The sequence below is a fragment of the Massilimicrobiota sp. An142 genome, assembly GCF_002160725.1.
Classification (GTDB): Bacteria; Bacillota_I; Bacilli_A; order Erysipelotrichales; family Coprobacillaceae; genus Allocoprobacillus; species Allocoprobacillus merdigallinarum.
This window is the reverse complement of sequence record NZ_NFLD01000013.1, coordinates 1-57671: the sequence shown is the minus strand read 5'-3', so window position 1 is coordinate 57671 and position 57671 is coordinate 1. Positions and strand designations below refer to the sequence as shown.

68 protein-coding genes and 1 pseudogene (1 of these 69 running past the window's edge) are annotated in these 57671 nt (G+C 31.2%); 21 read left to right on the top strand and 48 right to left on the bottom strand.

Going from position 1 to position 57671, the window contains the following annotated elements:
• Positions 1-995, bottom strand: partial view of an amidase domain-containing protein gene (locus B5E87_RS07340; RefSeq protein ID WP_087244275.1) — the 5' portion only. Its footprint begins 31 nt before the window's first position; the window shows 995 of its 1026 coding nt (coding positions 1-995); it begins with the start codon at positions 993-995; its stop codon lies beyond the left edge, outside the window.
• Positions 996-1181: 186 nt separating this feature from the next.
• Between B5E87_RS07340 and B5E87_RS07335 the strand changes: the two genes are divergently transcribed.
• Entirely contained in the window at positions 1182-1475 is a 294-nt protein-coding gene (locus tag B5E87_RS07335) for a hypothetical protein (protein ID WP_087244274.1), read from the top strand.
• Between the two features lie 33 nt (positions 1476-1508).
• On the opposite strand, the gene B5E87_RS07330 is transcribed toward B5E87_RS07335, so the two are convergent.
• The 8 genes from B5E87_RS07330 to B5E87_RS07295 form a co-directional block, all read right to left on the bottom strand.
• A complete protein-coding gene (locus tag B5E87_RS07330) occupies positions 1509-2510 on the bottom strand; it encodes a DUF362 domain-containing protein (protein ID WP_087244273.1) in 1002 nt (333 codons plus the stop codon).
• 112 nt (positions 2511-2622) lie between these two features.
• A complete protein-coding gene (locus B5E87_RS07325) occupies positions 2623-3252 on the bottom strand; it encodes an NAD(P)-dependent oxidoreductase (RefSeq protein ID WP_087244272.1) in 630 nt (209 codons plus the stop codon).
• 129 nt (positions 3253-3381) lie between these two features.
• Positions 3382-4188: a Cof-type HAD-IIB family hydrolase gene (locus B5E87_RS07320; RefSeq protein ID WP_087244271.1), complete on the bottom strand. Its 807-nt coding sequence runs from the start codon at positions 4186-4188 to the stop codon at positions 3382-3384.
• Positions 4189-4233: 45 nt separating this feature from the next.
• Complete coding sequence (locus B5E87_RS07315) at positions 4234-4500, bottom strand: hypothetical protein (protein ID WP_087244270.1); 267 nt, start codon at positions 4498-4500, stop codon at positions 4234-4236.
• 17 nt (positions 4501-4517) lie between these two features.
• Positions 4518-5351, bottom strand: a complete 834-nt coding sequence (locus B5E87_RS07310) for a PTS system mannose/fructose/sorbose family transporter subunit IID (protein ID WP_087244269.1) — start codon at positions 5349-5351, stop codon at positions 4518-4520.
• 1 nt (position 5352) lies between these two features.
• A complete protein-coding gene (locus B5E87_RS07305; RefSeq protein ID WP_087244268.1) occupies positions 5353-6195 on the bottom strand; it encodes a PTS mannose/fructose/sorbose/N-acetylgalactosamine transporter subunit IIC in 843 nt (280 codons plus the stop codon).
• A 25-nt stretch (positions 6196-6220) separates the two neighbouring features.
• Positions 6221-6712 carry a PTS sugar transporter subunit IIB gene (locus tag B5E87_RS07300; RefSeq protein ID WP_087244267.1) on the bottom strand — a complete coding sequence of 164 codons (492 nt, stop codon included), beginning with the start codon at positions 6710-6712 and terminating at the stop codon, positions 6221-6223.
• Between the two features lie 14 nt (positions 6713-6726).
• Complete coding sequence (locus tag B5E87_RS07295; protein ID WP_087244266.1) at positions 6727-7149, bottom strand: PTS sugar transporter subunit IIA; 423 nt, start codon at positions 7147-7149, stop codon at positions 6727-6729.
• A gap of 410 nt (positions 7150-7559) precedes the next feature.
• Here B5E87_RS07295 and B5E87_RS15245 point away from each other — a divergent pair, with 410 nt between their 5' ends.
• The 4 genes from B5E87_RS15245 to B5E87_RS07280 are packed head-to-tail and all read left to right on the top strand — an operon-like array spanning position 7560 to position 9073.
• Positions 7560-7664, top strand: coding sequence for a DUF3990 domain-containing protein (locus B5E87_RS15245; protein WP_206399260.1), 105 nt, complete (start codon positions 7560-7562; stop codon positions 7662-7664).
• Positions 7652-8221: a DUF3990 domain-containing protein gene (locus B5E87_RS07290; RefSeq protein WP_206399263.1), complete on the top strand. Its 570-nt coding sequence runs from the start codon at positions 7652-7654 to the stop codon at positions 8219-8221. The genes B5E87_RS15245 and B5E87_RS07290 overlap by 13 nt, the downstream gene beginning before the upstream one ends.
• A complete protein-coding gene (locus B5E87_RS07285; RefSeq protein WP_087244265.1) occupies positions 8221-8637 on the top strand; it encodes a hypothetical protein in 417 nt (138 codons plus the stop codon). The genes B5E87_RS07290 and B5E87_RS07285 overlap by 1 nt, the downstream gene beginning before the upstream one ends.
• 1 nt (position 8638) lies before the next feature.
• Complete coding sequence (locus B5E87_RS07280) at positions 8639-9073, top strand: NADAR family protein (protein WP_087244264.1); 435 nt, start codon at positions 8639-8641, stop codon at positions 9071-9073.
• Positions 9074-9267: 194 nt separating this feature from the next.
• Here the strand turns inward: B5E87_RS07280 and B5E87_RS07275 are convergent, their stop codons facing one another.
• The 7 genes from B5E87_RS07275 to B5E87_RS07245 form a co-directional block, all read right to left on the bottom strand.
• The gene (locus B5E87_RS07275; RefSeq protein WP_206393149.1) at positions 9268-10554 is read right to left on the bottom strand and encodes an ABC transporter substrate-binding protein; all 1287 of its coding nucleotides are present in this window, start codon (positions 10552-10554) and stop codon (positions 9268-9270) included.
• On the bottom strand, positions 10547-11221 hold the full coding sequence (locus tag B5E87_RS07270; RefSeq protein ID WP_087244262.1) for a response regulator transcription factor: 675 nt from the start codon (positions 11219-11221) through the stop codon (positions 10547-10549). Before B5E87_RS07270 ends, B5E87_RS07275 begins: the two co-directional genes overlap by 8 nt.
• A 20-nt stretch (positions 11222-11241) precedes the next feature.
• Positions 11242-12531 carry a sensor histidine kinase gene (locus B5E87_RS07265; protein ID WP_087244261.1) on the bottom strand — a complete coding sequence of 430 codons (1290 nt, stop codon included), beginning with the start codon at positions 12529-12531 and terminating at the stop codon, positions 11242-11244.
• The gene (locus tag B5E87_RS07260; protein WP_087244260.1) at positions 12531-13484 is read right to left on the bottom strand and encodes a sugar ABC transporter substrate-binding protein; all 954 of its coding nucleotides are present in this window, start codon (positions 13482-13484) and stop codon (positions 12531-12533) included. The genes B5E87_RS07265 and B5E87_RS07260 overlap by 1 nt, the downstream gene beginning before the upstream one ends.
• 144 nt (positions 13485-13628) lie before the next feature.
• Positions 13629-15065, bottom strand: a complete 1437-nt coding sequence (locus B5E87_RS07255) for a 6-phospho-beta-glucosidase (RefSeq protein WP_087244259.1) — start codon at positions 15063-15065, stop codon at positions 13629-13631.
• A gap of 221 nt (positions 15066-15286) precedes the next feature.
• Positions 15287-15868: a PTS sugar transporter subunit IIB gene (locus B5E87_RS07250; protein ID WP_087244258.1), complete on the bottom strand. Its 582-nt coding sequence runs from the start codon at positions 15866-15868 to the stop codon at positions 15287-15289.
• 16 nt (positions 15869-15884) lie between these two features.
• The gene (locus B5E87_RS07245; RefSeq protein WP_087244257.1) at positions 15885-16991 is read right to left on the bottom strand and encodes an aldo/keto reductase; all 1107 of its coding nucleotides are present in this window, start codon (positions 16989-16991) and stop codon (positions 15885-15887) included.
• 199 nt (positions 16992-17190) lie between these two features.
• Between B5E87_RS07245 and B5E87_RS07240 the strand changes: the two genes are divergently transcribed.
• Positions 17191-18075, top strand: coding sequence for a MurR/RpiR family transcriptional regulator (locus B5E87_RS07240; protein WP_087244256.1), 885 nt, complete (start codon positions 17191-17193; stop codon positions 18073-18075).
• Positions 18076-18106: 31 nt separating this feature from the next.
• Here the strand turns inward: B5E87_RS07240 and B5E87_RS07235 are convergent, their stop codons facing one another.
• Genes B5E87_RS07235 through B5E87_RS07220 form a run of 4 tightly spaced genes read right to left on the bottom strand, consistent with a single transcriptional unit; the run spans position 18107 to position 22034 of the window.
• A complete protein-coding gene (locus B5E87_RS07235; protein ID WP_087244255.1) occupies positions 18107-18820 on the bottom strand; it encodes an SDR family NAD(P)-dependent oxidoreductase in 714 nt (237 codons plus the stop codon).
• A gap of 10 nt (positions 18821-18830) precedes the next feature.
• The gene (locus B5E87_RS07230) at positions 18831-19979 is read right to left on the bottom strand and encodes an MFS transporter (protein WP_241147145.1); all 1149 of its coding nucleotides are present in this window, start codon (positions 19977-19979) and stop codon (positions 18831-18833) included.
• Between the two features lie 12 nt (positions 19980-19991).
• Complete coding sequence (locus B5E87_RS07225; protein ID WP_206399258.1) at positions 19992-20807, bottom strand: aldo/keto reductase; 816 nt, start codon at positions 20805-20807, stop codon at positions 19992-19994.
• A gap of 36 nt (positions 20808-20843) precedes the next feature.
• The gene (locus tag B5E87_RS07220; RefSeq protein ID WP_087244253.1) at positions 20844-22034 is read right to left on the bottom strand and encodes an MFS transporter; all 1191 of its coding nucleotides are present in this window, start codon (positions 22032-22034) and stop codon (positions 20844-20846) included.
• 250 nt (positions 22035-22284) lie between these two features.
• Here B5E87_RS07220 and B5E87_RS07215 point away from each other — a divergent pair, with 250 nt between their 5' ends.
• The gene (locus B5E87_RS07215) at positions 22285-23115 is read left to right on the top strand and encodes a histidinol-phosphatase HisJ family protein (RefSeq protein ID WP_087244252.1); all 831 of its coding nucleotides are present in this window, start codon (positions 22285-22287) and stop codon (positions 23113-23115) included.
• 31 nt (positions 23116-23146) lie between these two features.
• On the opposite strand, the gene B5E87_RS07210 is transcribed toward B5E87_RS07215, so the two are convergent.
• Complete coding sequence (locus B5E87_RS07210; protein WP_206399256.1) at positions 23147-23761, bottom strand: hypothetical protein; 615 nt, start codon at positions 23759-23761, stop codon at positions 23147-23149.
• A 203-nt stretch (positions 23762-23964) separates the two neighbouring features.
• Between B5E87_RS07210 and B5E87_RS07205 the strand changes: the two genes are divergently transcribed.
• Positions 23965-24294, top strand: a complete 330-nt coding sequence (locus B5E87_RS07205; protein ID WP_087244251.1) for a winged helix-turn-helix transcriptional regulator — start codon at positions 23965-23967, stop codon at positions 24292-24294.
• 42 nt (positions 24295-24336) lie between these two features.
• Here the strand turns inward: B5E87_RS07205 and B5E87_RS07200 are convergent, their stop codons facing one another.
• A complete protein-coding gene (locus B5E87_RS07200) occupies positions 24337-24843 on the bottom strand; it encodes a TetR/AcrR family transcriptional regulator (RefSeq protein WP_158095569.1) in 507 nt (168 codons plus the stop codon).
• Between the two features lie 157 nt (positions 24844-25000).
• Between B5E87_RS07200 and B5E87_RS15570 the strand changes: the two genes are divergently transcribed.
• From B5E87_RS15570 to B5E87_RS07180, 6 genes are all read left to right on the top strand, one after another.
• Positions 25001-25135 carry a hypothetical protein gene (locus B5E87_RS15570; RefSeq protein WP_255374748.1) on the top strand — a complete coding sequence of 45 codons (135 nt, stop codon included), beginning with the start codon at positions 25001-25003 and terminating at the stop codon, positions 25133-25135.
• A gap of 23 nt (positions 25136-25158) precedes the next feature.
• On the top strand, positions 25159-26127 hold the full coding sequence (locus tag B5E87_RS07195; RefSeq protein ID WP_087244280.1) for an alpha/beta hydrolase fold domain-containing protein: 969 nt from the start codon (positions 25159-25161) through the stop codon (positions 26125-26127).
• Positions 26124-27041, top strand: coding sequence for a poly(ethylene terephthalate) hydrolase family protein (locus B5E87_RS07190; protein ID WP_087244249.1), 918 nt, complete (start codon positions 26124-26126; stop codon positions 27039-27041). The genes B5E87_RS07195 and B5E87_RS07190 overlap by 4 nt, the downstream gene beginning before the upstream one ends.
• Before the next feature lie 113 nt (positions 27042-27154).
• A complete protein-coding gene (locus B5E87_RS15005) occupies positions 27155-27391 on the top strand; it encodes a hypothetical protein (protein ID WP_158095568.1) in 237 nt (78 codons plus the stop codon).
• 313 nt (positions 27392-27704) lie between these two features.
• Positions 27705-28022 (top strand): nucleotidyltransferase family protein, encoded by a 318-nt coding sequence (locus B5E87_RS07185; RefSeq protein WP_158093979.1) that lies wholly within the window; start codon positions 27705-27707, stop codon positions 28020-28022.
• Positions 28012-28437: a HEPN domain-containing protein gene (locus B5E87_RS07180; protein WP_087244247.1), complete on the top strand. Its 426-nt coding sequence runs from the start codon at positions 28012-28014 to the stop codon at positions 28435-28437. The genes B5E87_RS07185 and B5E87_RS07180 overlap by 11 nt, the downstream gene beginning before the upstream one ends.
• A 635-nt stretch (positions 28438-29072) precedes the next feature.
• On the opposite strand, the gene B5E87_RS15565 is transcribed toward B5E87_RS07180, so the two are convergent.
• Genes B5E87_RS15565 through B5E87_RS07160 form a run of 5 tightly spaced genes read right to left on the bottom strand, consistent with a single transcriptional unit; the run spans position 29073 to position 31406 of the window.
• Positions 29073-29516 carry an aldo/keto reductase gene (locus B5E87_RS15565; protein WP_275112304.1) on the bottom strand — a complete coding sequence of 148 codons (444 nt, stop codon included), beginning with the start codon at positions 29514-29516 and terminating at the stop codon, positions 29073-29075.
• Positions 29506-29919: an aldo/keto reductase gene (locus B5E87_RS15560; RefSeq protein WP_275112303.1), complete on the bottom strand. Its 414-nt coding sequence runs from the start codon at positions 29917-29919 to the stop codon at positions 29506-29508. The genes B5E87_RS15565 and B5E87_RS15560 overlap by 11 nt, the downstream gene beginning before the upstream one ends.
• A 14-nt stretch (positions 29920-29933) precedes the next feature.
• A complete protein-coding gene (locus B5E87_RS15555; RefSeq protein WP_275112302.1) occupies positions 29934-30443 on the bottom strand; it encodes an aldo/keto reductase in 510 nt (169 codons plus the stop codon).
• A 28-nt stretch (positions 30444-30471) separates the two neighbouring features.
• Complete coding sequence (locus B5E87_RS15550; RefSeq protein ID WP_275112301.1) at positions 30472-30801, bottom strand: aldo/keto reductase; 330 nt, start codon at positions 30799-30801, stop codon at positions 30472-30474.
• On the bottom strand, positions 30801-31406 hold the full coding sequence (locus tag B5E87_RS07160; RefSeq protein WP_158095567.1) for a TetR/AcrR family transcriptional regulator: 606 nt from the start codon (positions 31404-31406) through the stop codon (positions 30801-30803). The genes B5E87_RS15550 and B5E87_RS07160 overlap by 1 nt, the downstream gene beginning before the upstream one ends.
• Positions 31407-31670: 264 nt before the next feature.
• On the opposite strand from B5E87_RS07160, the gene B5E87_RS07155 reads away from it, so the two are divergent.
• Positions 31671-32681, top strand: coding sequence for an aldo/keto reductase (locus tag B5E87_RS07155; protein WP_087244244.1), 1011 nt, complete (start codon positions 31671-31673; stop codon positions 32679-32681).
• A gap of 156 nt (positions 32682-32837) precedes the next feature.
• On the opposite strand, the gene B5E87_RS07150 is transcribed toward B5E87_RS07155, so the two are convergent.
• On the bottom strand, positions 32838-33773 hold the full coding sequence (locus tag B5E87_RS07150) for an AEC family transporter (protein ID WP_087244243.1): 936 nt from the start codon (positions 33771-33773) through the stop codon (positions 32838-32840).
• 129 nt (positions 33774-33902) lie between these two features.
• On the opposite strand from B5E87_RS07150, the gene B5E87_RS07145 reads away from it, so the two are divergent.
• Positions 33903-34787: a LysR family transcriptional regulator gene (locus B5E87_RS07145; RefSeq protein WP_087244242.1), complete on the top strand. Its 885-nt coding sequence runs from the start codon at positions 33903-33905 to the stop codon at positions 34785-34787.
• 142 nt (positions 34788-34929) lie between these two features.
• Here the strand turns inward: B5E87_RS07145 and B5E87_RS07140 are convergent, their stop codons facing one another.
• The 3 genes from B5E87_RS07140 to B5E87_RS07130 all read right to left on the bottom strand — a co-directional run bounded on the left by B5E87_RS07140 (position 34930) and on the right by B5E87_RS07130 (position 37264).
• On the bottom strand, positions 34930-35799 hold the full coding sequence (locus tag B5E87_RS07140; protein WP_087244241.1) for an aldo/keto reductase: 870 nt from the start codon (positions 35797-35799) through the stop codon (positions 34930-34932).
• 11 nt (positions 35800-35810) lie between these two features.
• The gene (locus tag B5E87_RS07135) at positions 35811-36650 is read right to left on the bottom strand and encodes an aldo/keto reductase (RefSeq protein WP_087244240.1); all 840 of its coding nucleotides are present in this window, start codon (positions 36648-36650) and stop codon (positions 35811-35813) included.
• Between the two features lie 332 nt (positions 36651-36982).
• Positions 36983-37264, bottom strand: coding sequence for a hypothetical protein (locus B5E87_RS07130; RefSeq protein WP_206399253.1), 282 nt, complete (start codon positions 37262-37264; stop codon positions 36983-36985).
• 512 nt (positions 37265-37776) lie between these two features.
• Here B5E87_RS07130 and B5E87_RS07125 point away from each other — a divergent pair.
• Positions 37777-38031: a type II toxin-antitoxin system RelB/DinJ family antitoxin gene (locus tag B5E87_RS07125; RefSeq protein ID WP_087244239.1), complete on the top strand. Its 255-nt coding sequence runs from the start codon at positions 37777-37779 to the stop codon at positions 38029-38031.
• Positions 38024-38296, top strand: a complete 273-nt coding sequence (locus tag B5E87_RS07120) for a type II toxin-antitoxin system YafQ family toxin (RefSeq protein WP_087244238.1) — start codon at positions 38024-38026, stop codon at positions 38294-38296. The genes B5E87_RS07125 and B5E87_RS07120 overlap by 8 nt, the downstream gene beginning before the upstream one ends.
• A gap of 365 nt (positions 38297-38661) precedes the next feature.
• Here B5E87_RS07120 and rpsR read toward each other — a convergent pair whose 3' ends face one another.
• The 3 genes from rpsR to rpsF are packed head-to-tail and all read right to left on the bottom strand — an operon-like array spanning position 38662 to position 39661.
• Positions 38662-38889, bottom strand: a complete 228-nt coding sequence (gene rpsR / locus B5E87_RS07115) for a 30S ribosomal protein S18 (RefSeq protein ID WP_087244237.1) — start codon at positions 38887-38889, stop codon at positions 38662-38664.
• Positions 38890-38903: 14 nt separating this feature from the next.
• Entirely contained in the window at positions 38904-39359 is a 456-nt protein-coding gene (gene ssb / locus B5E87_RS07110; RefSeq protein WP_087244236.1) for a single-stranded DNA-binding protein, read from the bottom strand.
• 14 nt (positions 39360-39373) lie between these two features.
• A complete protein-coding gene (gene rpsF, locus B5E87_RS07105; protein WP_087244235.1) occupies positions 39374-39661 on the bottom strand; it encodes a 30S ribosomal protein S6 in 288 nt (95 codons plus the stop codon).
• Positions 39662-39946: 285 nt separating this feature from the next.
• Between rpsF and B5E87_RS07100 the strand changes: the two genes are divergently transcribed.
• The gene (locus tag B5E87_RS07100; RefSeq protein WP_087244234.1) at positions 39947-40552 is read left to right on the top strand and encodes a peptidoglycan recognition protein family protein; all 606 of its coding nucleotides are present in this window, start codon (positions 39947-39949) and stop codon (positions 40550-40552) included.
• Between the two features lie 14 nt (positions 40553-40566).
• Positions 40567-41268 carry an MmcQ/YjbR family DNA-binding protein gene (locus B5E87_RS07095; protein WP_087244233.1) on the top strand — a complete coding sequence of 234 codons (702 nt, stop codon included), beginning with the start codon at positions 40567-40569 and terminating at the stop codon, positions 41266-41268.
• 30 nt (positions 41269-41298) lie between these two features.
• Here the strand turns inward: B5E87_RS07095 and B5E87_RS07090 are convergent, their stop codons facing one another.
• From B5E87_RS07090 to ychF, 13 genes and pseudogenes are all read right to left on the bottom strand, one after another.
• On the bottom strand, positions 41299-42426 hold the full coding sequence (locus B5E87_RS07090; RefSeq protein WP_241147144.1) for a glycoside hydrolase family 10-like protein: 1128 nt from the start codon (positions 42424-42426) through the stop codon (positions 41299-41301).
• Between the two features lie 31 nt (positions 42427-42457).
• Positions 42458-43093: a 2-C-methyl-D-erythritol 4-phosphate cytidylyltransferase gene (gene ispD / locus B5E87_RS07085; RefSeq protein ID WP_087244278.1), complete on the bottom strand. Its 636-nt coding sequence runs from the start codon at positions 43091-43093 to the stop codon at positions 42458-42460.
• Positions 43094-43166: 73 nt separating this feature from the next.
• Positions 43167-45374, bottom strand: a complete 2208-nt coding sequence (locus tag B5E87_RS07080) for a glycoside hydrolase family 3 N-terminal domain-containing protein (RefSeq protein WP_087244232.1) — start codon at positions 45372-45374, stop codon at positions 43167-43169.
• A gap of 20 nt (positions 45375-45394) precedes the next feature.
• Entirely contained in the window at positions 45395-46156 is a 762-nt protein-coding gene (locus B5E87_RS07075) for a MurR/RpiR family transcriptional regulator (protein WP_087244231.1), read from the bottom strand.
• Positions 46157-46195: 39 nt separating this feature from the next.
• A complete protein-coding gene (locus tag B5E87_RS07070) occupies positions 46196-48850 on the bottom strand; it encodes a glycoside hydrolase family 38 N-terminal domain-containing protein (RefSeq protein ID WP_241147146.1) in 2655 nt (884 codons plus the stop codon).
• On the bottom strand, positions 48834-50174 hold the full coding sequence (locus B5E87_RS07065) for a PTS sugar transporter subunit IIC (RefSeq protein WP_087244229.1): 1341 nt from the start codon (positions 50172-50174) through the stop codon (positions 48834-48836). The genes B5E87_RS07070 and B5E87_RS07065 overlap by 17 nt, the downstream gene beginning before the upstream one ends.
• A 112-nt stretch (positions 50175-50286) precedes the next feature.
• On the bottom strand, positions 50287-51549 hold the full coding sequence (locus B5E87_RS07060) for a glycoside hydrolase family 125 protein (RefSeq protein ID WP_087244228.1): 1263 nt from the start codon (positions 51547-51549) through the stop codon (positions 50287-50289).
• Between the two features lie 62 nt (positions 51550-51611).
• Positions 51612-52031, bottom strand: a complete 420-nt coding sequence (locus tag B5E87_RS07055; RefSeq protein WP_087244227.1) for a GNAT family N-acetyltransferase — start codon at positions 52029-52031, stop codon at positions 51612-51614.
• A 14-nt stretch (positions 52032-52045) separates the two neighbouring features.
• Positions 52046-52330 (bottom strand): annotated as a pseudogene (locus B5E87_RS15240) (DUF3788 family protein); the annotation flags it as partial.
• A gap of 12 nt (positions 52331-52342) precedes the next feature.
• Positions 52343-52468 carry a hypothetical protein gene (locus tag B5E87_RS15545; RefSeq protein ID WP_275112300.1) on the bottom strand — a complete coding sequence of 42 codons (126 nt, stop codon included), beginning with the start codon at positions 52466-52468 and terminating at the stop codon, positions 52343-52345.
• Positions 52469-52592: 124 nt separating this feature from the next.
• The gene (locus tag B5E87_RS07045; protein WP_087244226.1) at positions 52593-54593 is read right to left on the bottom strand and encodes an AAA family ATPase; all 2001 of its coding nucleotides are present in this window, start codon (positions 54591-54593) and stop codon (positions 52593-52595) included.
• 209 nt (positions 54594-54802) lie between these two features.
• Positions 54803-55531 (bottom strand): class B sortase, encoded by a 729-nt coding sequence (gene srtB, locus B5E87_RS07040; RefSeq protein ID WP_087244225.1) that lies wholly within the window; start codon positions 55529-55531, stop codon positions 54803-54805.
• Positions 55531-56631, bottom strand: coding sequence for a redox-regulated ATPase YchF (gene ychF / locus B5E87_RS07035; RefSeq protein ID WP_087244224.1), 1101 nt, complete (start codon positions 56629-56631; stop codon positions 55531-55533). Before ychF ends, srtB begins: the two co-directional genes overlap by 1 nt.
• 125 nt (positions 56632-56756) lie before the next feature.
• On the opposite strand from ychF, the gene B5E87_RS07030 reads away from it, so the two are divergent.
• Positions 56757-57077, top strand: coding sequence for a putative heavy metal-binding protein (locus B5E87_RS07030; protein ID WP_087244223.1), 321 nt, complete (start codon positions 56757-56759; stop codon positions 57075-57077).
• A gap of 159 nt (positions 57078-57236) precedes the next feature.
• Here B5E87_RS07030 and B5E87_RS07025 read toward each other — a convergent pair.
• Positions 57237-57671 (bottom strand): Hsp20/alpha crystallin family protein (locus B5E87_RS07025; protein ID WP_143746885.1); only part of this gene is annotated, 435 nt, incomplete at its 5' end.

Below are 57671 nucleotides of genomic sequence, written 5' to 3'. Positions count from 1 at the left end.
TTTAAATCCTTCCAACCTTTCTGAGAAGCTTTTGCAACATAATTTGGAGTATGTTGTGCAATCGTCACATCATAATATCCGGCTGATGTTTTAGGTCCGTCAGCAACAACATATGCACAATGGTCATAATGGCCATCTCCACCCCAATCAGCTCCTATAATATCTCCTGCTTTAAGAGTCTTAGATATTGAAGCAAAGTTAGAATATCCGTTTTTAGCTCCTGTTTTCATATACCAGTATAAAACAAAAGCATGTGCATTTATCCAGGTTCTTGTATAAGGTTTCCATGTGTTATTTGTCTTTATTCCTCCAGCAACTAAAATCTGTGAAACAAAGTTTGTACAATCTCCCCTATTATCTCCTTGATAATACTTATACTTTTTTGTATTTGGTTTATCGCCATATACCCTTGCGTATCTATTTTGCTGCATGATTCTTCTATCTCTTGCACTTATACTTCTTGGAGCCATTCTTAAAGTTGCATTTGAATTTATAACCTTTTCAATGACTGGACTCGTGTATGGTAACAATATCACTAATTCATCAAATTGATAATCTTTTTGATTATATAGACTTAATATTTCTTTGTTCATAATATGATTTCTACAGACTGTAAAAAATTGACTTAAAATCTTAAGCTGTTTATCTTGAGCCACTTCATCTATTGTATATAACTTTTCGAATTCCTCTGCATATTTTTCACAATTATGAATCGTTAATTCTGATAAGTCGATTTTATCCTGATTATAGGATTTCATGATAGCTATAGCATTATCAAAATTCTTAAACTCCCAATATAACGGATTCGTCGTTCCCTTCAATTCAATACTTTTTTCATTGATTACAGGAATAATCTCATTCAATTCTAAATATGGATTATTTATGGTGTTTTCTGTATACTGTATGGCAGGATTTTCATTTGAAGCCATAACGTTTCCGATTGTTATTGAAAACACCATGATACCTGATAAAATCATCGTAAATACTTTCTTCATTGTTTTTCTCCTTTCCACTTTATAAATTCATATTATTATAAAAATGTGGATAATAGATGGAAAAAATATGAAAGTTTTATGAACAATTTTTTTGATAAATTTCATACAACAAGCATTTAATGTGATATACTATTCCTTGCCACAGGAGTCTCATAGACTCCTTTTGTTGTTGGCGGAGGGAAAATATTGTCAGTTAAACTTATTAATTCTATTATGGTAGAAAAGAATAATATCAATCTAGGACTTTCATTATATTTACATACAGATAAAGACAATAAACAGCACTTTGTCTATTATACAGACTATCTAGGATATGGAACCGATGAAGGAAAATATAGTCCTGTCATAGAGAAGACTATACACTTGGATAATCCGGATAATATGAGCGAAGAAGATTATGCTCAACGTATGGAAAGATATGTCAACGATATGAATAATATGTCCTTTGATGATGTTCTGTCATTGATTGCCTGTGCATAAAAAAAGTTCAAGGAAAAACTCCCTGAACTTATATTACTTTGTAAAAGGAACAACATCTTTAACAGCATCTTCTAAAGAGATTTGTTGATCATCATGATCTACATCAATAAGAAGATATCTGTCATTTCCCATGTGTAATTCTTTCATATATGATAATTGACGTAAACCATGACGTGTTTCTATTCTTTCAACCAAATCATGATGGTCTTCTTCTTTCATGGCATAGATTAAATCTACTGATGCCTGATCAATCGCAAGGATATCTAATGAAGCTAAGATACCAACATTTGGTGTCACAACTGGTGCTGCAGCTGTTCCTTCACAGTCGCAAGAAACAGACATATTACGCATCACATTGATAAAGACAATCTGATCTCCAAAGTGATCAACAACAGCTTTTGCTGATTCTGTCATACGTTCCATAAATTCTTCTTTCGCAATATCCCACATATCATCAGAACCAGGTGTGGTATGAATCATAGCTTTTCCAATACGTCCATCAGCACAGCCAATACCAATATTTTTATTGGATCCTCCAAAACCACCTTGTGTATGTCCTTTAAAATGCGTTAAAACAAGCATAGAATCATAATTCACAATGTTCTTTCCCATTGTCATGTGGTCAAACCATTTTCCATCTTTCACTGGTAAATCGACTGTTCCATTAGCATCCATAATATCAACTGGACAGAATGTCCATCCATTCACTTTTAATGTTTCAAGATGCTGATCTGTTGTATAACGATCTCCTTCATAATACGTATTTGTTTCCACAATTGTCGCATCTGGTAACTGTGTTTTGATTAACTCTTCTACCCATGGACGAGGAATAATATTAGGTCCATGTTGTTCTCCTGTATGAAGTTTCACTGCAACTTTTCCATTTAAATGTTCCTGAATACGATTATAAACTTTTAATAATCCTTTTGCTGAAAGATCTCTTGTAAAATAAACGATAGATTCTTTTCCACTTCTTTCATTATAAGGTACATAATGATTTCCATTTGTTCCTGGAATAGGTTTTTGATTTGACATCTTCTTTCCTCCTCTCAATATGGATATTCTTAAAATTCTATTTCCATTAATCAAATTATAGCACTCATAAAAAAGATAAACAAGATACGAAAAAAGTCCGAAATGATCGGACTTATTTTCTCACGACACTGATTCTTTGTTGGATATGATTTCCTTTTGTGATTTCATCAACCATTGCAATAGCATAGTCAGCATATGAAATAATGCTTTCTCCTTTTTCATTCAATGTCAATTCTTCTCCACCTAAAATATATTGACCTGTTCTTTCTCCTTCAGCCTGGAAATCTCCTGCTGGACTGATAAATGTCCATTTCACATCATGTCTTTCTCTTAATTCATCTAAAGCTTTTCCTTGTGCAGAAGCTAATGGTTTGAATTCTGCAGGGAAATCTTCACCATCCATAACCTGTAATGTATGCTCTTTATTCACATATAAACTTCCTGCGCCACCAACAATACATAATCTGATGTCTGTTCCTGATAAGATATCACATAAATGTTTTAATGACGTACTATGTCCTGGAAGTTCTTCTGGAGCCCATGCGCCAAATGCATCTACCACAACATCAAAACTTGCTAAATCTTCTTTTGTAAGATCATATAAATCTTTTTTAATCACATGAGGGGCAACACTTTGATTATCTTCTCTAACAACGGCTGTTACATCCAGTCCTCTTTCTACCGCTTCTTTAACAACTAATCTTCCAACTCTTCCGTTGGCACAAACAACTGCAATTTTCATAAGTTTTCCTCCTTTGTTTTGTTGTAACCTTTCTTATTACAACTACATTATATATCCCTTCTGTTGTAATGTCAATAGTTACAATGTAATTATTTTATTATTTTTCCCGTCAAAAAAACATGAAATGTATTACATCCCATGTTCTTCCTTTTTATCTAAACTTTTTAAAGCATGATAAATGCCATCATGATTATTATCCTGAGTGACTCTTCCGACTTTCTTTTGAATATCTACAGGAGCATTCCCCATTGCCCAACCATAACCAACTTCCATCAACATATCTAAATCATTATACTGGTCGCCAAATGCAACAACATTTTTTAATGGTATATGCCATAATTGACAAAGCTTTTGAACTGCTTTGGCTTTATTAATTCCTAAATCTACAATTTCAATCAGAATATCAGAAGATCGAACAATCGTACATTGAGGAAAAGCTTGTTGGAGATGTTGTTTGATGGTGAAAATATCTGATGAATGACAAATGCAAAGAATTTTATGAACTGTTGATAATGTCTGTAAGTCTTCTAGAGTGGCTTCTAAAGATTGTGCTTTCACTATACTTTCTTCTCTTAAAATACGCTCATCATGACGACTTTTAACAAACCATTGATCAAAAGAATAAACACACCATGCGACATCAAATGTTTCCAGTTCTTTTAAAACTTGTAATGCTGTTGTCGTGACCATACCTTTTTCTGCTAAAATATGTCGCTGCTGATCCATAACCAAAGCTCCATTATAGGCAATAATTGATGCTTTCAATTGATAATCTTTAAGTATAGGGAAAATACCTGATGGACTACGTGCTGAAACCACAACAAAAGGAATATTTCTTTCCATCAATTGATGAAGTGCTTTTTGTGTCAATGGTGTGACTTGATGATTTTGATTTAAAAGTGTTCCATCAACATCACTAAAAATAACCTGATACATAATATTTCTCCTTTATACAAAAAGGGATTGTTTAATAACAATCCACTATTTGATCTGATTAATGATTTTTTGAACGTTATCATATCCGTTTTTATAGCCAAGTCCTACAAGAACACAAGAGAGGATGCTGATAATCAAAAGTATAACTCCTAGAACTTGTATAAATGGATGAATGGATGAACCAAATAGAACAAGAACGAAAGAAATTGAAGAAAATATAATAAGATTTCTTAACCATTTTTTTAAATGATTTAACATTTTTGTTTGATATTGTACTTCTGCTATATATGCTTTTTTCAGTTTGGCATCCATGATATCGTCTCCTTTGATTAATATTGTAAACCTGGATTAAAGAATCCAACTAATACACCAACAAATGCAATCACAACAAGTAATAACATAACTTTGATTGGTGACATTTTTCTTTTAGCAAGTAAATACCAGCAAAGCATAACAAATGCTGCCGTTAAAAATCCTGGATAAACACTATCCAAAGTTTTTTGTAAATTCAAGTATGGCTCTGTGGCCCCTTCAGCTGTCAAAGTAAAACTTGTTGAAACTGATACCCAAGTTGCTGCTACAGCCCCAATAACAATACCACCTAACATTGTAATTGATTCTCTTAAAGCTTCTCCTTGAGGTCCAACTAAGAAATCAACGGCTTTCCCACCTAATTCATATCCTTTGAAATATAAGAATTTCATTCCAAAGTAAGCAAATAAGTTCCAAACAATGATATAGAAGATAGCTCCTAAAGGTGATCCCCCATCAGACATTCCTAATGCAACGCCTAATAAAATAGGAATGACTGTACCAACAACTAATGAATCTCCAATTCCGGCTAAAGGTCCCATTAACCCAGCACGTAAACCATTAATTGTTTCATCATCTACATCATCACCATTGGCACGCGCTTCTTCCAAACCAGCTGTCATACCAACAATGACTGAACCAATTTGTGGTTCTGTATTAAAGAAAGCTGTATAAGTTTGCATAGCTTTGGCTTTATTTTCCTGTTTGTCATACAATTCATTAACAATAGGAAGCATTGAACATAAATATCCAAAAGTTTGCATATGTTCCTGAGAGAAACATGTTAAGTTTCCATAATACCAATTATGAAATGACTTTGTCAGAGTCTTTTTTGTTAATTTCTTTTCCATCTTAAATATCCTCCTCGTCATCATCATCAGCTTCTGATGCAGCTGCTGGCTTATTGATTGTTAACATTTTAATACGATAGTTAATTAAAGCAAACATTCCGGCAATCACTGTTGCAGATACAAGGTTAATACCTAATGCTGCTGCTAGAGTAAATCCAAAGAAGAATGGAATAAAGTCAACTGCTTTTGTTGCAATCTGTTTCAATAAAATCGCAATTCCAACACATGGAAGTAATGATCCAACAGTAAATAATGTCATCATTGCAATACCATCCATTGGTAAATAATTTTTAATTAATTCTACCATTGGAGCTCCCATCTTACACATAATCAAAGTTGGGATAAATGAACAAAGAATATGTGAAATCCAAGGTAATCCCATATTGACAACATATAATTTATTGAAATCACCTTTTTCTACAGCACGCCATCCTATATGTTGCCATACAAGATTGATTGTTGCTGTTCCATAAAACAAAACAGTTCCTAAAGTTCCAACCATTGTTCCAAATGAAGTTGCCATAGCTTGTCCATCTGCACTTCCGGCATCTAAACCATAGCTCTTTAATGCAATCATAGCTAGTGGAATTCCAATGTAACTTACAGCACGAACGTCAGCTGAAACAGTTCCTCCAGGTGTAACTAAAGCAATATAAACGACTTGCATCGCTACCCCAACTAAAATACCTGAATAAATATCTCCTAAAATAATACCACATACCAATCCACCAATTAATGGTCTACCTAAGGTGTAGTTACCAATTGATGTTCCACCTAAACCTGGCATACTTGATAAACAGGCAAAGAGTCCAAGTAAGGCAGCTTGAATCCAACTAATTTCCATAATAATGAAACCTCCCCTTTATTTTTTAATATCCAAATTTTCCTTTAAAATCATCCCATGTTCCAATAGAAACATCTGGTAATAAGGCAAATTTGATTTTATAACCAGCTTTAGCAATTTTCTCGAAAGCATCTGCTTCTTCTTGTGTAATAGACTGGTTATTTCCTAATTTGACTGCCCCTTCTCGATCATTACATGGTCCAACAATGACTGTATCAATACCACATTTGAACCCTTGATCCACTAAAATTTTACACATATCAACTGGGTTTTTAGTAATCAAGAAATATCTTGTATCACTATCTAAAACCTTTTGTGCCTTTTTTTGAAAATCATCCAATGTCCAGACAAATGTTTTCTTTCCACTGGCAGCTTTATAAGCAGCTTTTAACACATCATTTTTAGCTGCTTTATCATTCACAGCAATCAATCCATCACATGGATATTCACGAGCCCAACGTGTACATGTTTGCCCATGAATCATACGATCATCAATACGAATAAATGAAACTGACATATTATTCTCCTCCTTTAAATATCATCTTCATCATCATTAACAACTTTAAATTCTTTTAAAGCACTTTGTGCTTCATTTAAAACTTGTACAACAAGGTCATCACGTGCCATTGTATCTTTCATCAATACTGTTGTTAAAGCAAGTGGTAAATTCATTCCACCTATTGTTGTACAATGTTCACTTAATCCTTTTTCAGCGATTACATTCATAGCTGTTGTCAGTGGAGATCCACCAATCAAATCACCTAATAAAATGATTTCATCATCTTGATGAATACCCTCAATAACATGTGAAAATTCTTCAGCGAATTCATCAGCACTTTTTCCATTTTTTAAACCAGCTGATAAAACATCATCACGTTCTCCTGCTAACATGGAAAGTGCATCTTTTAATCCATCAGCAAATTGTCCATGACTTACCAAGACTAAGTATTTCATTTCTTTTTTCCCCTCCTCTTTTTGACACCATTATTGTATCAATTAAGCCCTTTCATTCCATCTGTCTATTGTCACATTTTTATCATGACAGATGATAGAAACAAATATGACATTTGTCATGCTTTTTTAATAAATTGCTTTTCTTAACAATTAACTCTTGTACTCAATAAAAACATATAGCAAAATTATCCATAAGAAGAATGAATTGTTATTATAGAATGGGATATTTTATCAATATAAATCTCATCATGAAATATTCAAAGTAATTAACAAGAAAGATGAGAAAACACTCATATTTATACAACAAGATGGAGCTATGTTATTGCTGTCATAAATGACTTTCCACATAGATAAGTTTTCAGTTTAGTTTTATTATTATTAACTCAGTTGAAAAGAAAGGAACAGATCATATGACGGAAATTATTTTATATCATGGAAGTCCTCATAAAATGATTAAACCTACTTATGGCTATGGAGAAGATAAGCATGATTATGGTAGAGGATTTTTTACCTAACTGATAATTTAGAATTAGCTAAAGAATGGGCTGTATGTAGGCCAAATGACAATAATGGCTGGGTTCATACATTTGAACTTGATACTACTGGATTAGATATTATCAATTTTCAAAATATAAATGTATTATCATGGTTGGCTGAACTAATGAAACATAGAGATACCGATAAATCTAGAAGATATTCATTGCTATCAAAAAAATTTATTAAAAAATATGGTATTGAAACAAATCATTGTGATGTTATCGTTGGTTATAGGGCTAACGCTTCATATTTTTATATTGCTAAAGCTTTTGTAAGAGATGAAATAGATATTGATCTATTGGAAAATCTTCTATCATTAGGGGGATTAGGTATCCAGTATTGTATCAAATCACAAAAAGCCTACTTGCAACTTGTAGAAAATGAAAATAAACTTATAATCGTTGAATATAATCAATATAATGAAAAATATAATCAAAGAGATGTGAATGCAAGAATGAAAATGAAAGAACTTATCAATTCTGATAAAAATAAACTTAACAATGTTTTTAGTGACTTAATAAGAGGTGATGAATAATGCATGCATATTCGGAAGCTTATGTAGATGATGTTGTTGAAAATCAAGGAAGATTATTTGACTACTTTGCTCAAACATATCCAAATAAAAGTACAGAAGATTTTATAGTCACTTATATGAAAAGTAAAACAAGAAAAAGTATTGACGATTCAAAAGCATATGTTATGACTATGGATTTTGAAGAATTGTGGAATTATTTTTATACTACAGAAGATGTTGACATAAAAGATGGTGAAACTATCCCAGGATTTATTCCTGATTGGATTGGCGAGTTTTATGCCTATTATCAATGGTTTTATAATACCCCTAGTTCTTTAATCGTAGAAAAGATTCCCGTCAATTATCTTATTCACGCATATCCTGGTCTTCATGATTTAGATTTAGAATTAGCAGTCAAGAAAGTGGGTGAATACTAATATGGATTTTGTTTTCTTTCATAACCCAGATGAAGAAAATGGATATTTAAGCAATTGGTACATATCACAGTTTACTATACATGATATGTCCTTTTCTTCTATGGAACAATACATGATGTATATGAAAGCTAAATATTTTCATGATCATGAAATAGCTGAAAAAATACTATCTACTGATAATCCTGCCACTATCAAAGCGTTAGGAAGAGAAGTTTGCAATTATAATGAATCTTATTGGAATGGTATCAGGCAAATTATTATTTATGAAGGTTTATTAGCTAAATTTTCACAAAATGAACAATTAAAAATAGAATTATTAAACACACAAGAAACTATATTGGCTGAATGCGCTGTTGGCGATAAAATCTGGGGTATTGGTTTGTCAATGAATGATAAAAAAAGATATGATATGTCTTATTGGAAGGGTAAAAATTGACTAGGATATAGTCTTATGATGGTGAGAAACAAAATAAGAGAAAGCCTCTAATTACAGATACAAAAGAATATAATAATGAAATATAAAAAGAGATTTCTTAAATGATAGCGTAAAATCATTGTTGAAATCTCTTATTTTTTCATGACTCATTATAAATCATAAACAAGTTAGAAAAATATACAATTTTTGATGCTTTATTCTCTTAAATATTCATTAACTTCATTTTGTAAAGACATTAATGATAAATCTAAATCTTCATTATTTTGTATCATCTGTTGTATCTGTGTATCCATCATTGTTAGAGTGGCATTATATTTTCGAAATTGATTTTGATTCATAGCATTTTCCATAACATCATTCAACAAGCTTAAATCAACTTGCGTATCTCCTAAGGATTCTTCGTTGAGTAGACTTAATGCTTCAGTTGATTGAATAACAGTTTTTAAAGATGATATTCCCTGTGAATAGCGAAAAAGACTTTCTTGCGTTTCTTGATCATATGTTAGTAGTTTTAAAAAATCCCAGGCCTGCTGTCCATAAGATGTACGAGCAGAAATACCCATCAATAATGAAGACACTTCACTACGACTTTCTGTCATCCCAGGCATAGGAACACAATCCCATTCAAACTGAGAATATTTTTGAACACGATAAGGATAAGGCTTATAAGTACGATATTGTGCAAAAGGCATCGGAGAAAATGCCACCTTCCCTGTATCAAAATCCTGAGAAGTCACTGTATAGCCTTTATTCAATTGATTCAATCTCTGAATGAAAGCAATCGCATTTTTTACAGGTTCCTGGTTTAAATAACATGTCTGACCTGTTTCATCAAACAAACTCACTTCATGACTATAAACAGAGTCTAACCAATCATAATTATAACAACCATATTGGTCAATCTGTCCATCATTATTCGTATCTTTTGTTACTTGTTGACAGATATTATAAAAATCATCTAAAGTCCAGTCATTACTTGGAAGATCTATATTTTCTTTTTGCAGTAATGTTTGATTCACAAACATTAATGTTGGATTACTTTCATAAGGCAAAGCATACTGATGATGCTGATATTGCCCTGCAAGCAAGGCGTTTTCATAGTAATCATCACTATGAAACTGACTATCTTTTTGCATAAAATCATCTAAGTTCTTTAATGCACCTAGCGCACTTAAAGTATTAAAATCTTCACTTAAGACCATAAAGATGTCTGGTTCTTCTCCTTTTAAATATTGAGCAGATAACCATTCTGAATAATCATCTTTTAAAATACCACTTTCATATTCAATATGAATATCAGGATTTTCCTCTTCATATCTTTCAATAGCCTGATCAATAATTTTATAACAATCACCATTAGGTACATCCCAGTTACTTCCAGCAAAAATACCAACTTTTAAAGTTATGCGTTGAGGGCGCCAAACAACACATAAAAGACATCCCAATACAACCAGTATACAGACTATCTTTTTTCTACTCATCGCTAAAATCCTTTGTCGTAATACCTGTTTGTACCGCCCATATTGCCAGTTGTGTACGATCTCTTAAATTTAATTTAGATAAAATCGAACTTAAATAATTTCTTACTGTTCCTTCTGATAGAAAAAGCTTTTGTGCTATTTCTTTATTGGATAATCCAAATGCAACTTGTTGAATCACTCGCCATTCAGGATGACTAATATCTTGAATAGCCTCTTCATCAACCTGAATTGCATAATTATTTTGTGTCATTTTAGAAAACATGCTGAAAACTTTCGTGGCAATATCGGGATTAATCATAGCTCCACCACTATTCACAGTGACAATAGCCTGATAAAGCTCATCCATTCCTACACCTTTCAATAAATAACCACTCGCTCCATATTTAAGCGCACTAAATACGAAATCGTCATCATCAAATGTTGTCAAAATAATAATTTTTGTTTGAGGATATTTTTCCTTCACAATTTTTGTACAGTGAACACCATCCATTCCTGGCATACGAATATCCATCAAAATGACATCAGCTGTTTCTTGTTCAAGAATATGAATCACTTCAAACCCATCCGATGCAACATCTACAACCTGGATATCTTCATGTGTCCCTAATACAATTTTTAAAGATTCTCTAATCAATTCCTGATCATCTGCAATAATCACTTTAATCATTATCTGTCCTCTCCTCTTACTTATACTGGTATTTTAGCGATTGTCAAAAAGCCATGATGACCATCAAACTCTACCTGACCATTAATAACCGCAAGACGTTCTCTCATTTGTGTTAAGCCAAATCCATAATGGACATGATCACAACCAATTCCATTATCTTGTATTTTGAGATATAAGAAATGATTTTCCTGATAAAGATGAATATGAACTTCTGTCGCATGTCCATGACGCAAAGCATTCGTAATAGATTCCTGTATAATTCTAAATAAAATTTCTTCTTTTGTTTTTTCCAGATCTATATTTTCTAGTTCATACTCTAATGCAATCGTCAGATCACTTACACTGGAAAATTCTCCTATCATACGTTCTATAGCTTCTTTTAAACTATGTTCTTCTAAAGCTCCTGGTCTTAACTTATTTAAAGAATTACGAACATCTTTAATGCCCTGCCTGACAACTTTTGAAATAACTTGTAGCTGCGCTTTCGTTGCTTTAGGATTTTGATCAATCATCGCAATACAAGCATCCACTCCTGCTGCTATTCCCGTCAAAGCATGACCTAAAGTATCATGAATTTCTCTAGCCAGACGTTTTCTTTCATTGTTTTCTCCAATTTTTTCGGTAATGGCTGCATAATTTTCTAATTCTTTATTCACCTGATGCACCATATCCAATTCTTGAGAAATATGCTGATTCTTTTGTATTTCATCTACCAGATAAACAATCATAAAAGCAATAAACAATATCATATTGAGCGTTTCTAAACATGACTTACTCATCATAAAGATACCATTAATTTGTGATCCATAGATTTGAAAATATTCATTTATACTTGTCAATGGAAAAATAGCCGAAAAAACATCATAACTAGATATTAAATAAGCCACAACCAAAACCCAAATAAACCACTTAGAATATCTTCCATCTCTTAAATGAAATATACAATCACAAAAAACAAGCAACAAGATACCATTATATTCCATATACAAAAAATAAATCAAAGTAAAACTAACAATCATTTCAATAAAACTATAAATAAAATTGAGTCTTTTATGCGCAATTACTTTTTCACTACGACTATACATAATAAAGATAAATATACCATACAACATCAATGAACCAAAAAATGCAACAATGGGCTGATGTGGAAGATGCGTAATCCGATCTAAAAAATCCCTAGCCAAACGTGTGGAAACAATATATTGCGTTGTCAAAAGAATAACACTGCCATAAAAAACAACAATCAACATATTCAATATCGTCATTGCATTTCTTAAAAATGATAATAAACGCTGATAAGAATATTGCATTATTGCCACCCCGTTTCATCATACATTTCAATATTATCTTCATTAATCAGTTGAACAGGTATGACAACTTCATTTTCAATATCTTTTCCTGCTAAGTATTCATACATTTTTTCTGCTGCCAGATGCCCAATAGAAATAGGTGATTGAGCGACTGTTCCAGCTATCATTGCATGACCACCTATAAGTGTTTTCATATCAGGTGTTCCATCAACTCCATAAACAACTGTATTTTCCTGATGATGTGCTTCCAATGCAGCCAAAGCTCCTAAAGCACTTGGATCATTCAATGCCATGACAACATCAATATTTGATTGACGCTGTAATATATCTTCCATTAAAGGCATCGCCAGTTCTACCTGTCCTTCACACTCACCTTCATCTACAACTTGATATTGTGATAATCCGTCTATTGTATCTAAAAAACCATCTATACGATCTTTCGCAGATTTGACATTTGTATGTTTCAACAAAACAATGCGCGCAGAATCAAATCTTTTCATCATATCATTGGCACATTGTACCCCTGCATCATAATTATCTGAAACAATTGTACAATTCACAAGTTCTTCATTTTTAACAGGTGCATCCACAACAATAACAGGTATTCCAGCTTGATGAGCCGCTTCTAATGCTGGTGTAATTTTCTCAGAATCAATGGGATTAATAAAAATACCATCTACATGATAATCAATAAATGAGTATATCTGTTCTATTTGTTTATCCACATCTAAAGCAGGATCTCTGACAAGAAGCTGATCGCCATTGTCTTCTATTGCTTTCAATAACTCATTGTTGATAACTTCATAAAAAGGATTATTCATTGTCATGTATGTCACACCAAATATGCGATTTTGTGTATTAGGATATTGATAATGATAATAAATAATGCCTATCATCAATGCTCCAATGATGCCTAAAATCACTATTAATGATTTTAAATTGTTTTTAACCATGATTTCACCACTTTTCCTATAATTCTATCTTATCTATTTTTTTAAATATTCTCAATAATAAATATTTTCAAGTCTATGATTTTTTACAAAAAAAGCTCCAAGAAAATCTTGGAACCTCTTTTTAATATTGTATTCTCTTTTTGATTAATCTAAATATTCACCATTAGAAGCAATGACTTTCTTATACCAGTCATAAGAATCTTTTTTACTTCTTTCTAATGTTCCATGTCCTTCATTATCTCTATCTACATAGATAAATCCATAACGTTTTTTCATTTCTCCTGTTGTAAATGAAATACAGTCAATACATCCCCATGGTGTATATCCCATTAAATCTACTCCATCTTCTTCTACTGCTTTCTTCATTTCTTCAATATGTGCTCTTAGATAATCAATACGGTATGGATCATGGCATGAACCATCTACTTCTTTAACATCAATAGCACCAAATCCATTTTCTACAATGAATAAAGGTTTTTCATATCTTTCATAGAATATATTTAAAGCATATCTTAATCCTTCTGGATCAATAGCCCAACCCCAGTCAGATACTTTGACATATGGATTATCTACACTATATTCACTAGAACCATCAGTAGACTTAGAAACATCTTTATGTGATGTTGAATCAACAGTATTTGTCATATAATAACTAAAACCAATATAGTCCACTGTTCCCTCTGCCAAAATTTTCTTATCTTCTTCTGTAATATCAATATGGAATCCTTTTCTTTCAAACATCTTTAAAGCATATGCTGGATAATGCCCTCGGCATTGAACATCACAGAAGAACCAGCGATCATGCATCATCTGTACTGATAAGACCATATCAGCTGGACGACAAGAATATGGATAAATTGGAACCATTGCTATCATATTACCAATCTTAAAATCAGGATTAATTTCTTTTCCTGCCTTGACTGCTAAAGCACTGGCAACTAGGGTATGATGAGCGCATTTATACATGGCTTCCTCTGGATTATCATAATCTCCAAAATGAGCTCCACTGTTTGTCCATCCGAAGATATCATTCTTATAATTCATCTGATTGTTGATCTCATTGAAAGTCATCCAATATTTGACTTTATCTTTATATCTTTCAAAGCAGACCTTTGCGAATTTCACAAAGAAATCAATTGTCTTTCTGTTCATGAATCCACCATATTCTTTGGCTAAATGATATGGCATTTCAAAATGAGATAAAGTAATAACGGGTTCAATACCATATTTTAATAATTCATCAAAAACATCATCATAGAACTGTAATCCTTCTTCATTAGGTTCTTCTTCATCACCCAATGGAAAGATACGTGTCCAGGCAATAGATGTTCTAAAACATTTAAAGCCCATATCAGCAAACATGGCAATATCTTCTTTATAATGATGATAGAAATCAATCCCAACATGATTAGGATAGTATTTTCCTTCAATCATACCATCCGTAATTTCTCTAGGTACGCCATGTGCTCCTGCTGTCATGACATCTGCGACACTTAAACCTTTTGATGTTTCTAAAACACCACCTTCAAATTGATGGGCAGCTAAAGCTCCACCCCATAAAAAATCCTTACTTAATACCATCTTCTTTCTCCTTTCCTCATATAAAATATAAGCTTATAATTTTATTATAAGTATATTTCTATTGATATCAATATCTTTTCATCTTATTAGTTTTTTAAGCCCAACAAAACCATCTATAATGGAAATATTTGATAAGATGAACACATAATTTTAACAAAATAACAGAAGAAAATCATATAAACATATATTAAATTATGATTATTACGCATCGTTAAAAACATCTATACAAAAATACTTTCTAAAGTATGATTAACATTTCCTGTCGCAAAATCCATGGCTTCTACTTCCATAACCTTTTTGCCAAACTTTCTTTTTAAACTTGGATACATATAAGCCACTTGAGGTGCTAATAAGATGATATCATAATCATTTGCTACATCTTCTACATTCATTATTGGATAAGCATCCACAATGATATTTTGTTGAGCCTGTTGCATTAAAGAAGCATAATAATGACTTGTTAAACCTGATGTACAACAGATTAATATTTTTAAAGAAGAAAGTTTTAAAGAGGAATTTACTTTATTGTGATGATTCTCATCTTTTAGAAATTGGAAGAAAGAGAGAATGTTTTTTCTGGTTGATAAAATATCCATCATTTCAAAATGTAAATAAAACACATTCTTTTCAGTCCATTTATCCTCAATAGATAATTCCATCATGTTAAACTCTTTATAAAATATGATATGAGCATGATACTTATCATTACAAAAACACACAATATTCTTGTCATGACAGACATGTGCATTTTTCATTGTGCTCACCCAGCGATAAAAATAACGAAATAAATAATCACGACTCATGATTCCATCTCCTTTTCTATGAATCAAAAACTTCTGATACTTCTTTGAGTAAAGATATAATCTCTAAGTGCTGTGGACAGACACTTTCACATTGTCCACATGCAATGCAAGCTTTAGCGGGTTGATAATCTCCTGTGCTATGATCTTTATAGTATGTATCATAGCGTCTATTTTCGCCATACATTTTGGCACTGTTATAAGCTGTAAATAAATCCGGTATTTGAATATGCATTGGACAGCCTGGTGTACAGTAACGACATTTTGTACATGGAATAGTTGGATATGATAAGACCTGATCTGTAACTTGCTTGATCAATTTGGCTTCTTCATTATTGATTTTTTCAAAATGAGTCATCGTATCCAAATTATCATTCATCTGTTGTGCATTGGACATCCCTGATAAAATCGTCATAACACCATCTAAGGATGCAACATAACGCAAAGCCCATGACGCTATAGATTTTTGAGGAGCGTAATCTTTATATATTTTTTTTATATCATCAGAAAAGCTTGCCAGTGTTCCACCTTTGATAGGTTCCATCACAATAATAGGTTTATGATGTTTTCTAGCTACTTCATAATTTCTTCTTGATTGAATCACTCCATTTTCCCAATCTAAATAATTAAGTTGTAACTGTACAAAATCTATTTCAGGATGCTCTGTTAAAACTTTGTCTAAAAAATCAGCATCATCATGAAATGAGAATCCCATATATTTGATTTTTCCCTGCTTTTTCATTTCTTGAATAAAATCAAAACACTGATATTTTTCATATGTTGGATAATGACTCTTTTCAACACTATGCAATAGATAGAAATCAAAATAATCAACACCCGTTCTCTTTAATGATTCCTGAAAAATCCTTTCAACATCTTCCTGACAAGTTAATTTCCAGGCAGGAAGCTTATCTGCTAATGTATAAACATCTCTAGGATACTTTTCAACTAAAGTTTGACGAATAGCGTCTTCACTTCCTTCATACACATAAGCCGTATCAAAATAGTTAAATCCTCTTTCCATATAAGAATCAACCATTCTCTGGACTTCATCTAACTTGATTTGACCTTGCTTGTCTTTTGGTAATCTCATTAACCCAAAACCTAATTTTGAATTTGATAACATACGATTCCTCCTTATCATTTTTATATGCACTTTTATCATATTGATTTTAGATTCATTAAACAATGGTATTTCATTGAAATAAAACTCCATTTACAAATAAGTTGTTTTTAATACGCAATTCTGTAAATTCATTTTGAATCTTTGGGTGATTCTAGAGTCCTTAAAAAAATTATGCTATGATAAAAATGAGGTGATATCCATGTTAATTAGAGAACGATTAGAAAGATGTGACTTTTCTCATAGCGAAAGAGTCATTATTGATTTTATTTTAAAAGAAAAAATGAAAATTAAGGATATGACAACCAAGGATATAGCAAACGCTACATATACTTCACCTTCTACTTTAATCAGAATTGCACATAAGATGAAATTCAAAGGATGGAATGAATTAAAAGAAGCTTATTTAAAAGAGGAAGAATATCTGGAAACACATTTTTTAGATGTAGATGCAAACTTTCCATTTACCAATGATGATACAATTATGTCTATTGCTTCCAAACTTGCGACTTTAAAGAAAGAAGCCATTGATGATACATTATCACTTGTGACTCATGATGATTTACAAAAAGCTGTTCAAATCATTCGTAAAGCGTCTTCTATTTATGTTTTTGCAGTCAGTAATAATGGTCTAATTTCACAGGAGTTTGCACATAATATGTCTAGAATTCAAAAGAAAGTCACGATCTGTCATCTGCAAGGAGAACTGGTTTATAGTGCCATGAATGCCGATCCTCAATCTTGTGCTATTATTGTTTCCTATTCAGGCGAAACACCCATTCTTTCAAGGGTCATTCAAGCTTTAAAAGCCAATGGCATTCCCATCATCGCTTTAACAAACATCGGTGAAAACACTGTTTCTAAACATGCAGATGTGGTTTTAAGAATTTGTACAAGAGAAAAGCTTTATTCAAAGATTGCGACTTTTTCTACTGATATTTCTTTTGAATATATATTAGATTTACTTTATTCCTGCATCTTTGCATTAAACTATGATCAAAACGTAGAAAGAAAAACAAAGATTTCTTCAATGATTGAAAAAGGACGTTTTTCAACCATTGATATTATGAAAGAAGATGAATTTTAAAAAAGATATAGCCATTGCGCTATATCTTTTTCTATCCCTTATATTCCCATCCATGTTCTCCATGATAAATCATCTGCTTTGTCATACCACCATCAATACTGATGTTTTCACCTGTGATAAAACTGGCTTTATCACTACATAAAAATAAAACCATATGAGCAATATCTTCAACTTTGCCAATACGTTTAACAGGATGTTGTAAAACGTCTGCTCCCTGATAAACTGTCTGGTCTGATTCTGTTTGAATCCATCCAGGTGAAATAGAATTCACACGCACTTTTCCAGCCAAAGACATAGCTAAACTATGTGTTAAGGCATGAATACCACCTTTAGCCGCACTATAGCTTTCACTTTGAGGCTGACTCATCCCATCTCTTGATGAAGAAATATTGATAATACAACCTCCTTTACGAAAATCATCTTGAAACAATTTCGACAAATAAAACGGAGCAGTGACACCAACAGATAAAGCATATTGAAATTCATCATAAGTACATTCATCAATTCCTTTAAACAGTGGTTTTGCATTATGAATCAAATAATCTATATACCCATAATCATCAATCACTTTTTGATGAAACTGTTCTAAAATATCTTGACTGCCAACATCACCCTGAAAATAATCATTCTTTTCAGCATCAATAATGCAAACATGTGCTCCTTCTTTTTGAAACATTTCAGCAATGCATTTCCCAATACCTTTAGCGCCACCTGTCACAACCACAACCTTATCTTGAAATTCCATAAAAAACCTCCTAATCAAATAAATGTTGATGATTTCCACTTGGTATTCTATAAAAGATACAAATCACCATACCCACTATAGATAATAAACATAGAATTAAATAAAATATATCATATGAATAAAAATCAATCAAATATCCAGCAACAAACTGAAATACAATAGAGCCAAAATTACGACATGTCTGAACAAGGGCTAAGGCACTCATCTGATGTTTCATATCCACAATTGTTGTGACAATTCTTAAATTCAACATGATAAATAACATTGTGGAAACTGCTTTTGTACATATTGATACAATGATCACAATCATTGCCTGTTTTACAAAGGAATAAGTAAAAAACTGTATCGTTAGTAATAAAAATATACTGACAAGTAACTGTTTATTGGTTAATCTGTTCATATAATACTGTGAAAAATAAATAATAGGTAGTTCTGAAAGAGTTAAAATAAAAATCACTGTCGATATTGTATTCATTGATAATCCCAAATTTTGAAACATAGCTGGTAAATAGGTTGTATTGGTATTTGTTATAGCATAGAACAGACATACAATAATTAAATAGATGATAAAATTCTTTTGAAATAAACCTATTGTTTTTTCTTTCTTTTGGGTTTTGATTTGTTTTACATTTTGTGTGCCATAAATACCTATGACACATAAAATCAATCCTATCGTAAAGAATGCATACATAGCTTCTGGTGAAACATCATCATAAATAACACCTGATATCTTAGAAGCAACAGCATAACCAATCGTTCCCCAAATTCTAATCTTTCCATAGGAAAAACGTGATAATGTTGCCATATTCTCAATAACAGGATTAGCCGCATTAAATAATCCTAAAGCTAAGCTATAAATCAAAGCAATCATATAAATATTTTGAGCATAAATAAATATGATTCCTAAAACTGCTGCTAATAATAAAATCAACATATTTAATCTTTTTTGAGAATAATGATCATTGAAATAACCGACAATAGATTGAATAATCATGGATAAAATAAATGAACATGAGACAACCATAGAAACTTGTGAAGCATGATAACCTTTATCCATCAAATAAACAGATATATATCCAGAAAAAACAGCTAATGAAAAGAAATAAAAGAAATACATGAGTAAATAACTGAAATAACTATTTTTATAATGTATACGCATAGACATTCTTCCTTAAAAATCAAAATGGTCTGGATCTGGTCCGGTTCTTTTATTTTGATTCAGTGCATTCATGATCTCCATTTCTTCTTTCGTTAATTCAAAATCAAACAAATCAATATTTTCTTCAATACGTTCTTTATGAACTGATTTAGGTAATACAACAATATGTCTTTGTAGCAACCATCTTAAAATAATCTGTACTGTTGATTTATGATATTTATCAGCAATCATTTGAATACCTGGTATATGTAAACAGGCTCCACTTCCTAGTGGTGACCAGGCTTCCAAAACAATTTTATTGTCCTGACAAAACTGTATAGTTTCTTCATCCTGCATTTGTGGATTGATTTCTATTTGGTTCACTGCTGGAATCTTATGAACCTGAGATAATAAATTTTGTAAATGTGATTTTCTAAAATTAGATACACCTATACTTTTGACAAGTCCTTCTTCTTTCAGTTTTTCCATTTCTAAATAAGCTTCAACATAACCTTCTACAGGCCAATGAATGAAATATAAATCTACATAATCCATCTGTAATTTCTGTAAACTTGTTAATAAAGCCTTGCGTGTATTTCCAGCTCTGATATCATCATTCCATAATTTTGTCGTAATAAAGATATCTTCTCTTGGTATTCCACTTTCTTTGACAGCCTCTCCAACAGCTTCTTCATTACCATAACAGGCTGCAGTATCAATATGACGATAACCCGCTTTTAAAGCATCTAAAACAGCCTGTTTTGTATCTTTTCCACTTTGCCATACACCTAAAGCAATAATAGGCATCTTTTGACAACAACATAATTTGACTTTTGTATTCTGATTCATTTTCATCTCTCCTTATTCTTCTCTCATTCCCAATTTCTAACTAAATAATCTTTTTTCATTTCCTCGATCAATCTTAAAGAAAATAACTAATAATAAACTGATCACCATGCAAATCAGACAAATCATATAAAGATAAGAATATGAGCTCATGTCCAGTATGTATCCAGCTGCATTTTGAAAGATAATTGAAACTAGATTTTTTAATGTCGCGACAATGGCTAAAGCGGTAATCTGATGTTTTTCATCAATTAATGTATTCACAACTTTAAGATTAATCATTATAAATAACATTCCAGCAGGATGCTTGACTAAAAAAGTGACAATCACAGTCATCCACACAGGCATGTCCAATCCATATACACCACATTGAACACAGACCATTGTCGTCGCAATCATTAATAATGTTTTATTAGATAAACGATCCATAAAATGACTAGATAATAATACAAGTGGTGCTTCACAAAAAACAGCAATAGATAAGACTGTCGATGTTATTCCTACATCTAATCCTTTATCTGTCAACATGGATGGAATAAATGTATTGGACATATAAGTCACACCATAAAACAGACCACAAATCAGTAAATAATATAAGAACTTTTTATTTTTTAATATTTCACTTGTTTTGGCTGTATTGTCACGCTGTGATTGTTTTTGCATATGTGGTTGAGTTCCTAACAAACCAAGAATACATAAAAACATGGTGAAAACAAAAACAATAAAAATAGCTTGTGGTGAAATACGTTCGTATAGAAGCCCAGCTAATTGTGAACCTAAAGCATAACCAATTGTTCCCCAAATCCTTATTTTTCCATATTGATAAGGGGATGCAGTCGCAATTTTTTCCATGATAGGATTGACACCATTAATGCTCATCAAGACAACACTGTAACTGATCATAATCATGATAAGATGACGTGATAACATAAAAACAAGACCACCCACAATCGCAATGAGAAATAAAATAGTATTCACTTTTTTGAGATTATACTGATCATTCCATTTACCAATGATGGGTTGTGTGATTAAAGATGTTAAAAATGAGGCAGATACAACCAATGAAACCTCACTGGCTTTAAATCCCATGCCCATCAAATAAACTGAAATCAAAGCACTAAATAATGCCCATGATAAATAATAAAAATTATACATAAAAAAGTAACTTAAATAACTATTCTGATAACGTTGCCAAAGACTTACACTTTTATAATTTCTGATACTTTCCATAACTTTTCTCCTTTCTGCTTTTTTAATTTAACAAAAAGGATTTCATGATAAAAGACTTGAACGAAAGCTTCAAAACCTGTTTTAAAAAATAAAATGTATAAGCTTATATTTTGTAAATAAGATTTACAAAATATATTCTGAAAATAAAGAAATGATCTTGTTTTATTGAAAAATATTTGTCAGGAAGATGTTTTTAGCTTTCTATTTTATGTTTTTTTGATAAACTAGAAATAAAGATAGGAGGAATATTATGCTTTGTGATTATCATGTACATACTCACTATAGTGATGATAGTGAATATCTCATGGAAGATGTTGTGAAAGATGGAATTAATAGAGGATTATCAGAAATCTGTTTTACTGATCATGTGGATTATGGAATCAAGTATGACTGGGATGATCCACGTGCTTTTCAAAAAAGATATGAAACACTTTTAGCGAATGTCAATTATCCTGAATATGAAAAAGAAATTGATGAGTTAAAAGAAAAATATAAAGATCAGATTACATTGAAAATGGGACTGGAATTTGGTATTCAGACACATACAATTGAAAAATATCAAAAATTATTTCATGAATATCCTTTTGATTTTATTATTCTTTCTATTCATCAGGTAGAAGATCAAGAATTTTGGACACAGGATTTTCAAAAAGGCAAAACACAGCTTGAATATAATATGCGCTATTATCAGGAAATGCTTGAAGTTGTAAAAACATATAAAGATTATAGTGTTTTAGGACACATGGATTTGATTACACGTTATGATTTAAATGGTGTTATTGATTTTGCTTATATTCAAGATATTGTCAAAGATATTTTAGAGATTGTTATCAAAGATGGTAAAGGCATTGAAATCAATACTTCATATCATCGTTATGGCTTAAAAGATATGACCCCATCTCGAAATATTTTAAAGCTTTATAAAGAACTGGGTGGTCAAATTATTACAATTGGTAGTGATTCACATCAACCCGATCATCTCGGTGCTTATATTGAAGAAGCCAGAGAAGAACTTAAAAAATTAGGCTTTGAATATTATTGTACTTTTGATAAGATGCAACCTATATTTCATGAACTTTAAAAGCTAACCCCAGGGTTAGCTTTTCAAATAACTATTTGATATCAATTTTTAAATCTTTAAAGAAGGCTTCTGTTCCAATATCTACAAAAAATCCAACTGAACCTTTCAAATCTTTTCCATGTTTCATATCTTCTACAACAAGAATCAACTTATCATTGATATAAAATGAAGCATGTTCATCTTCAATAACTGCTTTTAATTGAATCCATTCATTCAAATCAATATCAACAGGTGCTTCATATTGTGCAATCTGATGATTTCTAAAATATTCAAAAGTATATTTTGGATATGAAAAATACTGACATCCATGCGTTTTTCTCATAGGATCTTGACATTGTTTACCATTTGTTGGTCGTACATAAAATGACTCAAATTGCTTGTCATCATCTGTAATACGATAAGCAATACCTATAAATCCTCTTGCGAAATCTGGTGCATCAGGCAATAGACGACTTAACATTTTTACTTCGATTGTTCCATTGTGAAATGAAAAATCTTTTAATTTTGCATAAGTATTTTCATCAAATTCCATGATTTTTTCAGCTTTGACAACTCTTATTACTTTTTCACCATCAAGTTCTACATTTTCAATATTTGTATGAACAGGTATAAAAGACTTTTTATTTAAATCCATTTGTTTTTCCATTGTTCTTCTCTCCTCTATCATAATATACTCCAAATTTGATAAATTTGTAAGTAGGCACTTTTTTGTGCTATAGTTACCAAAAAGTAGGAATTATAAAAAAAATTGATTTTATGATTTGCATCATGATATGCTTATATCATATAATTCTTATATACATAACTTTTGGCATATATCATAAAAATTGACTATAAGGAGTGTTTAAAATGATCAAAAAAGAAAATTTACCTGAATGTCCTGTTGCGACAACTGTTCAACTTATAGGAAGTAAGTGGAAACTACTCATTTTAAGAGATTTGATGACTGAAAAAAAACGTTATAATGAACTAAGGAGATCATTAGATGGAATTTCTCAAAAAGTTTTAACTGCTACGCTTAAATCCATGGTAGAAGATGGTATCGTCATTAGAACGGCTTATCCTGAAGTACCACCAAGAGTTGAATATAGTTTAAGTGAAATAGGTGAATCGCTTCGTCCTATTATTGATATTATGGGACAATGGGGAACACATTATAAAGAAACTTTGCAAGAATAAAAGGAAAGTTCAAATGTTGAAAATAACATAAGAACTTTCCTTTTATATATGAGATTTATCTGTTTTTTGTGCTTCCATAAAAGCATAAATATCATCCGGACTTTCTTGCATGCCTCGTGCAATCCACTCTTTAATCCAGCCATAAATGCCATAAGTCATATAAGCGACTGCATAGGCTTCTAGATTAGATAATTGATTATCTTGAATCATTAATTTTTTTAAAGTATTTCTAAATAAATAAAATAAATCTTTTTGATAAAGTAAAATATAAAAATCTTTATAAGCTACCAAATGTTCAAATAAAGTTTTCATAATCAATTCAAAGGGCATCTGATCTTGAAGTTTCCATTCTTTGATAATTTTGTCAAGATATTGTTTTAAAATATCTTCTTTATCTTTATAGTTACGATAAAAAGAAACTCTCCCAACTTGAGCTTTTTCAGTAATTTCACTAATCTTTATATCCTTTAAATTTTTTGTATTTAAAAGTTCTAATAATGCTTTTGTCATTGCCACTTTGACATATTGATTTCTTTCATCATTATCCATGATGTAACACAATCCTCCTTTTCGTATCATTTTTTTAAATAACTTGAATAAGCCAACCAACCATAATACATTTGATTCATCCGATGATACATATGTTTCATCAGAATTTTAACAAAATACAAACGATCTTGTCTAGATAGAAACGAAAGGAGAACATATGACTTTAACAAAAACACGTATAATGATTCTTTTGATTATTGCTATTATGGCTTTTGTATTAGGAAGATTAGCATTGAGAACTATTTTAAACTTACTTTTAGGTGGTACATTATTTGGAGGAAACTTTTTATGAGTTTAAAAAAGGGAGGCCACAAAATGTTTATATTTATATGCATAATGACATTTGTCGTTTGTTTTTTACTAGGAATAGGTTCAAAAGTTGTGTTAAAACCTTCATGGGCCAAAAATGATGAAGTGAAAATGACACCAAAAGTTGGAACATTATATACTGATTTATCTTATGGCGAAAAAGAATCAAACCGATTTGATATGTATTTACCTCATGATCAGACAAAAAAACATTATGGATTGGTTGTTTATCTCCATGCTGGAGGGTTTACCTCTGGAGACAAATCAGAAGATAAAGATATATTATCATGGCTTTGTGCCAAAGGATATGTTGCTGTTGGGATTAATTATACACTTTTTAATGAAGACAATCCTGATGCCAATGTCTATACACAATCTCTAGAAATCAAAGACGCTATTCCTCATATCATTGAACAAGCCAAACAATATGGTTATTCCATTGATCAAATGGCAATTGCCGGGGGATCTGCAGGACATACTCTTGCGATGATTTATGCTTATCGTGATGCCAAAACATCCCCTGTTCCCATTCAGTTGCTCTTTGGTGCTGTAGGTCCATCAAGCTTTTACAAAGAAGATTGGAATATATATGGATTTGATCAAAATACAGATGAAGCCAGACAAGGTGCAGCCGGATTATTCAGTGTCATGTCTGGGACACAAATCACATCTGAAATGATTCAAGATCAGACATATCTTGAAAAAGTCAAACCTATTTCAGCTCTCATGTGGATTAACGAAGAAACCGTACCAAGTATTGTTGCTTATGGAAAATATGATAAAGTACAACCTTTTAAAGGTTCACAACGTTTATTAAAAACCTATCAAGATCATCATGTTGATTATCAATACTTTGTAGCTGAACATTCCGGACATGGCTTACAAAATGACAATAAAATCTATTATCAATATATGCAAACAGTAGAAGCTTATTTAGATAAATATATACCTGTAGAGGAGTCAGTAAATAAATGATGAAAAATATGATAAAAATAATAGCTATAATTCTTTTGATTTTAATATTGCTTGTTGGTTGTTTACTTTTATTCATATCCACAATTCCATCTGTTCCAACCAATTATACAAAGACTATTAAAACAGGTGGCTCAATAGAAGCTCAATATCTTCAATTAGGTCCAAATGATATCTCATATCAAAAAGAAAAAGGAACAGAACTCACAAAGTATTTCCATATCTATTATCCTCAAGAATTAAAAAAGACACAAAAACAATATCCTGTTGTTGTTATATTAAACGGAACTGGTGTTTTACCTAAAAAATATCCTGCTTTGTTTCAGCATTTGGCTTCATGGGGATTTATTGTCATTGGCAATGATGATCCAAGCACAGGATTTGGTTTATCAGCTGATGAAACAATTGACTACTTAATAAAAATTAATGAAAATCAAAATCATATTCTCCACCATCATATTGATTTGAAACACATTGGTCTAACGGGTCATTCTCAAGGTGGTGCTGGTGTATTGACTGCTATATCTCATACAAAACATCAACAGATTTATAAAACAGCTATTGCTTTATCACCCACTCATGAAAAAATGGCTCATGATTTGGGATGGTTCTATGATCTCACTCAAATTTCTATTCCCCTATTCATGATTGCAGGAACAAAAGGTGATTTTGAAACCAAAGCTGTTATTCCTTTAGAAGCCATGCAACAAATGTATGATAAAATTCCTTCACCAAAAGTCATGATGCGAAGAAAAGAGGCTGATCACGGAGAGATGTTATATTCAGCAGATGGATATGTTACAGCATGGTTAATGTGGCAATTACAAGATGACATTTATGCAAGCCAGGCTTTTCTAGGTAACAATGCTGAAATATATCATAATGATTTATATCAAGATGTTCACTATGATAAGTAACTTACTAATAAAAAACTATATAAAACAGATTTCTTTTATAACATACAAATGAAAATACTCAGGGATAATCCATATATTAAAAAGATATCTCACAAAATTCTCAAAAGTTTAAAATGGAATTCTGGACTTGCTATTCAAAGAGTGATACCCTTTCTTTCATACTTTCTTCCTTTGATATTGATTCACATAATCTTGGGCCAAAACATATAAGTAACATTGTCCAACGAACAAAAAAGGAAGCACCGCACTTGGAAAGATTTGAAGATACTAGAAAATACAATGATGGTCGCCTCAAGACAAGGAAAATGTCTCCTGAAGAAAAGATTGCCTATCAGAAGCTAGAAAAATAGCTACAATAAGCGTCAACAAAAAAGAGCACCAAGATAAGGAAAAACCTATCTGTCAGTCATGTTGAGAAATAAAGAATCTGTGGAACAGGAATTGGGTGCAACAAACGCCCTTATCGAAAAATAGCAGCAACTCAATCATATGAAATTCAATCCGATTTAACATCTACCGTGCTTACCAATAATCAATTGATTAATGATGAGCTACAAGAAGAAAATGATATGGAACTATAATGATGGCAAGTTGCGGTCGTTAATTTACTGGAAAATATTTGTTTATATATGGTATACTTATAATATAAGGTGGTGGTCTAAGTTGAAATATAAAATTTGCATTCAAAATCCATTTCCATTCTGCGAGAAAGTATATCCAACACAACAAAGGAAAGTAAAAGAAATGCTTGATTATCTCAAACAGGATGCTGACATAAAGTCTATAACATTATTTGGCTCAAGCATCACTTCAAACTGTCATAATGATTCTGACATTGACCTATATGTAGAATTGAAGAAGGATAAAAAAGTAATCAATAGGTATTTTGATTTTGTATTTGACTTATGGACTAATTTCACTGCTGATGAACGTCTTAAGAAAGAAATAAAAAAGAAAGGAGTGGTCATATATGAACAATGAAACTCTTTTTGATAAGGCAAAGCAGAATTTAAAGGTTGCAGAAAGTATTTACTCAACCATTGCCATAAATGATGAAGCTTATCTTAATTATGTCGGATATCATATCCAGCAGGCACTGGAGCTATCCATCAAGTATATGCTTGAAATGAATGGGGTCAATTACCCAAAAACTCGCGATATTGACCAGTTGATAAGATTAGCAAACATCAATAATGTTAATCTGTATCTTAACGAGTATATTGATGATCATAGTGAGATGTTTTCATTGTGGGAAGCTAGAACACGATACATTCTGAATTATAGACTTGAAAGAAGAAAAATAGAACGTTCATTAACGGAAACAAAATCATATTTGGATGTTATAGATAAGATGATAAATTGTCACATGGAAAATAACGAAGGATTAGAAATGTGATACACAATCATATTGATATAATATATTGACGGCAAGTTGCCGTCTTTTCTTTTTTACTTAATGTTAGTATGAGATTAAGGAAAGCCAATCTACATAGAAGAATGGCAGATATATACCCAATAAACACAAGCTCATATTCAAAACGAGTCTGCTTCTCAATCAACTGATAAAATCTCGCATTGATTTTCAAGCCGGAAAATATACTCTCGAGTGGAGATGAACTTATAGCCATCAGTGTAGGATTGATAATTCTGATTGAAAAGCTATTCCTCATTCCAAAAAAAATCTAAAAAAAACAGTAAGCTGACAGGAAGCATTAAGAGATGGGAAGGCAATCCAATGATAATAAATTCCTTTGAAAAGGATTCCTTCAATGATATTACCATTTCTGTTGGTCTTGAATCCAATACATTTGTCATACTTAACACAAACAAGTCTAAATTTTTATATTCATTAAAAATATACATAATCATCTTAGACACAAAGCTACTGATCTTGACCAGTGGCTTAAGACTGTGTCATTCCTCCTTGACACAATCATATAAGATAATTTTTTTATAAAATATACCTTTTTATTTAATTGTCCTTGACATGGGGTACACTTTAAAACCTGAAGTGCTATCATATATTTTTATTTAATCTTCAATCACAAAAGCATTACGTAACATATCTTCCACACCTTCTGCTTCTGGATCATGTGTAGTTTTGCCAGTATCTAATGCTCTCATAGCTTCCATTTCTTGTTCAGTTAATTGAAAATCAAAAATTTGTATATTACCTTGAATTCTTTGGGGATTGGTAGACTTAGGTAAAACAATAAGCCCATCCTGTGTTTCAAAACGTAATAAAATCTGTCCTGCATCCTTGTTATATTTTTGTGCTAATGAAGTGACTAATGGATGTCCTAATAAATCAGTATTACCATGTCCCAATGGATAATAACATTCTAATTTAACATCATCTTTATCTAAAATTTGACGAAGTTCTCTTTGTTGACAGAATGGATTACATTCAACCTGATTAACAGCTGGTTTTGTTTTGAATTGAGGAACATACTGATTCCAAATCTTAGGAGTCATATTGCTGACACCAATTGATTTGACCAGCTTCTTTAGCTTCTTCCATGGCTTTCCAAGCTCCTGTAACATCACCATAGGGTTGATGAATCAAATATAAATCAATATATCCTAAATCAAGTTTTCTCAGTGATCTTGCAATACCTATTTTTGCTTGTTCATAGCCATAATCCTGTAACCATAGTTTACTTGTGATAAAGATGTCTTCTCTAGGAATACCACTATCTTTGACTGCTCTTCCTACATCCTCCTCATTAAAATAAGCTGCTGCTGTATCAATATGACGATATCCGGCTTTTAACGCCTGCAAAACTGCATCATAAGTTGGTCCATTATTTGGAATCATAAATACGCCAAAACCAACAACTGGAATTTGATTTCCATCATTTAAAATCATCTTATCCATGCTTTTTCCTCCTTTTAATCATGTACTTTAACAGAATGAATCATTTTGACAAATTCAGGATTGAAATGATCAACAATTTCACTCTTACCCATATCTAATTTTTCAATAGCTTTCATATCTTCTTCATTAAGTTGAAAATCCCATATATCTATATTCTGTTCAATTCTTTCATGATGAACAGATTTTGGAATCACAACAACACCTCTCTCTACATTCCAACGCAATGCAACTTGAGCTGCTGTTTTATTGTATTTTTCCCCTATCTCACTTAAGAAAGGATGTGTAAAGATTCCATGTTTTCCTTCCGCAAATGGTCCCCATGCTTTACATATAACCCCATATTCTTTTGCAGTTTTTAAAGCTAAAGGTTGTTGGAAAAATGGGTGTAATTCAATTTGATTAACAGCAGGAATAATGTCAACAGTTTCACAAATGTCTGCTAAAACATGTGGATAACAATTACATACTCCAATTGCTTTCAATTTTCCTGCTTTATCCTGCTTTATAATTATCTTCCATAACACGATAAGCTCCAATATAGTCACCCATTGGCTAATGAAATAAATATAAATCAATATAATCTAATTCAAGCAAATCCAATGAACAATTAATCGCTTCTTGAACATGATTATAGTCCTGCACCCATAATTTTGTTGTAATAAAAAGGTCTTCTCTTTTTACAATACCATCTTGAATTGCTCTTTGAATAGCATTTCCTACTGCTTTTTCATTCATATAAGCTGCCGCAGTATCTATTAATCTATATCCCGATTGAATCGCATGATAAACAACATCTTCACATTCCTGATAATCTGGAACTTGGAAAACACCAAATCCTTCCATTGGCATCTGAATACCATTATTTAAAGTTACATATTCCATTATAATCTCTCCTTATAAATATTTATCATTGGCTTTAAACCATATAGACAATAATGTTCCACACTTTCAATAAGTGTACGCTCTTTTCCTTTATTGATACACCATGTCACAACCGCCCCATAATAGTTATCCATAATCATTTCAGCCATAACTTGAACAGGGGCATTTTCATTTAATTCTTGTCGATTTTGTGCCTGAATCAAAAGATTTAAAATATTTTCTTTATCAAATTGATATTTCTTTATACCTGAATTTTCATTTTCTAAAGGAGCTGAAACACTTTTTATCCATTGTTGAGCGACCTGTAAAGTATTCTTTTCAATAATCTCAACAGATTTTTTAAGATAAGCTGAAGTCTGTTCATAAATATTATCAGAAGATTGAAAAGCAAAATCTTTAACAACATCATATTCTAATAAGGCAACTTCTGAAATAACATCTTCTTTTCTTTTAAAATGTGTATAAAAGCTTCCATTTGCAATATGTGCTCTTTGTGTTATCTCTTCAATATTAATTTCTTCAGCCTTTTTTTCATCTAAAAGTTCTTTCATAGGCTCGATAATCTTTTTTCTTGTTTGTAAAGCTGCATCTTGTCTTTTTCCCATATGTCCCTCCTCTAAACAAAAGGACACACCTTTCATTGAATAAAGTCAATGACTTTATTCAATGAAATTTACATACTCAAAAGTAAATAAGTTCATTCACTTGTTTGGCATAAAAAGAATGAGTTACAAAAACATTCTTAATAATCTTATAAATATCCAAAATAGTCTCTTTGAACCAAAAGGTTAACACTGTTAAAACATATTTGTACTTCTATGAATTCATAATTTCATATATAATTAAATTGAAAATATAGGAGGTAAAATATGGAAAAAAGATTCATTGGACAATTAGAAGTATCACCTATTGGTATGGGATGTATGGGATTCTCTCATGGTTATGGTCAAATTCCAAATCGCACATATAGTATTGAAGCGATTAGAAAGGCTTATGAATTTGGTTGTACATTCTTTGATACTGCTGAAACATATGGTCGAGAATTATATTGGGAAGGACATAATGAGGAAATTCTCGGTGAAGCTGTAGAACCATTTAGAAATGAAATTGTTTTAGCAACAAAACTTCATATTCATGATGAAGAAGTCACTGAAGATATGAATCTTTACGATTTAATTAAAGGTCACTTATTAAAATCTTTAAAAAGATTAAGAACTGAATATGTAGACTTATATTATTTACATCGTATTACTGAATTAGTTCCTGTTGAAGATGTTGCTTCTGTAATGGGAAAACTTATTGATGAAGGTTTAATCAAAGGATGGGGTTTATCACAGGTTGATGTGGATACCTTAGATAAAGCACATAAGATTACACCTGTAACAGCTGTACAGAATCTTTATAATATTCTAGAAAGAGACTGTGAAGACAAAATCTTTCCTTATTGCTTAGAAAACAATATAGGTGTTGTACCTTTTTCTCCCATTGCATCAGGATTTTTAAGTGGTAAAATCACAACACAAACAGAGTTTGAAAAAACAGATGATGTCAGAAACTTTGTCCCTCAGTTATCAAAAGAAAATATTGCTGGAAATCAGCCTATATTAGATATACTCAATAAGTTTGCAAAAATAAAAAATGCAACCCTAGCCCAGATTTCTTTAGCATGGATGTTGAAGAAATATCCAAATGTTGTGCCCATTCCAGGTTCTAAAAATCAGGAAAGAATTATTGAAAACTTAGGTGCATGGAATGTAGAATTAACTGATGAAGAATTCAATGATTTACAGAGAGCATTAGATCAATGCGAAATCCATGGACATAGAGGTATTGTAGAAACACAACATCAAACTTTTTCAAATAACTGGAGAAAATCATAATTTTAAACAACCTCATTCAAAACCCCTCAGTGGGTTTTTTCTTTATACAAAACTTTTTCACTATGTTTTATTTGAACATACAATATCCCTTTTTCACGTTGATTTACCTTTCAACAAAAAAAAGAGTCAAATGACTCATCAGACTCTTTTCAATAACTAATATATAAATACAACAATCAGTGTATAAACAACTAATGTAATCACCATATATAGTGAGATAAAAGCAGATTGAAAATCAGCATCCTCTTCTGATTGATTAAGTGGTGATATTAACATTGGTACCGCAAAACCAGTTGGACTCATAAAATAAATCAATACTGCAATCATATATATTTTATCTGCCATCATGTGAGGGAATAAGATAAAGAACCCAGCAATGATTCCTGCAAATAATACAAATCGAACGATAAGCAATTTCATAAGAGATGGCAGTGTTTCTTTTTTGATTTTTAAATTGTAGCCTATAATCAATAAGATCATACCCACAATTGGTGCAGTTGCCTGTGTCATTGTATTCGTATAAACATCAATAAATGATGTATGACTGAGATACGTGTAAAACCCTGTTAAGTTCAAAATCAAAGCTAAACAGACTGCTATAACAAACGAATTTGTAAATATAGTTTTGCATAATTCTTTTACGCTTGTATGACCAGCTGTTGTTTTTGCAACCATAATAGGCATCACAATAAAAGCTATAAAACTTCCAGCAATATCAAAAATAACTGTATTACTGGCATAGCTCAATCCTACAATAGATGTATATAATGGTAAAGCCACATTACCACCTTCTGTTGTTGTTAATAAATATGGTGAAATATGAGCAAATTTTTTGCCAGTCAATCCACTTAATAATTTTCCAATAACCATAGTCAATATAAAAGCAATAAAAACATAAAGAATAATCCATATCACTGATGATTCTATTTTTGCAGTTAATAAAACATTAAAAATCATAATAGGAAACAAAATATTAAAAACAATGTGATTAGCACCTTCTTTCTGTTCAGGCGTAATCCATTTTTTCATTCGAGCCAAAGCTCCCAATCCAATCATAAAAAATACGGGAAATAATGTTGATAATGCAGCCATTTCTTCTCTCCTTTCTATTTACCAACATTATATAAATCATTTTTTCATATATCAAATACTTATATTTTATATCTTCCTATACTTGTTAAGCATAGGAAAAAAGGATATAATGCTAATAGGTGATGAATGATGGAAATAAGAGTTTTACAATATTTTTTAACAATCGCTCGAGAAGAAAGTATTTCTAAAGCAGCAGAAGTTCTCCATATTACACAACCAACGCTTTCGAGGCAAATGAAAGAATTGGAAGATGAATTTCAAAAACAATTATTTATTCGTGGTAATCGAAAAATCACATTGACCAAAGATGGCATTTTATTAAAACAATATGCTCAAGAAATTATCAATCTGACACAAAAAGCTGAACGTGAATTATCAAAAGAACAAGATGATCTTTCAGGTGATATTTATATTGGTGGAGGCGAGAGTGCTTCTATGCGTTTGGTTATGAGGGTGATTGCCTCTATGCAAAAAATATATCCTCAAGTACATTTTCACATCTTCAGCGGTAATGCGCAAGATGTCGCTGATAAATTGGATAGTGGCTTATTAGATTTTGGTATCTTTTTTGACCCAGTTAACCTTTCTCAATATGATTATTTTACTTTACCAGGCAAAGAAACTATGGGCGTTCTCATGAAAAAAGACGATCCCCTCGCTAAATACGAAGCGATTACACCACAATTATTAAAAGATAAACCTATTATCTTATCAGATCAAAATATAGTCAAAAATGAGTTGGCAGGATGGATTGGTGGTAATGAAAGAAAATTGAATATTAAAGTGACTTATAATCTTATCAATAACTCTGCTTTGCTCGTTGAAGAAGGTGGAGGATATGCCTTAACTTTTGAAAATATTATTCATCTTGATGAAAAGAGCACTCTCTGTTTTAGACCTCTCTTACCACGACTTGAAGATGGTATTCACATAGCCTGGAAAAAATATCATGTTTTTTCCAAACAAGCGGAAACATTTCTAGAATTATTAAAAAAAGAAGTCAATCATGTTTAAAATCATCTCAATATATTTTATTCACGATTTCATTTTTTCAATATTTTTATTTACTTTTCACTATTTATTTTATGATAAAAGAAAAAGAGTTTATAAATACCAATTGAAGTATTTATAAACTCTTTTGTTGATATTATACTTTTTAATCATGTATTTTTCTATCAAGTACAGTTTTGACAAATTCTGGATCAAAATGTTTTGTTCTAGAACCTGAATATCCCATGTCTAATGATGCAATCTGATTCATTTCATCTTCATTTAATTGGAAATCAAAAATATCAATATTTTCAATAATTCTTTCAATATGTGTTGATTTAGGAATCACAACAACACCTCTTTGAACATTCCATCTGAGTAATACCTGTCCAACAGATTTTTGATATTTTTTTGCAATCTCCAATAGCATTTCATCTTCAAATGGATTATATCTTCCTCCACCCAGTGGTGCCCAAGCTTCAGGAATGACATCATACTGTTTCATTGTTTCTAAAGCCTGTTCCTGTGTAAAGTAAGGATGTAATTCAACTTGGTTAACCATTGGTTTGATTTTGACTGTTTCACAGAAATTGGTTAAAACATGAGGATAAAAATTAGAAACACCAATAGCTTTTAACTTTCCTTCTTTATAAGCATCTTCCATCGCTCTCCATGCTGAAAAATAATCTCCCATGGCCTGATGCAATAAATATAAATCAATATATTCTAAACCACTCTTTTTTAATGAAGCATCAATTCCATAACGGGCTGCATCATAGTTTTTCATATCCTGAACCCATAATTTAGAAGTAATAAACAAATCTTCTCGTTGACAGATGCCTTCATCAATAGCCTGTCTGACAGCCTGTCCTACTGCATCTTCATTTGTATAAGAAGCCGCTGTATCTATTAAACGATATCCTGTTTTAATGGCCTGATACACTGATTCCTGACATTCTTTTTTATCAGGAACTCTAAAAACACCAAAGCCTACCATTGGCATTTTTAATCCGTTTGTTAATGTGACATATTCCATTGCTTCCACCTCTATTCTTCAAAATGACATTTTGTAGTTGCTAACATTTGGAGTGATTCTGGAGTCACTTTATAGAATGGCTCATGCTTATTCATTTTTGCAATATGAGCCATATCCTCATTAGTTAAAGTAAAGTCAAAAATATCTGCATTATCTTTGATATGTTCCTGTGAGCGACTTCCAGGCACTAATCCAAATCCCATTTGTGTATGCCATCTTAAAATGATTTGAACTGGTGTTTTCTGATATTTGTCTGCTAAATCAACAAAAACTTCATCATTCAACATATCTGTATTTCCATGGCCTAAAGGATACCATGACTGTAAAGCTATATTGTGTTGATCACAAAACTCTTTCACAGCTTCAGCTGGATAATATGGATGACATTCAACCTGCATAAGTGCTGGTACAATTTCACATTGGTCTAATATTTCCTGGATTTTTTCGACTGGAAAGTTAGAAATTCCAATAGCTTTAATTTTTCCTTCTTTATATGCTTTTTCTAGCATTTTATAAGCATAGATATAATTATTCACAGGATGATGCAATAACATAACATCAATATAATCCACACCTAATCTTTTTAAAGTCTCATCAATCGCATGATCATCTTCATATAATGTTGGACCTAACTTTGTTTCTATAAAATAGTCTTCACGTTTTTTACCAGATTTTTTTAATCCTAGTCCAACTTCAACTTCATTACCATATCTATTCGCTGTATCAATAAGCTGATAGCCTTGATTTAATGCAAAGCTTACATTATCAATGATTTGATCTCCTGATTGATTAATTGTTCCAAAACCTAGTTTTGGTAGTTTCATGTTGTTATTTAAAATTAAATATTCCACTTTGACACCTCATTTCTATTTCTCTATATATATTTTAAGAAATTCTTTGAGAAAAGTACAATATCAAAATTTAATACTGTTATTCTATTTACGCATAGCCCATATAAAAACATCGTTCAATTTCAATTTTAAATACCTATAACATAAAGAGATAAAAATATCGTGATTATCAACTAACTATTGTAAAGATTATTGAGAATGTTATATCAAACCTGACTGTCTTTTTATAAAAAAGAACTAACACTTATGCTAGTTCATACAGGTATAGATTCTAATATATATTTATCGTGATGAAATAAATACTGTCATTTTCATCATAGTTTTGAAATGATTTACTTTTTATATTTCAAATGTTCTATTAATCCTTTAGATGGAGTTGATGCAGTTTGAAAAGCTGTTCTCATTGTTTTGGCTTCATTTTCTCCTTGTGAACAAATTTCTGAAATAATCTTTTGAGCATTAGAGATTTCCTTAGAAGATATGCAAATTCTAATAGCTGTCCCATGAAATGATGTTTCTCCTGTTTCAGTGCCTTGATTATCTACAAGTAAATAATTTTCACCACTTATGATACAAAAGCTTCCGTTTAATTTTTTACATATTTCGCTAACCATATAAAGTCCAAATCCAGAATTAGCCCATTCATCAGTACTTCTTTGTTTTGATGAAGGTCTAAAAGCTTCTGATATCCCTGTCTTTAATGCCCAGTATAATGCTTCTTGATTATTCGTAATATATTCTTTATGTGCAGTATTTTGTACTGATTTTCTTCATTTTTTTATATTTAGCTATCATATTTATTTTGTTATAGCTTCTCTTCAATCTCATTACGCATCAATATATGATTACTTTTATTTTACAAACATTCTTTCATTCATCCATAAATATATCTTTGTTTATATAAAAATTTTATTTTATAGACCTATTTATAACATAATTATTTAAACTATAACAAAAATAAATGAATCATGTATATAAACAATTAAAGATATACTACCATAATGAATAATGATATGAGATAGTGCATAAAATGGTTGAAACTGCGTATACTATCATTGTAGTTCAATGTATTGACAACGAATTACATTTTGATATAATGATGGTGAGAGAAGGAGGCGAATGAAACATGGCACAGATGAGCTTCAGAATCAATGATTCAGTCAAGAAAGATTTCGAAAAGATATGTGAAGAACTAGGTTTGAATCCAACGACTGCATTGACAATCTTTATTAAAAAAATGTGTAGAGAACGCAGAATACCTTTTGATGTTTCTCTATATAACAGTGATACTCTTAAGATTCTTGATGAAACAGCAAACAATCAGAATCTCAGCAAATCATTTGATACTGTGGATGAATTATTTGATGATTTAGATGCTTAAAATCAGGTATCACCATACCTTCAAAAAAGACTATAAGCTGATGAAAAAACGTGGAAAGGATTTGGCAAAGCTGAAATACGTTGTTAATGAACTGGCTAATCAGCGTCCACTTGATGAAAAATATCGTGACCACGAATTGACAGGCAATTATAGAAACTTTAGAGAATGCCATATTGAGCCTGATTGGCTTCTCATTTATAGAATAGAAAAAGGTGAATTGACACTTGCATTGGTTAGAACAGGTGCACATTCTGATTTGTTCTAAAAAGGAATCCAGACAATCTGGACTCCTTTTTTCATGAAAAAATCTTCTTTATTGATGATATTTCTTATATTCATCCATATCGACATAATATTGTCATTTATCATAGTATAAATTCCCATCTATGAGCACTTATGCTATATAAAGTTTCAAGCTGACTTTATACGCTCCGGTAACAAAATAAGTCCTTTCCTACGACATATTGAGGAGATGGTGTAAGAAACAACAAAAAAACTACGAAATAGATTCCGTAGTTTCTAAAAAAACATATCATATTAAGTTAAAAACCACTTTAAAAGTGCCACCAGTTTGCCACCAGCTTACATTTTAACTTCAAAATTCCCTGATTATATGGGCTTTTTTTCTTTCTATTCACCAACGTATGGTAATAAAGCCATTTGTCTAGCACGTTTAATCGCAACTGCTAATTGTCTTTGATATTTAGCACTTGTTCCAGTTACACGTCTAGGAATGATTTTACCGTTAGCAGAAACAAATCTTTTTAATAATTCAACATCTTTGTAATCGATGTAATCAATCTTGTTTTTTGTAAAATAGCAAACTTTTTTTCTTGGTCTTTGTCTTTTGAATGCCATAAACCTTTTCCTCCTTAAAATTGAATATCATCTTCCATGATATCAAATGAATCAAAAGAATTATCAAAATCCTTTTCTAATTCTACTGTTTTCATATCATAGAAGTTATCTTGTGATACTTGTGGTTGTTGTTGCTGTGCTCTTTCTCTAGCAGCTCTTGTTTCTAAGAACTGTACACTATCACAAACAACTTCAACAACATACACTTTTTGTCCCTGAGCATTATCATAGCTACGTGAACGAAGTCTTCCTTCGACACCTACCAATGAACCTTTTGAACAATATCTTTCTACATTTTCAGCAACTTTATTCCAAACAACACAATTGATATAATCAGCCTGTTGTCCATCTGCTGAATTATAGTTACGATTTAATGCTAAAGTAAAGCTTGTAACTGCAGCACCACTATTTGTTCTTCTTAACTCAGGATCTCTCGTCATTCTTCCAACTAATACAACACGATTAATCATCAGAATTCACCTTCTTATTTAGATCTTCTAAGAGTCATATGACGGATAACGTTTGCATTGATACGTGAAATACGTTCAAATTCAGAAATATTTTCAGGAGTAGTTGTTGTATCTACGACAACATAATATCCTTTTTTGTAATCCTGAATTTCATAAGCAAAATCACGCAATCCCCATTCATTAACATTATCTACAGTTCCTTCACCATTTGTTAAAATGTTTTTGAAGTTTTCGATTAATGCATTTCTTGTTTCTTCTTCAACATCAGGTTTTACAATAAACATGATTTCGTACTTATTCATCTTTTTACCTCCTCCTATGGTCTAATGGTCTATATCTTAAATATAGACAGGCAGTAAATTTATTACATGCTCACGTAATATACCACATATACGCCCTTTTGTCAATCCAGACATATATAAAAACCTCATAAAATCAATACTTTTTACAATACAATAATCATTTGATATTCTCAAATCAACAATCATGATATAATAGATGATATCCACATCAATTTATAAAATATTAAGAAATTATTTATACATTTTCAACGCTATCATGACATAATGTAAAAGCGAGGTGATCTTATGGCAAAGAAAAAAAGAATCAATAAAAAAACTATGATTTATATGCTTGTGATTTTACTGATCATTGGCATAGGAACAATTTATCTGTCTCCACGTCATCATAATGATATTGAAGAATATCAGGTTGATGGCTTATCTATACAACATCAATTTTTAACGGTTAATCCCAATTCGCGAAGTGGAAAAACATTACCAAGAGTTAATGGTATTGTGATTCACTATACTGCCAATCCTGGTTCCACTGCTCAAAATAACAGAGATTATTTTGAAAATCTGAAAATAACCAGAACGACTTCTGTATCTAGCCATTTTATCATTGGATTAGAAGGAGAAATCATTCAATGTATTCCTTTGAATGAAGTCGCTTATGCTTCTAATAATCGTAATAAAGATACCATTTCTATTGAATGCTGCCATCCTGATGAAAGCGGACAGTTTAATGATGCAACTTACCAGTCATTACAAAAACTCGTGCGTGCTTTAATGGATACCTATCACTTACAAAGTCAAGATGTGATTAGACATTATGATATTACTGGTAAAATCTGTCCAAAATATTTTGTTGATCATGAAGATCAATGGCAAGAATTCTTAAATTCTCTATAATGAGGTGATTCATCTTGAGTTTAGAACAAGATATATTTCAAAGAACAAAAATTGATTTTAATAAACTGATAGCCTATGGCTTTCAAAAAGAATGTCATCAATATGTTTATATTCAAAATATTTTAGATAATAGCTTTCAAGTCATCATTACTATCAATACTGATGAAGATATTCATGGAAAAATGATTGATTTAGCTTTTCATGAAGAATATATCAATTTTCGTATCAAAGCGCAAACTGGTGAATTTATCACAAAAATACGTCAAGAATATGAAAAGATTTTAAATGATATCAAAGACAAATGTACTACACCGCAATATTTTATATATCCTCAAGCCAATAGAATTGCTGATTACATAATAAAAACATATCATGATTATCCTGATTTTCCATGGACGAGCGATCCTCACTATGGCGTTTTTAGACATCACAACAACCAAAAATGGTATGCTTTAATGATGAATATCAATAAAAATAAAATCACTTCTGAAAACGGGGATGTAGAAATCATCAATTTAAAATTAAAAGAAGAACATATTTTACAATTACTTCAAGAAAATGGTTTTTATAAAGCTTATCATATGAATAAAAAGAAATGGATTTCTATCATCTTAGATGAAACATTATCTGATGAAGATATTTTCAAATATATAGATGAAAGTTATCAATTGACACAAGCAATCCATACAAAAACAAAAAAGGATGTCATCCAATAGACTATATAAGTCGATTGGTCGCATCCTTTTTTATGCATGTTGCCTTAATAATTCATTTAATTCCTGTATTGATGATTCTTTCAGGAATGAATCATATCGAAATAAACTAAAACCTTTATATCCATTTTCATATAGAATTTGAACTTGTGAAGCAATATTACGAGAGTTTTCCTGCCATCCATAATCCTCATCAACAGCCCCGCCAGCACGATAAAGAGCTAATCCAGCATATAACATAACACTTTGATGTCTTGGTATTTTTGCAAATTGCTCACATCGATCAGTAAACTTTGTTGTTTTTTTATTTTCACCATACTGATCACTCCAATATATCTGAGGCATTAAATAATCAATATAGCCTTCTTCCCCTAACCATGTATCAATATCAGCCCCATCATTTAAACAATTTTCATAATTGCCTTGAGGACTGATGCCAAATACAACATTTTCATCAGCCTCTTTAATTGTCTGATAAACATCCTGTATGAGCATATTAACATAATCCATACGTTGATTGGCCGTTGTGCCATCATGTGTTCCTGATACATAAAAATAATCATCAAAATGTATACCATCAACATCATAGTTTTCCACAACTTCTTTCACTCCATCAACAATATAATCTCTCACTGACTGACTGGCAGGATTTAAAATATATTGATATGTGGCATAACCAATTGTCTGAGTTGCATCTTCCAACCAGTCACGATGCGGTGAATGATTTAAAAACTGTTCAAAGCTTGCTTGATTTAAAGAGACTCTATAGGGATTAATCCATGCTTCAATGGACATACCTTGTTGATGAGCAATGTCAATCATCACTTCTAATGGATCAAATGATAATGATTCCTGATGTGTAATCACTCTTGAATGAGGAAACAAATCTGATGCATATAAAGCATCACTAAAAGCACGCACCTGAACAATAACGGTATTGATTTTATAATCTTTTATATTTTCAATAGCTTGTGAAAAATCTTCTTCAAAGCTTTCCTTTGATTCATAAGAAAACTGTTCTAAATCTCCATACGCAAACCAGACAGCTCTTTTGTCAAAAGAAGATAATGAACATGGTGGATGTGGCATAAAGAAGTAAATAGTCAAACAGATACATAATAATATTATAATAACAAGTAAACTGTGTTTTTTCTTTTTCAAAAGACCACCCCATTGATTATATTCAAAAGATTTATTTTAAATCCTCTTTTGTTGTAATTTTTTTGTTTTCATAATCCCCTAAAACAAAATAGACTTTTTCATCAGTAAAATGTTCTACCATTTGAGCATCATCAGTAGCCAAATAGTGCTGTTGTATCGCTTTTGTGTAAGCATCTAAAATCAGTTTGGTATGAAAAGCCTGTGGTGTCTGTGCCTGCATTAATTCTTGTCGATTAAGTGTTTCTTCGACAACACCATCAATCACTCTTTTAATTGTATCTTTACAAGGTACCATTAATAAACATGCTGGATGTTCTTTTAGACATGTTAACAGATCATCAATCTGTTGCTTTTTTAAATAAGGTCTGGCTCCATCATGAATTAAAACATTTTCATATGTCACATGTTGTAAACCTGCAAATACACTATCCTGTCTTTCTTTTCCCCCATCAACAAACTCTATGCGTTCATCACTTAATAATTGTTGAAATTCTTTTCTTTCTTCAGGTCTTGTCACAACAATAATCTGTTGACAGCGTGTATCATTGATAAAAGTTTGTAAAGTCATTTCATAGACTGTCTTCCCACGAAATGAATATAACATTTTATTATAATTCAATCCTGTTCTTTTCCCCTGTCCAGCACATAAAATAATGACACTATACATTGTTCTTCCTCTTTTCTCTCTATAAACTGCATTTATCATACCATATTTACCATGATTTATCAAAAAAGCCACCTTAGCAGCTTTCTTCAATACAGACACTATATTCCTTATAATTTTGTGAATCTTGACCGACACAAACAGCCAAACGTCCTGTTTCTACAATATGTTCCATATCTATATTCCATATTGCCAGATCATCATAACTCAATGTGATACTGACTGTCTGAACAGCATGATGAGGAACATATACTTTATGGAATCCTTTTAATTCCAGCACTCTAGAAACAATGCTTGATTGTAAATGCTTGATATAAATCTGAACCACATCTTCTCCATCTCTTTGACCTGTATTATGGACATCTAAAGTAATAGTGAGTCCTTTTTCCTTTAATTCCTGAATGGAAATCTTTTGAGGTAAAGATATATTTTGATATTCAAATGTTGTATAACTCAGTCCATAACCAAATGGAAGCAATGGACCAGATGGTAAATCTATATAATCTTTTTGTGCTCCGTTATGCTTATGATTATAATAACATGGCAATGCCCCTACATGACGAGGAATAGAAACACTCAAATGTCCACTAGGATTGTAATCTCCAAATAACACATCAGCGATTCCATCTCCACCTCTTGAACCAGGATAAAAACTGGCCACAACCGCTTGAGAATAACGCATGACATCATTGATCACATGAACTCTTCCTTGAATCAGGACTGTAACAATATTTGGATTCACACGATGAATCTCTTTTAATAATTGATTTTGATAACCTTCTAATTCAAGACTTGCCAAATCAATGTTTTCTCCACAATTCATTTCATTTTCATCTTGAATTCTTAATGCACCATTATTTTCAAAATCATTTTGATATAAACGCGTACTATTACCACCTAAAACCAAAACAACAACATCTGCCTCTTTTGCAATCTTTAATGTTTCATCTAAATTTTCAAATTGTTTCTTTCTTGTAGTACATCCTAATGCATAGCTGACTTGTGAAGCTTTTTTACAGATTCCCTGATAAACAGTCACAATGTCTTGAGGATTTTGATAAGCTGTATAATCACCCAATTGATGGAGATAGTGATGAGCATTAGGTCCAATCACAGCAATTTTTTGTGTTTTCTTTAATGGTAAAATATGATCATCATTTTTTAATAACACTTGACATTCTCTTGCACTTTGCAACAATAATTCATCACATTGAGGCAATGGTATATTTTGTGAAGGTTCAAAAAGACCTAACTTTTCTTTGAGTCTTAAAATTCTTTCAACCGCTATATCTAATTCTTCTTCAGTGACATAACCTTGTTTAACAGCTTCATCAAGTTTGGTATAAACCTGATCCCATAAACTCAAGTCAACACCTGCTTTTAAAGCCAGACTTCCCATTTGTAAAGGATTGTCATTTAATAATAACAGTCTATCTAAAGCACATCCATCAGCCATGACAATGCCATCAAAACCATACTCTTTTCTTAAAATATGATGAAGAAGATTTTTATGAATATGACAAGGAATTCCATCTATTTCATTATAAGCTGCCATAACAGCTCTTGCACCTGCTTTGACTGCTGCCTTAACTGGTGGCAAATGAATATCTCTTAATTCTCTTGGACCAATCTTAGCCGCATCCGAATTATGTCCACCTTCACAGGCTCCTTGAGCACATAAATGTTTGACAACAACGCTGACTCCGTTTTGATCTTTTTCAAATCCCTGCACAGCACTTTGAATCATTTGTGAAGTCAGATACGCATCTTCACTAAAACATTCTTCACTTCTTCCCCAACGTGGATCTCTTAATACATCAAAACCAGTAAATAAAGCAAGATTTCCACCTTTGGCGGCTAATTCCTGACTGACATTCTGTGCAATTTTTTCCATCAACAAAGGATTCCAGGTCATCCCCATCGCTAGTTGCGTAGGATAAACAGGACTTTGTAATGCCATATGACCATGAACACATTCTTCTGTAATCAAGGCTGGTATTTGAAAACGCGAATGTTTCTTGATATAATCCTGAATCATTTGAATAACCTGATAACTTTCTTGGCGTGTAATCCCATTATGTTCATCAATCTGTGACCAGGCATCAGCTCTCATAATTCCATAAATCGCACCAACGCCTCCATATTCTTTAACGTGTTTTTTAAATAAATCTGTTAATTCATAATGGTCTCCTACCTTCTGATAACATTGCCAACCATATAAATGCTGGTTTAATTGACCAACTTTTTCCTTTAAAGTCATTTGTTTAATTATATTTTCTACCATTTTCTTTCCTCATTTTTTATTTATAAATATTTTTTACTATATAAATGTTGATTCACTAATTCTCTAAGTAAATATTCAATAGCCAAATGCATATGTAAACGTGAATCAATATCATATCCTTCATCTTTTGATACTGATACATTCACAGTATAATCAGATAGTTTTGACATCGTTGAATTTATTTTTTCTGAAATTAATAATATTTGACATCCATTCATTTTAGCAGTTTTCATAACGTCAATAATATCTTTTGTTTCCCCACCACGTGAAATCACAATGACAAAATCTTCAGAAGTTAAATGATTCGCTTCTAAATATAAAAACCAATTATCATCTGGATATATTGTTCTGATTCCAAATAAACTCAGTTTTACTGCCAATATCTTCGCAACATATTTATTCATCCCAGAGGAACAAACAAGAACATTTTTAGCCTGTACTATACTTTCAATAGCTTTTCCAATATCTAAATGTCTTAACATAGACATTGTATCTTTGATTTCTTTTTCAATAGTATCACAAACATTATCACATCTAGATGTATATTCATATTCATCTCTACGATGGTATAAAAGATCATAGCGAAAATCCATAAATGTTTTATAGTTTAATTTTTTCACCATTCTAAAAATAGTTGTTGTGGATACATTTAAAGCCTCAGATAATGAAGATATTGTTAAATTTGGCTGTAAATCCTGAAAACTCAAAAGTTTATGAAAACATTCCACTTCTAGTTCAGTTAAATGATTTCCATATTCTTGAAAATTTTTAATGAGACTCATAAACAATCAATCCTTTCATATGAAAATAGAGTAGAAAATCTACTCTATTATAACAGTTACAAAAGTATTTGACATCATGCTTTTGATATAAATTTTTCCATCTTGATTTTCAAGTTCTTCTTGTTTTTCTTCTAATGCATCCCCAAGATAACATTTTTTATCTGCTGGAACATATAAAACAACATTTTCAATATCTTCATCACGATTATTAAGAATACGGATGACTGACGCTTGACCACATTCAGCTTTCTTATAAGCCATCAGTTCAACTCTTGTATCTAATTTTATATCTTCATATTGCCATTTTAATCCTTTATTTTTTTGACGGCTAATATCATTAAGATAACGTGTTTGAACTGGTGTATTTAATATTTCAGCTGTACGAACCAAATCAGACATTTGTTGACTTTCACCAAAGAAAAGTGAGTATTGACTCGTTACTTTTTTATCCAACAATTGTGAAGATGGCGTATCCATACGATATCCCGATGATCTTCCTGGTCTGATCAGTAAATCAGCTTTTCCAAATTTTCCAACGCTTCTTAAAAGTGTTAAACAAATTCTTTGATCATTTTCTACTTCATATTCAAGAGGTCCTTGGCTTAATAATGACATGATAGCATTTTGATGATTTAATTTCACAAAGCGTTGCATCGCATAGATAGGTAAAACATATTCTGTTGCCCCATTTTCTATTCCTTTTTGATTTGTAATCACATTATCTCTGATAATAGTTCCAAGTTGATCTTGACTACAGTTTTGTTTAGAAGTATAGATATCATCAAAAGCAACTCTGACAATATGATCACAAGAATGATTTTCAATAGTTGTTTCAAAATCAACTGTCTGACTATGAGCCTTTAAAGAAACATCAGTGATAATACGTAATGGTTTTGTTTCTTGACTACGATGATGGTCCACCACTTTTGATGGCACAGTTGTATCAAAAGTGATACGATATTTGACTTCAATGGATGATGATTCTACCAATTCTATAGTTGGTTTCACATCATTAATTCTGATTTCTTGATCATCAATACATGGTGAATAATTATATTCATCACCATCATCACCTTTTTCAAGTAATGTATGAAGATGATGATAAGTTTCACCTGTCAGTTTATTTGTGACTGTTAAAGTGCCATCTTCTTCAATCACTACTGATAAATATTTATTTTGTGCTCCATGATTCATCACACTCACATCTCCTTGTAGAGATGTAGATGTTTTTTCTTTGAAGCAAACTTTTAAGATTTCATAACCCATCGGTGGTAAAAATGAAGTGTCAATTTTGAATTGAACTTTAAATTTCGTACCCTCTAATACTTCTCCTGAGTCATGGAAGTTTTCCATACCATTATAGTATTCAATATCATGACATGTCTCTTTTGTTTCATTCATGACTTGATAAGGAACAATTGTCCCATCATGACGTTTTAATACAAAATCTTTATCTTTGACAATCATGCTTACAAAGGCAAAATCTTGTCTTTGATACGGTAAAGTATTAAATAATACCAAAATATCTTCCTGATCATTTAATTCACTTAAATCCACTGTTTCGGCTAAAAATCTAAAATTCATCCAAATCAGTTCATTCAAACCATGTCGTAAATTTAATAAACGATTTTCTACCGTATGATTGATACTATCTGGCGAAGAACTATATATAGAATCATGGAACTGATTTTTAAAGATAATCTTCCAGAAATAATTGATTAATTCCTGATCACAGTGACCCCCAAGTGAACGTGTCATACTGATCATTGGTTCTACAACTTTTGCCATGATTGTTTCATAATAACGCATCGCATTTTTTATATCTATACGTGTAGACGTAATGCCTGCATGAATACGTCCTAAAGTTGCACTTCTTGCTTCACCTTTATAGACTTTTAATTCATGATGATTTTGCTTAGCAGCTTTTAAAATATTTTTAAGATATTCTTCAGGGTTTGTCATCTGACATTGATATCCATCTTTTTGTAAACGATTGATCATTTGAGAAGAATGGCGTCTAGGGAAAGCATAATCGCTTCCTAGCATAAATAATATTTCGCCATCCTGATAACGTTCTTTAAGTTTTGGAATAAAATTTTCCATATCCTTTTTAACATCTTCATAATCTTCTGGGAAACCACGATAATGTCCATATCCTAAAGCAAAATGAATAGCCGGCAAAACTGTATGACCATTTCCTTCCCATAAAAACAATGAATCTTCTAAACAATCATAATCAAATCCACGCCATGCATAAACACCTTTCATACCAATTTGTTTAAATAGATAAGGCGTAATTTTATTTTGACCAAATGCATCTGGAACCCATCCAACTTGGAGGCAATGTCCAAATGACTGCGCATATTGAGATCCTATAATTAAATTTCTAAGTAATGCTTCCCCTGATGGAATAATCATATCTGGTTGCACATACCATGGACCTATAAATAATTTTCGAGCTTTGACTAATCTTGCAATACGCTCTTTTTGAAATGGTTTAATACTTAAATAATCTTCTAAAGCAGCAGTTTGTCCATCGAATGTAAAATATTTCATTTGTGGATCGTTTTCTAACATATCAATTAAACGATCAAAGAAATAACAAAGTTTAATACGTGAAGCATCTGTTGAACGTAACCATTCTCTATCCCAATGAACATGAGGAATAAAATGAATATTACTCAAGAACAACACCTTCATTCTGGGCTTCAATACTATTTTGTTTAATTTGTAATTTAACAAATGGATAATACAAGATTAAATCAATAATAAACAATACAACACATAAGATAACAGGACTGATTGTAAATGCACCTAATACCCATGCATTAACAAAGATAGGCTCTACACCTGAATTTAAGACAACTAAATGGTTAACCCAACCCCAAGAAGTCGCAAAATAACCAATAATTGCATTAATAACAGGAACAAAAACAAATGGTAAGAACATAATTGGGTTCAATACAATTGGTAAACCAAAAGTGACTGGTTCATTGATACCAAATAATCCTGGAATAATTGCAACTTTACCAATAGATCTTTCAGCAGAACCTTTTTTACCTAATACTAATAACAGTACAACAAGAGCCAATGTCGAACCAGATCCTCCAATCATGGCATAAACATTACATAATGTATTTGGAGCAACTTGTGTAATACCATCAAATGAACCTGTTTCCACATACATTTGAATGTGTTCATAGAAAATTGGCATCCATAAAACTGAGATTAATCCCCACATAATTGAGAATCCGTGAACACCAAAGAACCATAATAATTGCATAATAATGATAACTAAAATAACAGCTGGTAATCCTGTACCAATACCATTTAATGGTGAAATAATAAATTCAGTCATTAATGCCTGTAATGAAGCATACCCGCAAAGCACAACAACTTCTTTAATAACTGAGAAAATAACCATAATGACAAAAAATGGAATAATAGATAAAAATGAATTTAAAACCATTGGTGGAACTTGTCCTGGTAATTTAATTGTATATTTAGAATTAACTAAATGATAATATAAGAATGATGAAGCTAAACCAATAATCATTCCTGTAAACATACCTTCATAATTGAAGAAATTAATTTGGAATGCTGTAATTGTTGAATCACCAACATCAATAGCATTTGGAATTGTTGCAATATATGCAATAAGTGAAACAATACAAGCAACTAATGGAACACATTTATCACCTGTTTTATTAGCTCTTAATTGATTAGAATAATTGTAAGATGAAGCCAGTACAACAACTAAACCAGTCATACCCATAGCAACTGTATTAATATTTGTAAAAGCATTAATAATACTTCCTAAGATTCCATCTAAAGGAATTCCCCATTCACCAAACCAATAATTAGCCTGTTGACTCACTAAACCTGCAAGAGATCCAACAACAGTAAATGGACTCGTTAAGATACATGCGTCTTTAATCGCATTTAATAACTTGTTTGAAGTGACCTTATCAGAAAGTGGCATAAGATACTTCTCTAAAAATGACATAATTAATTTCATATTTTTTCCTCCTCAACAACAATAAGTATACAGAAAGCACTTTCAAATAGAAATTACAAAACCTGTAATATTTTTACAGATTTCCACAAAAAAAATAAGAGGTTGTTACCTCTTAGAAATAGACTTTCATAATCAGTTCAGCAAACAATGAATTAGCCCAACAAAACCATGGTCTTGTATATTGACTATCATCATTGACATCAAAACTTTCATGACAATATCCTGTATCACCTGTATTATTCACAATCATATCAATAAGTGTCTGAATTTCTTGTTGATTGGTAGATGTTAAAGCTTGCATTGTCAATGCAATTGGCCAAATATAGTTTTCCCATGTATGTGGAGAACCAATGCCTTTGGCTTTTTTTCCTGCATAATAATATGGATTATCTTCACTTAAAATAAAACGTCTTGTATTTTGATAAATCGGGTCATCTTCATGACAATATTCTAAATATGGTAAAGATAATAAGCTTGGTACATTGGCATCATCCATTAAAATATGATTTCCATATCCATCTGTTTCATAGGCATAAATTTTGCCATATTTGGGATGAAGATATGTTCCAAATAATTCAATACCATAATCAATCTGGAACTTCAAATCAATAATACGTTCTACAAGACGTTCATCGTGATAAAGATCACGTATAATCTCTACTAAATAAGATAAAACAACACTACAAAACATATTTCCTGGAATATTGTAATTCAAAGCACAGGCATCATCACTAGGTCGAAAAGCACTCCATACCATTCCTGTATATCTTGTATCAAATCCATGTCCATGATTTTGTAATGTTTCTGTTTTTCTTAAATTCCATACTTTCGCCATATCTCTTTCAAAAGTATAAGAAGATTTCTGACTATGATACTGTTCAGTTTCAAAAACATCTAAAATCGTATGAATAAAATAAAGATACTGTTTATCAAAAATAGTCGTGTCATCTGTTTCTTTGTAATATTGATAAGCAAGTTTGACTGGATAACATAATGAATCAAGTTCAAACTTTCTTTCCCAGACATATGGTTTCATAATTGTTGTATCATGATATTCTCTTGGAACATCTTCCGTATTTAAAAAAGCATTAGCATATGGATCCAATAAAACATATTCTATTTGTGAGCGAATTAATCCTTTGATTTTATTTTGTAGATCCTGATCATCTTTCATTAATTTTAAATAATGATTCACCTGACAACTTGAATCACGTAACCACATAGCATTAATATCACCCGTAATAATATAAGTCTTATCTCCTTCAACTTTTAAACTTGTTTCTAAAGTTGACATAAAACATTTTTTAAACATTTCTCTTAATTTCTGATCTTTGATCACATCATCAGCTTTTTGCATTATTTCTGTTCTATTCATACTATCCCTCCTCCTATTCATTTTATATAAAAGATAGTCTCTTTTCCATTTCTAAATATGTATTATTTTTTCTTTATAAACATCTGCATACCATGTCCTGATAAATCATTAGGCAATAATGAAAAACCTAAATTTTCATAAAAACTCTCTTTTCCTTTTGCGGCAATCAATTGAAGAGAACAGCGTTCTTCTTTTTGTAAATGTGATTGGACATATTGAATCATACATTGAATAATTTTTGTCCCTATTCCCTGATGCTGATAGTCTGGGAGAACTGCCACATCACAAATCAGATAATAAATGCCGTCACCTATTAATCTTCCCATTGCAATAGAATGTTCATGATCTTTAACAACAATACTATAAACTGTCATATCTAAAGCCTGTTGTAATTGATGATCAGTCAACATTCTCCATTGTACACCTTCTCTTATCTTTTTAATATCTTCAATATTTAATGTATTTTCTTCATAAATGAACATTTTTATTTTACCTCTTACTTTCCACAAACTTTTATATTGATGATTGTCTTGATATCTTCATATTGTTTATTATCATCTTCTAAATCAATCATTAACCATTTTTGTCCATTTCCTTCTTGTGTATTTGCATAAATATTTTGTATGTTACTGTGTAATGTTGGTAGTATTTGTTCAAAACTTTCTTTCTCTTTCTTTCCAATAACAACCATAACAGTAAAATAATTTTCTCTAGGATAAATCGTACATAATGTTTTTTGACTTTTTTTCATTTTGATATTCCAGCCATACTCCCAGCTACATTTACTAAATTCTTATTTTGGTGTGATAAGGTATTGATCTATCATATATTGATAAAACAAGTCCCATAATGGATTATGAATATATTGACTCATATCTTGCTGTGTTGGCATGGATTGACTATCTTTTCTATCTAACATAATCTTCCTCTTTTCTTTTCCATATCATTACCATACCACATCAAATGATAAATGAAAACATTCATCAAAATAAAAGAATCTACAAAAAAGTGCTATTTTTATCAATAGCACTCAGTATCTATCATTATCTATTTTTAGAAACAAGATATTTTTTCATCTGTTTTAATAATGTTCTTGCTCCTTGATTGACATCATAATCTTTTAAAATATCTTCCATCATACTCTCGGTAAGTGGGATTGGTGTCTGATTTTTTAAAATTTGTTGTAGATGTTGTTTTTGTAATGTTTGATATTCAATAATTTCATCAATACGATTTAAGAATTCTTTTGAAAAATAAGACTCTAAATGTTGATATGAAGGAAGTTTCTTTTTAAAACCAACAATAGATTGATTTTGTTTTGTGACATTAGAAGTCATGATAATAATGGTATCTTTAAATGAAATGATATGATGATGATTATCTTTTAATACACCTTCATCAAAGACTTGTAAAAATAAATGCATAACTTGTGGATTGGCTTTTTCTATTTCATCTAATAATAAAATACTGTCAGGATATAAAATCATATCATGAAATAAAGTCGATTGCTGGTCATAACCAACATATCCTGGTGATGAACCAATAATCTTATTGACACTCGTTGTATCACTATATTCAGACATATCTAATTTAATAAAATGTTTATGCATGGTTTCTGCTAAAAATTTGGCTGTTTCTGTTTTACCAATGCCACTGCTCCCTGTCAGCAGATAAACACCTTTAGGTCTATGAGGATGGGGAAACTGTGCTAAGGACTCTAAAGATTCAATAAGTTGATGTATAGCTCTCTGTTGTCCAATAATATGATGATTTAATGAAGTTTCAATATCTTGATAAGAATGATTTTGAAGACTTGCTCCTGAAATTTCTTCAATAACCTTTTCAATATGTTGTGACTGTAAAGTCTGATCTTGTTGGAAAGTTGCTTTGACACATGATAAATCTAAAACATCTAAGGCTTTATCAGGAAAAACACGTGATAATAAATATTGATCACAAAGACTAATAATTTCGTCAATACGTTCATCAGGTATATCAATATGATGATAATTTTCATACTGTTGTTTTAAACCTAAAAGAATATCTTTTGTTTCTTCTTTTGTATTCTCGTTTATTTTGAGTATGGAAAAACGTCTGTTCATAGCTTGATCTTTTTCAAAGTATTTATAATATTCTTCGATAGTCGTTGCCCCAATCAAAGTTAAATCTTTTCTAGCTAGAAAAGGCTTTAAAATATTAGAAGCATCAATAGCTCCTTCTGCTCCTCCTGCACCAATTAAATTATGAATTTCATCAATAAATAAAATAGCATCTTTTGCTTGAATCACTTTATCAATAATCTTCTTAAACTTTTCTTCAAATTCTCCTCTATATTTTGTCCCTGCAACAATACTCGACAAACTGAGTTCATAAATAACTTTGTTTTGTAATAGCTTTGGAACTTCCTTGTAATTGATTTTATAAGCTAATTTTTCAACAAGCGCCGTTTTACCCACACCAGCTTTTCCAATCAATAAAACATTATTTTTTTCTTTTTTACATAATGTTAAAAAAAGTTGTTCTAATTCCTGATCTCTCCCTATCATCAATCTATTTTCTTTTTTGACTAATTCATTAAAATTAACAAGTTCATGAATTTTATCTAATTCATAGAGTAATGATCTGGTTTGACTTAGTTCTTCTTTAATCTGATCAAAAGAAACATGATATTTATTTAATAATTCAACAGCAACACTTTCCTTTTGTGAAAGTAAAGCTAAGCACAATATATTTAAACTGACTTTTGACTCTTTTCTTTCACGTGTGATATGGATAGCTTCTTCTAATATCTTTTTGACAATATCACTATATTCCATATAAAAAGGTTGAATATCCTTTTCACCAAACAACCTTACAATATCTTTATATATGACTTCATCATCAACATGGTAAGATTTTAACATCTTTGTCATAAGTATATCTTTCATCTTTAATAATGATAATAAAAGATGTTCACTTCCTACATGACTATGTCCTAAATCAAACGCAATACTTTCAGCTATGACAATTGCTTTTTGTGCCTGTTCATGAAATTGTGTAAGCATACTACACCTCTTTTCCTTTCTATCATATGAACTCTATTTGAAATTATTAACGTTTTCTTTATATTTAATCAATTTATTATTTTGCATTATTTTCCAAAAATAATGCATACCCTTTCTATGACTGTCATGTGATGAAAATGACTCTTTTTATAGATGTCTTTTATAAAAAAAGAATTATAACCATTTGTCTTGATTATAATTCTTCATAACTATTCACTTTTTACTTTTTCTCTTAACTGTCCATAAACAACATATCTATTGTCAGTCCCTGAATAACAAGTGCTTAACATAATCATATTCACCTGTTTATCACTTACGTTTTGGTAAACAGAAGCTTCACTTTTAACCTGATTCATATAAGAATCATAATCTATACCTTTTTGATACAGATCACTTGTTGCGGCAATAATTGTAGAAGCTACAGCCTGGTAAACATAAACACTTCCATCAGGCAAATAGATATAAATATCTTGATGTTCATTAAAATAATCTTTTTCAACAAAATATCTCAAATCATGAAAACGTGAACCATTTTTCATATTATGACCATATATGATGGTATTATCATCACTAAAATCTCTAGAATTGATTTCATCAATAAATACATTTCCTGCTGTATTAGATTTCATATATAAATCTGTATATAAATAAGTATCATTGTTTTCACCTTTTAATATAGGTTCATCAATTTTTGTATCAGGAATATATAACCATCCAATCACATCAGAATTAATATTTTGTAGTTCTTCAAAATTAACAACACGTTTTAATGGATCTTCTTTTTCTTCTTCTGGTTCTTCTACATATTGAGTCACTAATTCTGCACTTTCTTTTTCAATTGTATAATAATTATAAAAGATTTTTCCTAATTGAAAAGCTGAAAATAGAAAAACACAAATACATATAAAAAGCAATATTCTTCTGATTATTTTGTTCATTATACATTAAATTTGAAGAACATAATATCTCCATCATGTCCTACATATTGTTTTCCTTCCTGACGAATTTTTCCAGCTTCTCTTAAAGCATGTTCACTGCCATATTCTATTAAATCATCATAGCTATATGTTTCTGCTTTAATAAATCCTTTTTGGAAATCAGTATGAATAATTCCTGCCATTTCTGGAGCTAACATTCCTTTTTTAAATGTCCATGCTCTGACTTCATCAGCTCCAACAGTAAAGAAAGTATTTAAACCTAATAAAGCATAAGCTTCTTTAATTAATTTATCTAAACCACTTTCATCAATACCTAAATCATCTAAGAACATTTGTTTTTCTTCTTTATCAAGTCCGACAAGTTCACTTTCTATTTTGGCACAGATAGGAACAACATCACAATTTTCTTTGGTTGCATAATCCTTTAATGCAACATAATATGGATTACTTTCAGGATTTTCTAAATCTTCTTCACCAAGATTAGCCACATAAATTAATGGTTTCATTGTTAATAATGTGTATTGTTTGACAATATCCATATCTTCTTTTGAAAAAGTCATCACTCTTGCTGGTTTTCCTGCTTCTAAAGTTTCTTTTAATGGTGTCAAAACATCCATTTCAGCTTTGGCTTCCTTATCACCTGATTTTGCTTTCTTTTCAATTTTTCCAATACGTTTTTCAACTGTTTCTAAATCTGCAAAAATCAATTCTAAATTGATTGTTTCAACATCTCTTACAGGATCAACATCTCCATCAACATGTGTAATGTCTTTATCTCTAAAACAACGAACAACTTCACAAATCGCATCTGTTTCACGAATATTTGCTAAAAACTTATTTCCTAGTCCTTCTCCTCGACTTGCCCCTTTAACAAGACCTGCTATATCAGTAAATTCAAAAGTCGTTGGAATTGTTTTTTTAGGATTAAAAATCTTTGTTAATTCATCTAATCGATAGTCAGGGACTTCTACCACTCCCACATTTGGATCAATTGTTGCAAATGGGTAGTTGGCAGCTTCGACCTGTGCATTTGTAATTGCATTAAATAATGTTGACTTACCTACATTAGGAAGTCCTACAATACCGGCTGTTAATGCCATTTTTTCATCACTCCTTAACTCCATTCCATTTTAGCGAAAAATAATCAAAAAGGCAATCTTATTAACTGTAAAATACACATCTTTTCCAAACAAATATGATATTTTAAAAGTAAGGAGGCGATTATATGATTTTAACAACAACACCTTCTGTTGAAGGAAAAGAAATTATTGAATACAAAGGTATTGTTTTTGGTGAGGTTATTTCAGGTATTAACTTTATAAAAGACTTTACTGCAGGATTATCTAATTTTTTTGGTGGAAGATCTGCCACATATGAAAATGAATTGTTAGAAGCTAGAGAAAATGCATTAAAAGAGTTAGAAGAACGTGCTTATCAAAAAGGTGCAAATGCTATTGTAGGAATTGATGTTGATTATGAAGTTTTAGGTGCTGATAATGGTATGTTAATGGTAACTGTATCTGGCACAGCGGTAGTTGTACAATAAAAAAAGTGGTTAACCCACTTGGTTATCAGTATAAAGAATGTTATTGTGGAGAGAAAACCTGATAACTGCCCTTAATATATGCTCTTTTTCATGAGCTTACTATCATTTTATATAAAATTTTGTTTAAGAATATGTAAAGCAGGGTTGTTTTAACCCTGCTTATTCAATCGTAATTGTATTGTTGTTTTCAATGACTTTCATATCCTGTTTTGGTATTGATATTCTCAAGACTCCATCTTCAAATTTAGCCTTGATATCGCTTTGTGGTACACTTTCTCCCACATAGAAGCTTCGACTCATGCTTCCTGCATATCTTTCCTGTCGGATATATTGTCCTTCTTTATTCTTTTCATCTTTATTTAAGCTCTTTTTAGCTGAGATTGTCAAATATCCATTGTCAAATGACAATTCCACATCTTCTTTCTTGAAGCCTGGAAGATCCACATCCAATTCATATGTTCCTTCTGTTTCTCTTACATCTGTCTTCATCACATTTCTTGAATGTTTTCCATACAATGGATTTTTCTTTCCAAAGAATTCCTTGTCAAAATCATCAAACCAGTCATCAAATAAACTTTCTCCAAAAATACTAGG

Bases quoted from the DNA above. Each gene is read 5' to 3' on its own strand.
- B5E87_RS07330 (WP_087244273.1), bottom strand. From the start codon at position 2,510: ATGTCAAATCAAAAACCTATTCCAGGAACAAATGGAAATCATTATGTA.
- B5E87_RS07325 (WP_087244272.1), bottom strand. From the start codon at position 3,252: ATGAAAATTGCAGTTGTTTGTGCCAACGGAAGAGTTGGAAGATTAGTT.
- B5E87_RS07320 (WP_087244271.1), bottom strand. From the start codon at position 4,188: ATGTATCAGGTTATTTTTAGTGATGTTGATGGAACACTTTTAAATCAA.
- B5E87_RS07315 (WP_087244270.1), bottom strand. From the start codon at position 4,500: ATGGATGCCAAACTGAAAAAAGCATATATAGCAGAAGTACAATATCAA.
- B5E87_RS07310 (WP_087244269.1), bottom strand. From the start codon at position 5,351: ATGGAAAAGAAATTAACAAAAAAGACTCTGACAAAGTCATTTCATAAT.
- B5E87_RS07305 (WP_087244268.1), bottom strand. From the start codon at position 6,195: ATGGAAATTAGTTGGATTCAAGCTGCCTTACTTGGACTCTTTGCCTGT.
- B5E87_RS07300 (WP_087244267.1), bottom strand. From the start codon at position 6,712: ATGTCAGTTTCATTTATTCGTATTGATGATCGTATGATTCATGGGCAA.
- B5E87_RS07295 (WP_087244266.1), bottom strand. From the start codon at position 7,149: ATGAAATACTTAGTCTTGGTAAGTCATGGACAATTTGCTGATGGATTA.
- B5E87_RS15245 (WP_206399260.1), top strand. From the start codon at position 7,560: ATGACGGAAATTATTTTATATCATGGAAGTCCTCATAAAATGATTAAA.
- B5E87_RS07285 (WP_087244265.1), top strand. From the start codon at position 8,221: ATGCATGCATATTCGGAAGCTTATGTAGATGATGTTGTTGAAAATCAA.
- B5E87_RS07280 (WP_087244264.1), top strand. From the start codon at position 8,639: ATGGATTTTGTTTTCTTTCATAACCCAGATGAAGAAAATGGATATTTA.
- B5E87_RS07275 (WP_206393149.1), bottom strand. From the start codon at position 10,554: ATGAGTAGAAAAAAGATAGTCTGTATACTGGTTGTATTGGGATGTCTT.
- B5E87_RS07270 (WP_087244262.1), bottom strand. From the start codon at position 11,221: ATGATTAAAGTGATTATTGCAGATGATCAGGAATTGATTAGAGAATCT.
- B5E87_RS07265 (WP_087244261.1), bottom strand. From the start codon at position 12,531: ATGCAATATTCTTATCAGCGTTTATTATCATTTTTAAGAAATGCAATG.
- B5E87_RS07260 (WP_087244260.1), bottom strand. From the start codon at position 13,484: ATGGTTAAAAACAATTTAAAATCATTAATAGTGATTTTAGGCATCATT.
- B5E87_RS07255 (WP_087244259.1), bottom strand. From the start codon at position 15,065: ATGGTATTAAGTAAGGATTTTTTATGGGGTGGAGCTTTAGCTGCCCAT.
- B5E87_RS07250 (WP_087244258.1), bottom strand. From the start codon at position 15,868: ATGAGTCGTGATTATTTATTTCGTTATTTTTATCGCTGGGTGAGCACA.
- B5E87_RS07245 (WP_087244257.1), bottom strand. From the start codon at position 16,991: ATGTTATCAAATTCAAAATTAGGTTTTGGGTTAATGAGATTACCAAAA.
- B5E87_RS07240 (WP_087244256.1), top strand. From the start codon at position 17,191: ATGTTAATTAGAGAACGATTAGAAAGATGTGACTTTTCTCATAGCGAA.
- B5E87_RS07235 (WP_087244255.1), bottom strand. From the start codon at position 18,820: ATGGAATTTCAAGATAAGGTTGTGGTTGTGACAGGTGGCGCTAAAGGT.
- B5E87_RS07230 (WP_241147145.1), bottom strand. From the start codon at position 19,979: ATGCGTATACATTATAAAAATAGTTATTTCAGTTATTTACTCATGTAT.
- B5E87_RS07225 (WP_206399258.1), bottom strand. From the start codon at position 20,807: ATGAATCAGAATACAAAAGTCAAATTATGTTGTTGTCAAAAGATGCCT.
- B5E87_RS07220 (WP_087244253.1), bottom strand. From the start codon at position 22,034: ATGGAAAGTATCAGAAATTATAAAAGTGTAAGTCTTTGGCAACGTTAT.
- B5E87_RS07215 (WP_087244252.1), top strand. From the start codon at position 22,285: ATGCTTTGTGATTATCATGTACATACTCACTATAGTGATGATAGTGAA.
- B5E87_RS07210 (WP_206399256.1), bottom strand. From the start codon at position 23,761: ATGGAAAAACAAATGGATTTAAATAAAAAGTCTTTTATACCTGTTCAT.
- B5E87_RS07205 (WP_087244251.1), top strand. From the start codon at position 23,965: ATGATCAAAAAAGAAAATTTACCTGAATGTCCTGTTGCGACAACTGTT.
- B5E87_RS07200 (WP_158095569.1), bottom strand. From the start codon at position 24,843: ATGGATAATGATGAAAGAAATCAATATGTCAAAGTGGCAATGACAAAA.
- B5E87_RS15570 (WP_255374748.1), top strand. From the start codon at position 25,001: ATGACTTTAACAAAAACACGTATAATGATTCTTTTGATTATTGCTATT.
- B5E87_RS07195 (WP_087244280.1), top strand. From the start codon at position 25,159: ATGTTTATATTTATATGCATAATGACATTTGTCGTTTGTTTTTTACTA.
- B5E87_RS07190 (WP_087244249.1), top strand. From the start codon at position 26,124: ATGATGAAAAATATGATAAAAATAATAGCTATAATTCTTTTGATTTTA.
- B5E87_RS15005 (WP_158095568.1), top strand. From the start codon at position 27,155: ATGGAATTCTGGACTTGCTATTCAAAGAGTGATACCCTTTCTTTCATA.
- B5E87_RS07180 (WP_087244247.1), top strand. From the start codon at position 28,012: ATGAACAATGAAACTCTTTTTGATAAGGCAAAGCAGAATTTAAAGGTT.
- B5E87_RS15565 (WP_275112304.1), bottom strand. From the start codon at position 29,516: ATGACTCCTAAGATTTGGAATCAGTATGTTCCTCAATTCAAAACAAAA.
- B5E87_RS15560 (WP_275112303.1), bottom strand. From the start codon at position 29,919: ATGGATAAGATGATTTTAAATGATGGAAATCAAATTCCAGTTGTTGGT.
- B5E87_RS15550 (WP_275112301.1), bottom strand. From the start codon at position 30,801: ATGGAATATGTAACTTTAAATAATGGTATTCAGATGCCAATGGAAGGA.
- B5E87_RS07160 (WP_158095567.1), bottom strand. From the start codon at position 31,406: ATGGGAAAAAGACAAGATGCAGCTTTACAAACAAGAAAAAAGATTATC.
- B5E87_RS07155 (WP_087244244.1), top strand. From the start codon at position 31,671: ATGGAAAAAAGATTCATTGGACAATTAGAAGTATCACCTATTGGTATG.
- B5E87_RS07150 (WP_087244243.1), bottom strand. From the start codon at position 33,773: ATGGCTGCATTATCAACATTATTTCCCGTATTTTTTATGATTGGATTG.
- B5E87_RS07145 (WP_087244242.1), top strand. From the start codon at position 33,903: ATGGAAATAAGAGTTTTACAATATTTTTTAACAATCGCTCGAGAAGAA.
- B5E87_RS07140 (WP_087244241.1), bottom strand. From the start codon at position 35,799: ATGGAATATGTCACATTAACAAACGGATTAAAAATGCCAATGGTAGGC.
- B5E87_RS07130 (WP_206399253.1), bottom strand. From the start codon at position 37,264: ATGGTTAGCGAAATATGTAAAAAATTAAACGGAAGCTTTTGTATCATA.
- B5E87_RS07125 (WP_087244239.1), top strand. From the start codon at position 37,777: ATGGCACAGATGAGCTTCAGAATCAATGATTCAGTCAAGAAAGATTTC.
- B5E87_RS07120 (WP_087244238.1), top strand. From the start codon at position 38,024: ATGCTTAAAATCAGGTATCACCATACCTTCAAAAAAGACTATAAGCTG.
- rpsR (WP_087244237.1), bottom strand. From the start codon at position 38,889: ATGGCATTCAAAAGACAAAGACCAAGAAAAAAAGTTTGCTATTTTACA.
- ssb (WP_087244236.1), bottom strand. From the start codon at position 39,359: ATGATTAATCGTGTTGTATTAGTTGGAAGAATGACGAGAGATCCTGAG.
- rpsF (WP_087244235.1), bottom strand. From the start codon at position 39,661: ATGAATAAGTACGAAATCATGTTTATTGTAAAACCTGATGTTGAAGAA.
- B5E87_RS07100 (WP_087244234.1), top strand. From the start codon at position 39,947: ATGGCAAAGAAAAAAAGAATCAATAAAAAAACTATGATTTATATGCTT.
- ispD (WP_087244278.1), bottom strand. From the start codon at position 43,093: ATGTATAGTGTCATTATTTTATGTGCTGGACAGGGGAAAAGAACAGGA.
- B5E87_RS07080 (WP_087244232.1), bottom strand. From the start codon at position 45,374: ATGGTAGAAAATATAATTAAACAAATGACTTTAAAGGAAAAAGTTGGT.
- B5E87_RS07075 (WP_087244231.1), bottom strand. From the start codon at position 46,156: ATGAGTCTCATTAAAAATTTTCAAGAATATGGAAATCATTTAACTGAA.
- B5E87_RS07065 (WP_087244229.1), bottom strand. From the start codon at position 50,174: ATGAAATTAATTATGTCATTTTTAGAGAAGTATCTTATGCCACTTTCT.
- B5E87_RS07060 (WP_087244228.1), bottom strand. From the start codon at position 51,549: ATGAATAGAACAGAAATAATGCAAAAAGCTGATGATGTGATCAAAGAT.
- B5E87_RS07055 (WP_087244227.1), bottom strand. From the start codon at position 52,031: ATGTTCATTTATGAAGAAAATACATTAAATATTGAAGATATTAAAAAG.
- B5E87_RS15545 (WP_275112300.1), bottom strand. From the start codon at position 52,468: ATGTTAGATAGAAAAGATAGTCAATCCATGCCAACACAGCAAGATATG.
- B5E87_RS07045 (WP_087244226.1), bottom strand. From the start codon at position 54,593: ATGCTTACACAATTTCATGAACAGGCACAAAAAGCAATTGTCATAGCT.
- srtB (WP_087244225.1), bottom strand. From the start codon at position 55,531: ATGAACAAAATAATCAGAAGAATATTGCTTTTTATATGTATTTGTGTT.
- ychF (WP_087244224.1), bottom strand. From the start codon at position 56,631: ATGGCATTAACAGCCGGTATTGTAGGACTTCCTAATGTAGGTAAGTCA.
- B5E87_RS07030 (WP_087244223.1), top strand. From the start codon at position 56,757: ATGATTTTAACAACAACACCTTCTGTTGAAGGAAAAGAAATTATTGAA.